The sequence below is a fragment of the Burkholderia sp. MSHR3999 genome (assembly GCF_000833595.1).
Taxonomy (GTDB): domain Bacteria; phylum Pseudomonadota; class Gammaproteobacteria; order Burkholderiales; family Burkholderiaceae; genus Burkholderia; species Burkholderia ubonensis.
Genome location: NZ_JRFO01000006.1, coordinates 788105 through 844394, shown reverse-complemented (window position 1 = coordinate 844394; position 56290 = coordinate 788105). Strand labels below are relative to the sequence as shown.

Annotated in this window: 49 protein-coding genes and 2 pseudogenes (2 of these 51 cut by a window edge); 16 read left to right on the top strand and 35 right to left on the bottom strand. The window is 69.1% G+C overall.

From position 1 onward, the window contains the following. Positions 1 to 425 carry the 5' portion of an IS110 family transposase gene (locus KY49_RS21150; RefSeq protein WP_042584526.1) on the bottom strand. It extends 601 nt beyond the left edge of the window, so the window shows 425 of its 1026 coding nt (coding positions 1-425); it begins with the start codon at positions 423 to 425; the stop codon falls past the left edge of the window. A gap of 144 nt (positions 426 to 569) precedes the next feature. Further along, on the bottom strand, positions 570 to 1529 hold the full coding sequence (locus KY49_RS21145; protein WP_042586465.1) for an NAD(P)H-dependent flavin oxidoreductase: 960 nt from the start codon (positions 1527 to 1529) through the stop codon (positions 570 to 572). Between the two features lie 273 nt (positions 1530 to 1802). Here KY49_RS21145 and KY49_RS21140 point away from each other — a divergent pair, with 273 nt between their 5' ends. Next, complete coding sequence (locus KY49_RS21140; RefSeq protein ID WP_042586464.1) at positions 1803 to 2699, top strand: alpha/beta fold hydrolase; 897 nt, start codon at positions 1803 to 1805, stop codon at positions 2697 to 2699. A 34-nt stretch (positions 2700 to 2733) separates the two neighbouring features. Here the strand turns inward: KY49_RS21140 and KY49_RS21135 are convergent, their stop codons facing one another. Further along, a complete protein-coding gene (locus tag KY49_RS21135; RefSeq protein ID WP_042586463.1) occupies positions 2734 to 3225 on the bottom strand; it encodes an Lrp/AsnC family transcriptional regulator in 492 nt (163 codons plus the stop codon). A 110-nt stretch (positions 3226 to 3335) separates the two neighbouring features. On the opposite strand from KY49_RS21135, the gene KY49_RS21130 reads away from it, so the two are divergent. Then, positions 3336 to 4238: a DMT family transporter gene (locus tag KY49_RS21130; RefSeq protein WP_042586462.1), complete on the top strand. Its 903-nt coding sequence runs from the start codon at positions 3336 to 3338 to the stop codon at positions 4236 to 4238. A gap of 211 nt (positions 4239 to 4449) precedes the next feature. Here KY49_RS21130 and KY49_RS21125 read toward each other — a convergent pair whose 3' ends face one another. From KY49_RS21125 to KY49_RS21105, 5 genes are read right to left on the bottom strand one after another with little or no spacing between them, the layout of a single operon-like run. Then, the gene (locus KY49_RS21125; RefSeq protein ID WP_042586461.1) at positions 4450 to 4647 is read right to left on the bottom strand and encodes a DUF1289 domain-containing protein; all 198 of its coding nucleotides are present in this window, start codon (positions 4645 to 4647) and stop codon (positions 4450 to 4452) included. After that, positions 4644 to 5150: a YbaK/EbsC family protein gene (locus KY49_RS21120; protein WP_010090477.1), complete on the bottom strand. Its 507-nt coding sequence runs from the start codon at positions 5148 to 5150 to the stop codon at positions 4644 to 4646. Before KY49_RS21120 ends, KY49_RS21125 begins: the two co-directional genes overlap by 4 nt. 34 nt (positions 5151 to 5184) lie before the next feature. After that, on the bottom strand, positions 5185 to 6117 hold the full coding sequence (locus KY49_RS21115; RefSeq protein WP_042586460.1) for a hydroxymethylglutaryl-CoA lyase: 933 nt from the start codon (positions 6115 to 6117) through the stop codon (positions 5185 to 5187). 31 nt (positions 6118 to 6148) lie between these two features. Then, positions 6149 to 7090, bottom strand: coding sequence for a 2-hydroxyacid dehydrogenase (locus KY49_RS21110; RefSeq protein ID WP_042586459.1), 942 nt, complete (start codon positions 7088 to 7090; stop codon positions 6149 to 6151). A 4-nt stretch (positions 7091 to 7094) separates the two neighbouring features. Further along, positions 7095 to 7541 (bottom strand): VOC family protein, encoded by a 447-nt coding sequence (locus KY49_RS21105; protein WP_010090481.1) that lies wholly within the window; start codon positions 7539 to 7541, stop codon positions 7095 to 7097. Positions 7542 to 7993: 452 nt separating this feature from the next. Between KY49_RS21105 and KY49_RS21100 the strand changes: the two genes are divergently transcribed. After that, the gene (locus KY49_RS21100) at positions 7994 to 8617 is read left to right on the top strand and encodes an RBBP9/YdeN family alpha/beta hydrolase (protein WP_042586458.1); all 624 of its coding nucleotides are present in this window, start codon (positions 7994 to 7996) and stop codon (positions 8615 to 8617) included. Between the two features lie 108 nt (positions 8618 to 8725). Here the strand turns inward: KY49_RS21100 and KY49_RS21095 are convergent. From KY49_RS21095 to KY49_RS21085, 3 genes and pseudogenes are all read right to left on the bottom strand, one after another. Further along, positions 8726 to 10845, bottom strand: a pseudogene (locus tag KY49_RS21095) (phosphocholine-specific phospholipase C). A 42-nt stretch (positions 10846 to 10887) separates the two neighbouring features. Next, positions 10888 to 11166 (bottom strand): hypothetical protein, encoded by a 279-nt coding sequence (locus KY49_RS21090; protein ID WP_042586899.1) that lies wholly within the window; start codon positions 11164 to 11166, stop codon positions 10888 to 10890. A 145-nt stretch (positions 11167 to 11311) separates the two neighbouring features. Next, positions 11312 to 12232, bottom strand: a complete 921-nt coding sequence (locus KY49_RS21085; protein ID WP_042586457.1) for a LysR substrate-binding domain-containing protein — start codon at positions 12230 to 12232, stop codon at positions 11312 to 11314. Between the two features lie 114 nt (positions 12233 to 12346). Between KY49_RS21085 and KY49_RS21080 the strand changes: the two genes are divergently transcribed. Continuing rightward, positions 12347 to 12994 (top strand): glutathione S-transferase N-terminal domain-containing protein, encoded by a 648-nt coding sequence (locus KY49_RS21080; RefSeq protein WP_042586456.1) that lies wholly within the window; start codon positions 12347 to 12349, stop codon positions 12992 to 12994. Here KY49_RS21080 and KY49_RS21075 read toward each other — a convergent pair. Beyond that, complete coding sequence (locus tag KY49_RS21075; RefSeq protein ID WP_042586455.1) at positions 12986 to 14263, bottom strand: MFS transporter; 1278 nt, start codon at positions 14261 to 14263, stop codon at positions 12986 to 12988. The genes KY49_RS21080 and KY49_RS21075 overlap by 9 nt on opposite strands. Before the next feature lie 99 nt (positions 14264 to 14362). Here KY49_RS21075 and KY49_RS21070 point away from each other — a divergent pair, with 99 nt between their 5' ends. The 3 genes and pseudogenes from KY49_RS21070 to KY49_RS21060 all read left to right on the top strand — a co-directional run. Continuing rightward, positions 14363 to 15385 carry a LysR substrate-binding domain-containing protein gene (locus KY49_RS21070; RefSeq protein ID WP_407060258.1) on the top strand — a complete coding sequence of 341 codons (1023 nt, stop codon included), beginning with the start codon at positions 14363 to 14365 and terminating at the stop codon, positions 15383 to 15385. 95 nt (positions 15386 to 15480) lie between these two features. Then, positions 15481 to 15708 (top strand): type II toxin-antitoxin system Phd/YefM family antitoxin, encoded by a 228-nt coding sequence (locus KY49_RS21065; protein ID WP_042586897.1) that lies wholly within the window; start codon positions 15481 to 15483, stop codon positions 15706 to 15708. A 29-nt stretch (positions 15709 to 15737) separates the two neighbouring features. Beyond that, positions 15738 to 15968, top strand: a pseudogene (locus tag KY49_RS21060) (type II toxin-antitoxin system VapC family toxin); the annotation flags it as partial. Positions 15969 to 15989: 21 nt separating this feature from the next. On the opposite strand, the gene dapA reads toward KY49_RS21060, so the two are convergent. Beyond that, complete coding sequence (gene dapA / locus KY49_RS21055; RefSeq protein WP_042586454.1) at positions 15990 to 16883, bottom strand: 4-hydroxy-tetrahydrodipicolinate synthase; 894 nt, start codon at positions 16881 to 16883, stop codon at positions 15990 to 15992. A 448-nt stretch (positions 16884 to 17331) separates the two neighbouring features. Here dapA and KY49_RS21045 point away from each other — a divergent pair, with 448 nt between their 5' ends. Continuing rightward, the gene (locus KY49_RS21045) at positions 17332 to 18354 is read left to right on the top strand and encodes a sulfate ABC transporter substrate-binding protein (protein ID WP_010090492.1); all 1023 of its coding nucleotides are present in this window, start codon (positions 17332 to 17334) and stop codon (positions 18352 to 18354) included. A 43-nt stretch (positions 18355 to 18397) separates the two neighbouring features. Here KY49_RS21045 and KY49_RS21040 read toward each other — a convergent pair whose 3' ends face one another. Together KY49_RS21040 and KY49_RS21035 are read right to left on the bottom strand one after the other, a co-directional pair. After that, positions 18398 to 18757, bottom strand: a complete 360-nt coding sequence (locus tag KY49_RS21040; protein ID WP_052495756.1) for a c-type cytochrome — start codon at positions 18755 to 18757, stop codon at positions 18398 to 18400. A 10-nt stretch (positions 18758 to 18767) separates the two neighbouring features. Then, entirely contained in the window at positions 18768 to 20000 is a 1233-nt protein-coding gene (locus KY49_RS21035; protein WP_052495755.1) for a molybdopterin-dependent oxidoreductase, read from the bottom strand. A gap of 193 nt (positions 20001 to 20193) precedes the next feature. On the opposite strand from KY49_RS21035, the gene KY49_RS21025 reads away from it, so the two are divergent. Beyond that, a complete protein-coding gene (locus tag KY49_RS21025; RefSeq protein ID WP_042586452.1) occupies positions 20194 to 21165 on the top strand; it encodes an ion channel in 972 nt (323 codons plus the stop codon). A gap of 12 nt (positions 21166 to 21177) precedes the next feature. Here KY49_RS21025 and KY49_RS21020 read toward each other — a convergent pair whose 3' ends face one another. Then, a complete protein-coding gene (locus tag KY49_RS21020) occupies positions 21178 to 21792 on the bottom strand; it encodes a glutathione S-transferase family protein (RefSeq protein WP_042586894.1) in 615 nt (204 codons plus the stop codon). 1918 nt (positions 21793 to 23710) lie between these two features. Here KY49_RS21020 and KY49_RS21015 point away from each other — a divergent pair. Beyond that, positions 23711 to 27283 carry an indolepyruvate ferredoxin oxidoreductase family protein gene (locus tag KY49_RS21015; RefSeq protein WP_042586451.1) on the top strand — a complete coding sequence of 1191 codons (3573 nt, stop codon included), beginning with the start codon at positions 23711 to 23713 and terminating at the stop codon, positions 27281 to 27283. Positions 27284 to 27362: 79 nt separating this feature from the next. Here KY49_RS21015 and KY49_RS21010 read toward each other — a convergent pair whose 3' ends face one another. After that, a complete protein-coding gene (locus KY49_RS21010) occupies positions 27363 to 29030 on the bottom strand; it encodes a Na+/H+ antiporter (protein WP_042586450.1) in 1668 nt (555 codons plus the stop codon). A 305-nt stretch (positions 29031 to 29335) separates the two neighbouring features. On the opposite strand from KY49_RS21010, the gene KY49_RS21005 reads away from it, so the two are divergent. Both KY49_RS21005 and KY49_RS21000 read left to right on the top strand, forming a co-directional pair. Beyond that, positions 29336 to 30619 (top strand): sensor domain-containing phosphodiesterase, encoded by a 1284-nt coding sequence (locus KY49_RS21005; RefSeq protein ID WP_042586449.1) that lies wholly within the window; start codon positions 29336 to 29338, stop codon positions 30617 to 30619. A 151-nt stretch (positions 30620 to 30770) separates the two neighbouring features. After that, positions 30771 to 31499 carry a copper homeostasis protein CutC gene (locus tag KY49_RS21000; RefSeq protein WP_042586448.1) on the top strand — a complete coding sequence of 243 codons (729 nt, stop codon included), beginning with the start codon at positions 30771 to 30773 and terminating at the stop codon, positions 31497 to 31499. 76 nt (positions 31500 to 31575) lie between these two features. On the opposite strand, the gene bioB is transcribed toward KY49_RS21000, so the two are convergent. The 10 genes from bioB to aceK form a co-directional block, all read right to left on the bottom strand. Beyond that, positions 31576 to 32595, bottom strand: a complete 1020-nt coding sequence (gene bioB / locus KY49_RS20995; protein ID WP_029226320.1) for a biotin synthase BioB — start codon at positions 32593 to 32595, stop codon at positions 31576 to 31578. Positions 32596 to 32635: 40 nt separating this feature from the next. Then, positions 32636 to 33355 (bottom strand): dethiobiotin synthase, encoded by a 720-nt coding sequence (bioD, locus tag KY49_RS20990; protein WP_042586447.1) that lies wholly within the window; start codon positions 33353 to 33355, stop codon positions 32636 to 32638. Further along, positions 33352 to 34569: an 8-amino-7-oxononanoate synthase gene (gene bioF / locus KY49_RS20985; RefSeq protein WP_042586446.1), complete on the bottom strand. Its 1218-nt coding sequence runs from the start codon at positions 34567 to 34569 to the stop codon at positions 33352 to 33354. The genes bioD and bioF overlap by 4 nt, the downstream gene beginning before the upstream one ends. Next, positions 34566 to 35912, bottom strand: coding sequence for an adenosylmethionine--8-amino-7-oxononanoate transaminase (gene bioA, locus KY49_RS20980; protein ID WP_042586893.1), 1347 nt, complete (start codon positions 35910 to 35912; stop codon positions 34566 to 34568). Before bioA ends, bioF begins: the two co-directional genes overlap by 4 nt. Positions 35913 to 36340: 428 nt before the next feature. Beyond that, complete coding sequence (locus KY49_RS20975) at positions 36341 to 37603, bottom strand: dienelactone hydrolase family protein (protein ID WP_042586445.1); 1263 nt, start codon at positions 37601 to 37603, stop codon at positions 36341 to 36343. Positions 37604 to 37710: 107 nt separating this feature from the next. Then, positions 37711 to 38148, bottom strand: coding sequence for a YchJ family protein (locus KY49_RS20970; RefSeq protein WP_042586444.1), 438 nt, complete (start codon positions 38146 to 38148; stop codon positions 37711 to 37713). 36 nt (positions 38149 to 38184) lie between these two features. Beyond that, positions 38185 to 38862 carry an SDR family oxidoreductase gene (locus KY49_RS20965; RefSeq protein WP_042586443.1) on the bottom strand — a complete coding sequence of 226 codons (678 nt, stop codon included), beginning with the start codon at positions 38860 to 38862 and terminating at the stop codon, positions 38185 to 38187. Between the two features lie 32 nt (positions 38863 to 38894). Next, positions 38895 to 40100 carry an acetyl-CoA C-acetyltransferase gene (locus tag KY49_RS20960; protein ID WP_042586442.1) on the bottom strand — a complete coding sequence of 402 codons (1206 nt, stop codon included), beginning with the start codon at positions 40098 to 40100 and terminating at the stop codon, positions 38895 to 38897. A 37-nt stretch (positions 40101 to 40137) separates the two neighbouring features. After that, positions 40138 to 40905, bottom strand: a complete 768-nt coding sequence (gene can / locus KY49_RS20955) for a carbonate dehydratase (RefSeq protein ID WP_042586441.1) — start codon at positions 40903 to 40905, stop codon at positions 40138 to 40140. 83 nt (positions 40906 to 40988) lie between these two features. Then, positions 40989 to 42800, bottom strand: coding sequence for a bifunctional isocitrate dehydrogenase kinase/phosphatase (aceK, locus tag KY49_RS20950; protein WP_042586892.1), 1812 nt, complete (start codon positions 42798 to 42800; stop codon positions 40989 to 40991). Between the two features lie 296 nt (positions 42801 to 43096). On the opposite strand from aceK, the gene KY49_RS20945 reads away from it, so the two are divergent. The 3 genes from KY49_RS20945 (at position 43097) to KY49_RS20935 (ending at position 46316) form a co-directional block, all read left to right on the top strand. After that, positions 43097 to 44173, top strand: a complete 1077-nt coding sequence (locus tag KY49_RS20945) for an MBL fold metallo-hydrolase (protein ID WP_042586440.1) — start codon at positions 43097 to 43099, stop codon at positions 44171 to 44173. A 75-nt stretch (positions 44174 to 44248) separates the two neighbouring features. After that, entirely contained in the window at positions 44249 to 46036 is a 1788-nt protein-coding gene (locus KY49_RS20940; RefSeq protein WP_042586439.1) for an SWIM zinc finger family protein, read from the top strand. A gap of 34 nt (positions 46037 to 46070) precedes the next feature. Beyond that, positions 46071 to 46316, top strand: coding sequence for a DUF6429 family protein (locus KY49_RS20935; protein WP_042586891.1), 246 nt, complete (start codon positions 46071 to 46073; stop codon positions 46314 to 46316). 47 nt (positions 46317 to 46363) lie between these two features. On the opposite strand, the gene KY49_RS20930 is transcribed toward KY49_RS20935, so the two are convergent. From KY49_RS20930 to argS, 6 genes are all read right to left on the bottom strand, one after another. Then, positions 46364 to 46594, bottom strand: coding sequence for a hypothetical protein (locus KY49_RS20930; protein WP_042586438.1), 231 nt, complete (start codon positions 46592 to 46594; stop codon positions 46364 to 46366). A gap of 33 nt (positions 46595 to 46627) precedes the next feature. Then, complete coding sequence (locus KY49_RS20925) at positions 46628 to 48214, bottom strand: ABC transporter substrate-binding protein (RefSeq protein WP_042586437.1); 1587 nt, start codon at positions 48212 to 48214, stop codon at positions 46628 to 46630. 255 nt (positions 48215 to 48469) lie between these two features. Then, entirely contained in the window at positions 48470 to 49243 is a 774-nt protein-coding gene (locus KY49_RS20920) for an SDR family oxidoreductase (RefSeq protein ID WP_010090518.1), read from the bottom strand. Positions 49244 to 49262: 19 nt separating this feature from the next. Further along, on the bottom strand, positions 49263 to 49901 hold the full coding sequence (locus KY49_RS20915; protein ID WP_010090519.1) for a thiol:disulfide interchange protein DsbA/DsbL: 639 nt from the start codon (positions 49899 to 49901) through the stop codon (positions 49263 to 49265). Positions 49902 to 49967: 66 nt separating this feature from the next. Then, positions 49968 to 50894, bottom strand: coding sequence for an SPOR domain-containing protein (locus tag KY49_RS20910; RefSeq protein ID WP_042586436.1), 927 nt, complete (start codon positions 50892 to 50894; stop codon positions 49968 to 49970). 93 nt (positions 50895 to 50987) lie between these two features. Further along, positions 50988 to 52784, bottom strand: coding sequence for an arginine--tRNA ligase (gene argS, locus KY49_RS20905; protein ID WP_042586435.1), 1797 nt, complete (start codon positions 52782 to 52784; stop codon positions 50988 to 50990). Positions 52785 to 52983: 199 nt separating this feature from the next. Between argS and KY49_RS20900 the strand changes: the two genes are divergently transcribed. Then, positions 52984 to 53307, top strand: coding sequence for a DUF1840 domain-containing protein (locus KY49_RS20900; RefSeq protein ID WP_042586434.1), 324 nt, complete (start codon positions 52984 to 52986; stop codon positions 53305 to 53307). A gap of 102 nt (positions 53308 to 53409) precedes the next feature. On the opposite strand, the gene metH is transcribed toward KY49_RS20900, so the two are convergent. After that, positions 53410 to 56127 (bottom strand): methionine synthase, encoded by a 2718-nt coding sequence (metH, locus tag KY49_RS20895; RefSeq protein ID WP_042586433.1) that lies wholly within the window; start codon positions 56125 to 56127, stop codon positions 53410 to 53412. A gap of 47 nt (positions 56128 to 56174) precedes the next feature. Then, positions 56175 to 56290 carry the 3' portion of a homocysteine S-methyltransferase family protein gene (locus tag KY49_RS20890; protein ID WP_042586432.1) on the bottom strand. It continues 964 nt past the right edge of the window, so the window shows 116 of its 1080 coding nt (coding positions 965-1080); the start codon falls outside the window, past its right edge; its stop codon occupies positions 56175 to 56177.

Sequence of the window (56290 nt, the reverse complement as noted above, 5' to 3'; positions counted from 1 at the left end):
GCGTGAATCTGGTTGATCGTACCGGTGCGCTCCCGCACCAGCGCCTCGCGCACGCGGTGCAAGGCTGATACGACCTGCTGCGCTTCGTTACGCGGACTCACGAAGCGCATGCTCGGGCGCGAAGCGGCTTCACAGATCGCCTGCGCATCCGCGAAGTCGTTCTTGTTGCCTTGCCGGAACGGCTTGACGAAGTGGGGAGAAATTAGCTTGGCCTCGTGGCCCAGCGCTTGAAGTCGGCGGGCGATCCAGTGAGCACCGGCGCAGGCCTCCATGACCACGGTACAACTCGGAAAATTGCCCAGCAGCGCGAACATCTGGCTGCGCGTGAGCTTCTTGCGGAACACCATCCTGCCTGACGCGTCTTGCGCATGCAGGTGGAAGCAGTGCTTGCCCAGATCGATGCCGACTAGCGATACCGTGTCCATGATGGCCCTCCAGAAGGACAAAATCCTCACTCAGCGTAGTCCGCTGGGTGAGGATCGGGCTGACCATCCTATTAAGCGCGAACGCCGTGAGGCGTTCGCGCTTTCGTTTTGTGCGACCCGTCCGGGTTGCGGTGACGCGCTGCGTCAGCGCGTGATGCCGAGCCGCGCCTTCGCGTCGTCGTACTCGCGTTTCAGCCGCTCGACGAGCGCGCCGACGCTCGGCAGGTCGTCCATCAGGCCGACGCCCTGGCCCGCGCCCCAGATGTCCTTCCACGCCTTCGCCTTGTCGCCGCCGAAGTTCATCTTCGTCTTGTCGGATTCGGGCAGCGCTTCCGGATCGAGGCCGGCCTTCTCGATGCTTTCGCGGATGTAGTTGCCGTGCACGCCCGTGAAGAGGTTCGTATAGATGATGTCGGCGGATTTCGCGTTGAGGATCGCGCGCTTGTAGTCCTCGACCGCGTGCGCTTCCTGCGTCGCGATGAAGCGCGTGCCCATGTACGCGAGGTCGGCGCCCATCGCCTGCGCGGCGAGGATCGAGCCGCCGTTGGCGATCGCGCCGGACAGCACGATCGGGCCGTCGAACATCCTGCGCACCTCGCCGACGAGCGCGAACGGCGACGTCGTGCCCGCGTGGCCGCCCGCGCCGGCCGCGACGAGGATCAGCCCGTCGACGCCCGCTTCGAGCGCCTTCTGCGCGTGCCGCAGGTTGATCACGTCGTGCAGCACGATGCCGCCGTAGCTGTGCACCGCGTCGACGATCTCGCGCGCGGGCGCGCGCAGGCTCGTGATGAAGATCGGCACCTTGTGGTCGACGCACACGCGGATGTCGTGCTCGAGCCGCTCGTTCGACTGGTGGACGATCTGGTTGACCGCGATCGGGCCGATCACCGCATCCGGATGCTTCGCCTTGTGGTCGGCGAGCTCGGCCTGGATCTTCGTGAGCCATTCGTCGAGCAGTTCGGCCGGGCGCGCGTTGAGCGCCGGGAACGAGCCGACGATGCCGGCCTTGCATTGCGCGAGGACGAGTTCGGGATAGCTGACGATGAACATCGGCGACGCGATGACGGGCAGCGTCAGATGCTGAAGAACGGCGGGTAATGCCATGTGGAGTCTCCTGATACTGATCCTGATCGTGACTGTACGTGACAGTGACAGCGCGAACGGCGCTTCGAGTGTAGCCGGTGCGGCCGCCGCGCAGGTCTGCCGCACATATTAATACGAACGATCGTGCGTTTGCTTGCGAGCTTAGCAAAGCGCGCCGCGCGCGGGCAATCGAGTGAGTGCTCTCTTTCTACGAATTCGGGTATCCACGCCGCTGTGCGGCTTCGAGCGCGCTCCTACAATAGCCGCCTATAACAAACCAACGAGAAACAGACCATGCCGTTCGAGACATTCGCACCGTTTCGCGTAACGGTGCAGGACACCGACATCTTCGGTGTCAAAGGAGGCGCGGGGCCGCCGCTTCTGCTGCTGCACGGCCATCCGCAGACCCACATGATCTGGCATCGCGTCGCCGCGACGCTCGCGGATCATTTCACGGTGATCGCGACCGATCTGCGCGGCTACGGCGCGTCCGGCAAGCCCGCGAGCGACGCACAGCACACGCCGTATTCGAAGCGCGCGATGGCGGCCGACCAGGTCGCGGTGATGCGGCAGTTCGGCTTCGAGCGTTTCTACGTGTGCGCGCACGATCGCGGCGCGCGCGTCGCGCACCGGCTCGCGCTCGATCATGCCGACGCGGTGGAGCGAATGATGCTGCTCGACATCGCGCCGACGCTCGCGATGTACGAGAAGACCGATCGCGCATTCGCGACCGCGTACTTCCACTGGTTCTTCCTGATCCAGCCCGAGCCGCTGCCGGAGACGCTGATCGGCGGCCACACCGACGCGTACATCGAGCGCGTGATGGGCAATCGCTCGGCGGGCCTCGCGCCGTTCGCGCCCGACGCGCTTGCCGCGTATCGCGCGGCGCTCGCGCAGCCGGGCGCGGTGCACGCGATGTGCGAGGACTACCGCGCGTCGGCGACGATCGACCTCGAGCACGATCGTGCGGATCTCGAGCGCGGCACCAAGGTCGCGTGCCCGCTGCGCGTGCTGTGGGGCGCGAACGGGATCGTCGAACGCTGCTTCGATCCGCTCGACGAATGGCGGCACGTCGCGCGCGACGTCAGCGGCCGCGCGCTCCCGTGCGGGCACTACATTCCGGAAGAGGCGCCGGTCGACCTGATCGACGAGATGCTCGCGTTCTTCGAGGCGCGCGACCCGGCGGCCTGATGGGGATGGCGGCGCGGGCGGCGGCGCGCGTGCGTCACCGCCGCGCCGCGTCGTCGTCCGCAAGCGGCGGCAGCCGGCGCGGCACCGGCGTCGACTTGACGATCGCGGTGCTCGTCTCCGCGCGCTCGGTCACCTTCGCGAGGATGCCGTCGAGCTGCTCGATCGAGCGCAGGTAGAGCCGGCAGATGAAGCAGTCGTCGCCGGTCACCTTGTCGCATTCGACGAATTCGGGGATGCGCCGCAGCAGCTCCTCGACGAGATGCAGCTGGCCGGGCAGCGGCTTCACGCGGACGATCGCCTGCAGCGTATAGCCGAGCGCGCGCGGGTCGAGCGCGACGGTGAAGCCGGCGATCACGCCCTGCGCCTCGAGGCGCCGCACGCGGTCCGCGGTCGCGGGCGCCGACAGCCCGATCTGCCGCGCCAGCTCGCTGGTCGCGATGCGCGCGTCGTCGGCGAGCGCGGCGAGGATCGCGCGGTCGGTCGCGTCGAGCGCGGCGACGGATGGAGGAGAAAGGCGCTTCGTCATGATCGCTTTGCTTTCGAAGGTGAATCGGATGATTTGCTTCAGTTTAGCCGTGGAGATCGCGAAAGCAAGTTTCTAGAATCGAAGTCATCCGATCCTTCAACGGGAACATCATGGCTTCGAACGAAATTCGCCGCGGCGCCGCCGAAATGGTCGTCGCGATGCTGATGTCCGGCACGATCGGCTGGCTCGTGATGTCGTCGCGGCAGCCGCTCGCCAACGTCGTGTTCTTCCGCTGCGTGTTCGGCGGCGCGACGCTCGCGCTCGTGTGCGCGGCGCTCGGGCTCCTGCGCCGCTCGCTGTTCTCGTGGCGCATGCTCGGTCTCGCCGCGCTCGGCAGCGTCGCGATCGTCGCGAACTGGCTGCTGCTGTTCGCCGCGTATTCGCGCGCGTCGATCTCGATGGCGACCGCCGTCTACAACACGCAGCCGTTCATGCTCGTCGCGCTCGGCGCGCTGGTGTTCCGCGAACGGATCATCGCGTCGACGCTCGGGTGGCTGCTGCTCGCGTTCGTCGGCCTCGTGTGCGTGGTGCGCGTCGAGCCGGCCGTGCTCGCGGTGCCGGGCGAGTATCTCGAAGGCGTCGCGCTCGCGCTCGGCGCCGCGTTCCTGTACGCGGTGTCGTCGATCATCGCCAAGCACCTGAAGGGCACGCCGCCGCACCTGATCGCGCTGTTGCAGGTCGGGCTCGGCGTCGTGATGCTCGCGCCGTTCGCCCGCTTCGGCACGCTGCCGGCGACGCCGTCGCAATGGTTCGACCTCGTCGTGCTCGGCATCGTGCACACGGGTGTGATGTACGTGCTGCTGTACGGCGCGATCCAGAAGCTGCCGACCGCGATGACGGGCGCGCTGTCGTTCGTCTATCCGGTCGTCGCGATCGCGGTCGACCGCGTCGCGTTCGGGCAGACGCTCGCGTGGACGCAGGTGCTCGGCGCGCTGTTGATCCTGCTCGCGGCGGCCGGCGTCAATCTCGGCTGGCGCATCGTGCCGGCGCGCCGCGCGGTGGCGGGGCGCTGAAACGGTCGTGCGATTCGGTTCACCGCTACGGCTTGCCGCTACGGAGCGAAAGACGTGCCGCGCGCACATGAAACGGGCTGTAAGAAGTTGTAGGGAAACACCCGATGCGATGCAGTCGGCGTCGCTCGTATGATGCGTGCTGTGACGTTGATCACGTTCACAGGATTCCGATTCGAGATGCCGTTCGCCCGTCAGGCTGAACGGCATTTTTTTATGCGTCGCTTGCCGCGAGCGCGCGCCGCGCGTCGAGCCGCGCGAGCACCGCGCGCTTCGCGTCGTCGTCCGACGCGCGCCATCCCTTGATCTCGTCGCGGGTGCGCAGGCAGCCCGCGCACCATTCGGTGCGCGGATCGATCTTGCACACGCCGGTGCACGGCGATGCGATGGCGCTTTGCGGCACGTCGCTCATGCGGTCTCCCGCAGCGCGACGTCGGCGACCGGCGCGCCGGTCAGCGTGACGAGCTCCTGCGGCGACAGGTTGAACACCGCGTGCGGATGGCCGGCCGCGGCCCACAGGCTGTCGAGCGCGAGCAGGTCGGCGTCGATCAGCGTGACGGGCTCGACCAGATGGCCGATCGGGCACACGCCGCCGATCGCATAGCCGGTGTTGTCGCGCACGAACTTCGCGTCCGCGCGGCCGACCTCGCCGACCTGCGCGGCGACCTTCTGCTCGTCGACGCGGTTCGCGCCGCTCGCGACGACCAGCACCGGCGCGCCGTCCGACTGGCGGCGGAACAGGATCGACTTCGCGATCTGCGCGACCGAGCAGCCGAGCCCGGCCGCCGCCTCCGCGGACGTCTTGCCGGTTTCAGACAGCATCACGATGCCTTTCGCATGGCCGCGCTCGCGCAGCAGCGTCGCGACGCGTCGCGCGGAATCGGGGAGGGAGTCGAATGAAGTGGGTGTCGTCATGTAGTCGGATCCGTTGAATGCATGAAGCCTGGGGTCAGGCGCAGCTCGGCGCGTCGGCCGCGCTTTGCGCCTTCGCGAGCAGCGCGCGGCCGGCGCGCGACACGTTCGCGCGGCCGATCGCGTTGGAGATGAATTCGCCGGCGGCGACGACCTGCGCGAGATCGACGCCGGTGTCGATGCCGAGGCCCTGCATCAGGTACAGCACGTCCTCGGTCGCGACGTTGCCGGTCGCGCCCTTCGCGTACGGGCAGCCGCCGAGGCCCGCGACCGACGCGTGGAAGATCCCGATCCCTTCGAACAGCGCCGCGTAGATGTTCGCGAGCGCCTGCCCGTAGGTGTCGTGGAAATGGCCCGACAGGCGCTCGCGCGGAAACACGCGCGCGACCGCCGCGAGCACCTCGCGCGTGCGGTGCGGCGTGCCGACGCCGATCGTGTCGGCGATGTCGATCTCGTCGCAGCCGAGCGCCGCGAAGCGCTCGACGACGTCGACGACCGACGCGACCGGCACGTCGCCCTGGTACGGGCAGCCGAGCGCGCACGACACGCTGCCGCGCAGCCGCAGGCCCGCATCCTTCGCGGCCTTCGCGACCGGCTCGAAGCGCGCGATGCTCTCGGCGATGCTGCAGTTGATGTTCCGCTGCGAGAACGCCTCGCTCGCCGCGCCGAAGATCACGACCTCGTCCGCGCGCGCGGCGAGCGCGCCCTCGAAGCCCTTCAGGTTCGGCGTGAGCACCGAGTAGACGGTGCCGGCGCGCCGTTCGATGCCGGCCATCACGTCGGCGCCGTCGGCCATCTGCGGCACCCATTTCGGCGACACGAACGACGCGGCCTCGATGTTGCGGAAGCCGGCGCGCGACAGGCGGTCGACCAGCGCGATCTTCACGTCGGTGGGCACGAAGGTCTTTTCGTTCTGCAGCCCGTCGCGCGGGCCGACTTCGACGATCTTCACGGCGGTGGGGAAGGTCATGACTGTCTCCTTGTCTTTGGAATGCGCGTTTTCAGTAGCCGCGCGCGTAGTCGACGATCCCGCTGACGGGCTCGCCGCGCTCGAACGCGCGGATCTTGCCGGCGATCTGCTCGACCGCTTCCGCGCGCAGCGTTTCGGCGGAGCTGTGCGGCGTGATCGTGATGCGCGGCGCGCGCCAGAACGGATGGTCGTCCGGCAGCGGCTCGTGCTGGAACACGTCGAGCGTCGCGGCGGCGACGCGGCCGCCCGCGAGCGCGTCGAGCAGGTCGGCCTCGACCAGATGCGCGCCGCGCGCGACGTTGATCACGTAGGCGCCGGGTGCGAGCCGCGCGAACGTGCGCGCGCAGAGGATGCCGTCGGTGTCCGGCGTGCTCGGCAGCAGGTTGACGAGCACCTTCGCGCCGTCGACGCACGCGTCGAAGGCGCCGTCGCCCGCGAAGGTCTCGATGCCGTCGAGCTGCTTCGGGCTGCGGCTGTAGCCGCGCACCGGCAGGCCGAGCGCGGCGAGCGCTTGTGCGACCTGCGCGCCGAGCACGCCGAGGCCGAGCACGGCGACCGTGAAGGTCGCGCGCGGATGCGGGTCGAGCACGTGCCAGCGGCGCTCGCGCTGCAGTGCGTCGTATTCGTCGAAGCGGCGCAGGTAGCGCAGCACCGCGTGCGTCACGTACTCGACCATCTGCTGCGCCATGCCCGAATCCTCGAGCCGCACGAGCGGCACGTGCGGCGGCAGCGTGCCCGGATGCGCGCGTTCGAGCGCGAGCAGCGCGTCGACGCCCGCGCCCAGGTTGAAGATCGCGCGCAGGCCGTCGCGCGGCGCGAACAGCTCGCGCGGCGCGCGCCACACGAGCGCGTAGTCGGCGGCGGCCGTGTCGCCCGGCTGCCACGCGCGCAGCTCGGCTTCCGGCAGCGCCTGCGCGAGCTCGTCGCGCCATGCGCCGGCTTCCTGATGCGGTGAATGGAACAGGATCTTCATGCGGTTACTTCGCGAACAGCTGGCCGATGTCGGCGAACGCCTTGAATTCGAGCGCGTTGCCGCACGGATCGAGGAAGAACATCGTCGCCTGCTCGCCGACCTCGCCCTTGAAGCGGATGTGCGGCTCGATCACGAAGCGCGTGTGCGCGGCCTTCAGCTTGTCCGCGAGCGCGTGCCATTCGTCCATCGCCAGCACGACGCCGAAGTGGCGCACCGGCACGTCGTCGCCGTCGACCGGGTTGACCGCGCTCGCGCCCCCCGCGTCGGTTTCGTGCGGCGCGAGATGCGCGACGAGCTGGTGGCCGAAGAAGTCGAAATCGACCCAATGATCCGAGCTGCGGCCTTCCGGGCAGCCGAGCAGGCCGCCGTAGAACGCGCGGGCATCGGCGAGGCTCGACACGGGAAAGGCAAGATGGAACGGGCGCAGCGCGCCGGCGGGCGTAGCGGGCATCGGGTGTCTCCTTTCTGGAACCTCACATTCTACGGTTTCGCGGCGGGTTGCGTCGGCGGGCGGGGGCGCGATCCCGCCCGCCGAAAAGCAAAGCACGAAATATTGGTTCGGCCGCCGCGCGCGGCGCGCCACAATCGGGCTTCGTCTTCAAGCTAGGGTCTGTTTACATGTGGAACGCACATGCGAATGCCCGAAATCGCTCGGAGGGCAAGAAGCGAGGAGCGCCGTTTGGCCGAGCCAAACAAGCGACGAGCGACGCCGCCATACGGGCGATTTCGGGCATTCCCCTGGAATGAATTTTTTAGTTTGGGGTTGCCACGAGAACGGCCGCTCGCCGCGTTGCGCTCCTTGGCGATACGTCCAGTATTCGCGGCGTCGCACGCCTCGCGAGCGGCCGTTCTCGTGGCAACGCATGTGCGTTCCACATGTAAACAGACCCTAGGAGGGCAATCATGGGCGCATGCAGCAAATCGGTCTGGCCGCCGCGGCTCGTCACCGTTCCCGGCCTGCACGGCAGCGAAGGCGCTCACTGGCAGACCTGGCTCGAACGGCAGTTCCCGCGTTCGCTGCGCGTCGAGCAGGCGGACTGGGACGCGCCGGATCTCGCGGGCTGGGCGCAGTCCGTGCGCACGCTGCTCGAACGCGAGCGCGGCCCGTTCGTGCTCGCCGCGCACAGCTTCGGCTGCCTCGCGGCCGCGCACGCGCTCGCGCAGTGGCCGCATGCCGGCGAAGTCGCGGGCGTGCTGCTGGTCGCGCCGGCCAGCCCGCGGAAGTTCACGTTCGCCGGCGCGTTCGACGCGCGGCGCCTCGCGGTGCCGTCGATCGTGATCGGCAGCGAGACCGATCCGTGGATGTCGTCCGGCGATGCCCGCACCCTCGCGCAGCGGCTCGGCAGCGCGTTCGTCAACCTCGGCGACGCGGGCCACATCAACACCGCAGCCGGCTTCGGGCCGTGGCCGCGCGCGAAGTACTTCATCGATACGCTCGTGCATTGCGCGGCGCCGCTGCGGTTTCGTGAGGAGACGGGAGAGTTCGATGCCGCCTTCGCCGGCAGGGTGCTCGCGCACGCGATCTGACGCAGTGCGAATCCACGACGCCGCGCGCCACCACGAAAAACGCCCTGCGGCGCGGGCCGAGGCCCGCCCTGCAGGGCGTCGTCTTTCGACGCGCGGCGCGAGCGGCCGTTACGCGGTGACGGGCTTCACCGCCGCCGGATCCGAATAGCTCGGCCGCCCGTTCTCGACGTGACCTGCGAAGCGGCGCGAGAACGTGCCGTTCGCGCCGTCGCTCACCGTCACGTCGTACCACTGGTGGCTCGACGCGAGCAGCCATTGCTCGACGCGCTCGTCGCCCGCGTGCAGTGTCACCTGCCGCGCCGGCGCGCCGTACGCGTTGTCGGTCAGCGTCAGCGTGACGTGGCCCGTCCCGTGATTGCGCAGTTTCAGGTACAGGTTGCCGTTCGCGACGTCGTAGCCGGCCTTGACTTCCGGCTGCGCGTGATTGCGGCGATGCGCGGCCGCGGCCGACGCGTTGCCCGAGAAGATCCGCACGAAGCCGTTCGGCCCGTACACCGAGAACGCATACGCGCCGTGCGTCGCCGACAGGTCGAAATCCGCGTGCAGCGTGCGGTGCGCGCCGACCGTGTAGCGCCACGGCCCGTCGCCGCGGTTCGTCGCATACACGTTGAAGTGCGCGCCCTGCTCGCCGCGGTTCGCGAATTCGATGCGCAGCCGGTTCGCGCCGTCGACGCGCGCGTTCACATGCAGTTCGTACGGCAGCGCGCGCGCGCCGGCCGCACGCCCGGTTCCTGCGGATCGATCGGCGCCGGTTGCGCGGGCACGGTCGGCGCGGGCTGCGACGTGCACTGCTGGTCGGCGATCGAGCGGTACTGGCTCGTGTCGGGCAGCGGCGGGAACGTCGCGTCCTGCGTGCGGAAATCGAACGCGGCGCGCAGGTCGCCGCACACCGTGCGGCGCCACGGCGTGATGTTCGGCTCGTCGACGCCGAAGCGCTCGCCGATGAAGCGGATCACCGACGTATGGTCGAACACCTGCGAGCACACGAAGCCGCCCTTGGTCCACGGCGACACGACCGTCATCGGCACGCGCGGGCCGAGGCCGTACGGCAGGCCGTCGGCCGTGTAGCTGCCGCCGCGCCCCGGGTTCACGACGGTGTGCAGCTCGCCGTCGGTCGTGACGGTCGACGCGCCCTGCGCGGCCGACGTCGGCGGTTGCGGCGGCACGATGTGATCGAAGAAGCCGTCGTTCTCGTCGTACATGATGAACAGCACGGTCTTGCTCCATACGTCCGGGTTCGCGGTGAGCGCGTCGAGGATCTGCGACGTGTAGTTCGCGCCGTAGGCGGGCGTGTATTTCGGATGCTCGGAGAACACCGCGGGCGGCAGCAGCCACGACACCTGCGGCAGGCGGTCGTTGATCACGTCGGACTTCAGGTCGTCGAGCGTGCGCACCGTCTGCGCGCGCTGGTACAGCGACGAGCCCGGCTGCGCGTGGATGAAGTTCGCGAAGTTCTGCAGGATGTTCGTGCCGTAGTTGCCGTTGACCGGATCGGCCCACGTGAGCCCCTGCTGGTAGATCTGCCACGAGACGCCGCGCGCCTCGAGCCGCTCGGGGAAGGTCTGCCACGTGAGCAGCTGGTACGCGGGCGGCAGGTCGCCGTCGACGTAGTCGGCGTTGTCGAGCAGCGGGCCGCCGAACTTGCCGGTCGGGTCGATCGTGCCCGTCATCAGGTACGCGCGGTTCGGGTGCGTCGGGCCCGGCAGCGAGCAGAAGTAGTGATCGCAGACGGTGAACGCATCGGCGAGCGCGTAGTGGAACGGGATGTCCTCGCGCACGTGGTAGCCCATCGTCATGTCGGTCTTGTTCGCGGGCCACTGGTCGTAGCGGCCGCCGTCGATCGCCGCGTGGGTCTTCGCCCACGAGTGGTCGAGCGCGCCGAGGCACTGCGCGCTGGTCGTCTTCGTGTCGAGCCGGAACGGCAGCACGGGCTTCGCCGGGTCCGCCTTCGACGGCTGGTACCACACGGGCTTGCCGTTGGGCAGCGGGATCGGGAACCGGTCGTTGTAGCCGCGCACGCCGCGCAGGTGTCCGAAGTAATGGTCGAACGAGCGGTTCTCCTGCATGAACACGACGATGTGCTCGACATCGCGGATCGTGCCGGTGCCGCGCGCGGCGGGAATCGCGAGCGCGCGGCGGATCGATTCGGGGAACGCGCCGAGCGCGGCGGCGGCGCCCGCGGACTGCGCGACGGTATGCAGGAAACGGCGGCGGCTGGATGACGTCATGTTTTTCACCTCGGTTCTGCGAACGGGGACGGAAACGGCGGATCAGCCCGGCGTCGATGCGGGGGCGGCCGATGCCGGTGCGGCCGGCTTTGCGCCGTCGTCGTCTTCCGGCGGATAGTGGACGACGGGCGGCGCGAGCGGCGCGGTCGCCGACGCGGCGTTGCCGGCCGGCGCGGCGCTGTTGAATGCGCTCGCCGTGCCGGCGGACCCGCCGGCCTGCCGCGCGCCGTCGGCCGGGTGCGCGCCATGCGATGCGTCGTCGCTGCACGCGGCGGCGGACAGTGCGGCACAAACGGCGAGGGCGGTGGCAAAGCGGCGCATCACATGTCTCCTGCGGGGCTGATCTCGAACGTCGACGAGTATGACGAATCGATGAGGCGTTTCGATGAATCGTTTGCGGCCGGCGCGTGATCGCGGAATGCTTTCGGCGCGGTGACGAATGGCTTTCGGTCGTGCGGGTTGCGCGTCAGCGGCGCGGCGTGCGGCGGCGCACTTCGCTGCGCAGCCAGCCGAGCCACGTGCGGATCGCCGCTTCCTTCGGATGGTCGGGACGCCACACGACATAGTGCGCGTAGACGTCGGTGATGCGCACCGTGGATACGCGCACGAGCGTGCCCGCCGCCAGTTCGGGCTCGATCAGCGAACGGCGCGCGAGCGCGACGCCGCGCCCCTTCAGCACCGCGTCGATCAGCGCGTTCGCGTCGGTGAAGCGCGGCGCGCGCGCGGATTCGGTGAGGTCGAGCCGCGCGGCCTGGAACCACGGCTCCCACGGCTGCGCGGGATGCCGCAGCAGCGTCGCGCGCACGAGGTCGGCCGGCGCGCGCGGCGCGATGCCGTCGCGATTGCGGTACCCGGGGCTCGCGACCGGAAACACGGTCTCGTTCATGAGCTTCTCTGCAACGACGCCCGGCCACGTGCCGGGGCCGTAGCGTAGCGCGACGTCGATGCGGTCGCGCTTGCGCAGCGGCGCGAGCGCGGCGTCCGGATGCAATGCGATGTCGATGTGCGGGTGCGCGGCCGCGAAGCGCGGCAGACGCGGCGCTAGCCAGCGTTCGGCGACGCTCGGCAGCACGCTGACGTCGAGCGTGACGGCGCGCGTGCGCGGCCGGCTGCGCGTCGCGAGCGCCGGCTCGAACGCGCGCTCGAGCACGCTCAGGCCCTGGCGCACCTGCAGCGCGAGCGCATGCGCGGCATGCGTCGGCGTCGCGCCGTTGCGTTCGCGCGTGAAGAGCGGGTAGCCGAGCTGCGCCTCGAGCGCGCGAATGTGCTGGCTCACGGCGCCCTGCGTGAGCGCGAGCGCGTCCGCGGCGCGCGTGAAGCTCTGCAGCCGCACGGCGGCCTCGAACGCGCGCAGCGTCTGCAGCGGAGGAAGATGGATCGGTCGCATGGCCGGTATTAGTAGCACTAATGCCCGAGCACGACAATTCATCGTTTGCCGGCGCCGCCGCCGCGTTCCTACACTCGGCGCCATCTTCCACACGGCCTGCGTGGCACCGTCAACATGAATGCATATCGTCTCTACTATTCGCCGGGCGCCTGTTCGCTCGCCTCGCACATCGCGCTCGAGGAAACCGGCGCGCCGTTCGACACCGAAGTCGTCTCCGTGCGCGAGCGCGACAACTACGGCGACCGCTATCTCGCGATCAATCCGAAGGCGCGCGTGCCCGCGCTCGCGATTCCGGGCGAGCCGCGCGTGCTCACCGAAACGCCCGCGATCCTCGCGTATCTCGCGCGCCGCCATCCGGACGCGCACCTGCTGCCGCTCGACGATCCGCTGCGCGAGGCGCGCTGCCACGAATGGCTCGCGTGGCTCGTCGGCTGGGTGCATGGCGTCGGCTACGGCGCGCTGTGGCGGCCGGGCCGCTTCGTCGACGATCCGGCGGTGCACGGCGCGATCAGCGCGCATGGGCGCGGCGTGATCGACACCGCGAACGCGACGATCGAAGCGAGTCTGGCCGACGGGCGCGAGTGGGCGGAGCCGGGCGGCCATTCGATCGTCGATCCGTTCCTGCTCGTGCTGTATCACTGGGGCGCGGCGATCGGGCTCGACATGACGCGGCACGCGGCGTGGAGCGCCCACGCGCAGCGCGTCGCCGCGCGGCCCGCGGCGCAGCGCGCGCTGGCGGCCGAGGGGCTCCGGTCAGCGTGAGCGGACCTGGGCGGCGGGCCGCGGAAACAGCGGCCACGTCGCGAGCGCGCACGCGGCCGTCGCGAGCCAGACGACGCTCCACGACGCGTGCGCGAGCAGCGGCGGGATCGCGAGCGGCGTCGCGAACAGGCCCAGGTACACGCAGGTGTTCGCCATCCCGAGCGCGGTGCCGGCTTGATTCGCGCCGGCGAGCGTCGCGAGCTCGGTATAGGCGACGCCGTGCCATGCGGACACGCAAACGCCCGCGAGCACCAGCAACACGACGATCGCGGCGGGCGGCACGTGCGGGAACGCGCTGGTCACGGCCGCGAGCAGCGCGAACGACGCCACCGCGACGAGCACCGAGCCGCGCAGGTACGCGCGCCGGTTGCCGCGCCGGTCCGTATGGCGTCCGCTCCACACGCGCATCGCCATCGCGCCGGCCTGCAGCGTGACCATCGCCGCGCTGATGCCGGCGAGCCCGAGCCGGATGACATCGTGCAGGAACACGGTCGCGAACGTGAGCACCGCGAACTGCGGCGCGCACAGCAGGCCGATGCCGAGCACGATCCGCCACACCGGGCCGCTTGCGAGCGGGCTGCGTGCATGCGGCGCGGGCTGCCCGCCGGCGTGCGCAGCAACGGGCGCATCGCGCTCCGGCGGCTCGTGCAGCCAGCGCCAGGTGAGCACGGCCGACACCGCGCACAGCAGCGCGAGCGCGCCGTACACGGCGGCGAAGCCGACGTGCGACGCGAGCGACGGCAGCAGCGCCGCGCCGACGCCGCCGCCGAGCGGCACCGCGGTCTGGCGGATGCTCATCGCGAGCCCGCGCTCGCGTTCGCCGAACCAGCGCATCACCGCGCGGCCGCTCGAGCCGTTGACGCTGCCGCCGAGCAGCCCGACGACGAACAGCGCGGCGGCGACGCGCATCAGCGGCGGCACCGCCTGCGCGGACGGCGCGATCGCGAACGCCATCAGCGCGAGCATCGCGGCGGTCGCGACCAGCCCGGACAGGAGTGTGCGCCGATCGCCGAAGCGATCAGCGGCGATGCCCCACGGCAGCTCGGACAGCGCGACGCCCAGGCCGAGCGCGCCGAGCACGACGCCGAGCGCGCCGTTGTCGAGCCGGTAGTCGGCGCGCATCCAGACGGCGGTGGTCGGGATGCCGGCCGCGGCGGCGGAAAAGCTCATGTTCGCGGCGACGCCGGCCGCGAGCACGCGCCAGCGATGGGCCGGGCCACGCGCGTGGCGTGCCGGCGACGAGGAGGCGAGGGTGGCGCAAGTGTTCATGACGGGGTGCGGGGAAGTGGCTGTTGACGCGCACAGTCTCGCGCCGTACATTCATCCTGAAAATCGGAAAGTTTTTGATGAATCGTTCGATAAAACGGGATGATTGGCATGTCTGAAAGCGATGTGGCGCGATCCGCCGCGACCCAACCCAACTTCGACATCGCGGCGCTGCGCAGCCTCGTCGCCGGGATGGATCTCGGCAGCTTCGCGAAGGCGGCCGACCGGGTCGCGCGCTCGTCGTCGGCGGTGAGCGCGCAGATCCGCAAGCTCGAGGAGCAGGCGGGCACGCCGCTGTTCGTCAAATCAGGGCGCGGGCTTGCGCTGACCGATGCCGGCGACGCGATGCTGCGCTACGCGCGGCGGATGATCGAGCTGAACGACGAGGCTGCCGCCGCGGTGCGCGGCGTGAGTCTCGACGGCTGGGTGCGGATCGGCCTGCAGGAGGATTTCGGCGAGGCGATCCTGCCCGGCGTGCTGGGCCGTTTCGCGCGCGCGCATCCGAAGGTGCGGATCGAGGCGCGCGTCGCGCATAACGCGGAGTTGCTCGAACGGCTCGACGCGAACCAGCTCGATCTCGCGCTGGTGTGGGGCGATCCCGCGTCGGCGGCGTTCGTCGCGCGCACGGGGATCGACAGCGAGGAGATCGCACGCGTGCCGATGCGGTGGATCGGCGCGGCCGGCTCAGGCGCTGCCGGTGTAGGCGCGGCCGGCGTAGGCGCGGCGGGAGACGGTGACGCGGGCGAGCCGTCCGTTCGCATGCGGGACGAACCGCTGCCGCTCGTCGTGTTCGACCGGCCATGCCGCTTCTTCGGCGCGGCGACGGACGCGCTCGATCGCGCCGGCGTGCCGTGGCGCGTCGCGTTCACGACGCCGAGCCTCGCGGGCCTGTGGGCCGCCGCGTCGGCGGGCCTCGGGCTGACGGTGCGCTCGCATTACGGGCTGCCCGCGTCGGTGCGGCTGCTCGACGCTGCGCCGCTCGGCCTGCCCGAATTGCCGAGCGTGCCGCTGATGTTGCTGCGGCGCGCGTCGTCAGCGACGCCGACCGTCGATCGGCTCGCGCGGATCATGACGCAGGCGGTGAGCGGGGCGACTGAAACGCCGGTTGCCGCGTTCGCGACCTGATCCTGGGCGGCAAGCATGCCTTCGGTTGCCCGTTCGGCCGACTGGAGCGAATTGTCCAATCTCGCGACAATGGTGGTCACTCAATGGAGCCCATCATGCAGAACGCAAACCTCCACGACGCCACGCTCGATCTGTCGCGGCTCGTCGATGCCGCGATCGCCGGCGAGGACGTCGTGATCTCGCAGGACGGCAAGCCCTCGGTTCGGCTCGTGCCTCTCGAGCCTATCCACCAGTATGGCCTCCTCAAGGGGCAGATATGGATCGCCGACGACTTTGATGCGCGGCTTCCCGACGACCTGCTTGATGCGTTCGAAGGGAAGTAATGCGGTTGCTGTTCGATACACCCATCTAGGGAAAGTTGGACGTCGATGTGGATCGGCTGGTCGATGCGATCAGGACAAGCAAGCACCACGAGCTGCCGGTTCGGGCCGCGCACGGCGCGGCCGTGCGCAATCTGCCCCATTATCATCGCGACCCGTTCGACCGGCTGCTCGTCGCGCAGGCGTGGTGCGAACCGCTGCTGCTCGTCACCGCCGACGGCAACCTCGCGCAGTACGGCTCGTCCCGAATCCTGACGGTTTGAAACAATTTCGGGAGCGAAATCCTACGCTGCCGCAACAGCCGGCGTGGATGCTTCCAGCGCCGCATGCAGTTCGACCAGCCTCGCCCGCAGCGCGTCGCTCGCCGGCACGAACGGCAGCCTCAACCCATCCTCGCACCAGCCCTGCGCGGCCAGCAGTGCCTTCACCGGCGCCGGATTCGGCTCCTCGAACAGCGCCGCGACGAGCGGCTGCAGCGCGACCGCGAGGCACCGCGCGTCGGCGAGCCGTCCATCGCGCAGCAGCCCGAAGATGCGCACGTGCCACTCGGTCAGCACGTGCGCGCTGCTCGCGATCGTGCCGTGCGCGCCCGCGCACAGCGCCGCGAAGTTCTGGGTGTCGTCGCCGGACAGGATCGCGAGCGGCGTCTCGTGCACGAGACGCGTCATCCGCTCGATGCTGCCGCCGCACTCCTTGACGCCCGCGACGCGGGCGTCGCGCGCGAGCGCCTGCAGCGTCTCCAGCTCGACGTTCACGCCGGTGCGGTACGGAATGTTGTAGACGAGCACCGGCCGGTCGGCGGCTTCGACGATCGCTTCGAAGTGCCGCCGGATGCCGTCCTGCGTCGGCCGCACGTAGACGGGCGGCGTCACGAGCAGGCCGTCGGGGCCCAGCGCCGCAAGCTCGCGCGCGCGCGCCGCGGCGAACTGCGTCGCGCTCGCGGTCAGACCGACGATGATCGGCAGGCCCGGCGCGGCGTCGCGCAGCGTCGCGAACACTGCATCCTGCTCGCGCGCGTCGAGCAACGCGCCTTCGCCCGTCGTCGCGCCCGCGACGAACCCGGCGATGCCGGCGGCCGCATAGCGGCGCGCGAGCCGCGCGAGCGCCGCATGGTCGACGTCGCCGTGGTGAAACGGCGTGATGACCGGCAGCCAGATACCTTCGAAACGTGTTTGCATGCAAAGCCTCATGGTGAAAACGGAAATGGGAAGGAACCGTTCCGCCGACGGGGTGCCGGAGCGAGGCTTGCGAGCGAGGAGAAAGAAACAACCTGCGGGCATCCCGTCCGGCATTCGCCTGACGGGACGCGACGTCCCCGTCAGTCGAGGAGTCGTTTTTTCAGTTTCAGCCCGGCCGCGCGCGCGCCTGCCGCGACGGCGGCGAGGATCGGATGCGGGCGCAGGGCAGCAGACATGGATGGACCGTGAAAAGGGCTGAGCGGCGATCTTAGCATCACATCCGGCGCGTGCGCGAGCGGTCGCCGTCGCTTATCCGGAATTCTGCTTTGCTTTCCACGACTGATTGGAAGGCGCCGCGCGGCCCGCCGCTAGAATGCCCGCTTACGTTTCGATGACGGCGCGAGCGTGCGCCGGCACGCATCAACCACTGGAAGCGGGGCATTCAACGATGGGATACACGAACGGAATCGGCAGCCGGCTGCTGAAGGGCGTCGCCGCAGCGGCGCTGGTCGTCTCGACGGCGGCCGCGCACGCGGACACGTCGCTGCTGAACGTGTCGTACGACGTGACGCGCGAGCTGTACAAGGACATCAACGCGGGCTTCGCCGCCGCCTACAAGCAGAAGACCGGCGAGACGGTTGCGATCAAGCAGTCGCACGGCGCGTCGAGCGCGCAGGCGCTGTCGGTGCTGCAGGGCCTGCAGGCCGACGTCGTGACGATGAACCAGCCGAACGACATCGACCTGCTCGCCGAGCGCGGCCAGCTGCTGCCGAAGGACTGGCGCGCGCGCTTCCCGGACGGCAGCTCGCCGTACTCGACGACGATGGTGTTCCTCGTGCGCAAGGGCAATCCGAAGGGGATCAAGGACTGGAGCGATCTCGCGAAGCCGGGCGTGCAGGTGATCATCGCGAACCCGAAGACGTCCGGCAACGGCCGCTACGCGTATCTCGCCGCGTGGGGCTACCAGAAGCAGAAGGGCGCGACCGACCAGCAGGCGCTCGACTTCGAGAAGGCGATCTTCCGCAACGTGCCGGTGCTCGATTCGGGCGGCCGGGGCGCGACGACGACGTTCACGCAGCGCGGCATCGGCGACGTGCTCGTCACGTTCGAGAACGAGGTCGCGCTGATGGACACCGGCGCGTCGGGCGCGCAGTTCGACGCGGTGTATCCGTCGGCCAGCATCCTCGCGGAGCCGCCGGTCGCGCTCGTCGACAAGGTGGTCGACAAGAAAGGCACGCGCAAGGTCGCGCAGGCGTATCTCGACTACCTGTACACGCCGGACGCGCAGGAGATCATCGCGCAGCACCATCTGCGCCCGCGCGATCCGAACGTGCTGAAGAAGCACGCAGCCGAGTTCAAGCCGCTGAAGACGTTCAGCGTCGAGCAGGTCTTCGGGAGCTGGGCGAACGCGCAGAAGACGCATTTCGCCGACGGCGGCACGTTCGACCGGGTGATCGTCGACCGGAAATGACGGCGGCCCGGCGCGGTGCGGCGCGCCACGCAAGCGCGCCGCATCACGGCTTGCCGTTGATCGTGGTGAGGTAGCGGGCGAGGTCGTCGATCGCCTCGGGCGGCAGCGGCGCGCCATACACCGCGCGCATCTTGACGACTTCCGCCTTCCACTCGTCGAACGACAGCGGCGGCTGGCGCGTCACCATGTCGACCGAATGGCAGACGAGGCAGTGCAGGTCCGCGAGATCGGCGCCCGGGCCGGGCGGAAACTTCCGCGTATCGCCGGGCAGCGTGACCTCGACCGTGCGAGCCTCGGTGTTCCGCGCTGCCGCGGCGCGCGCCGGCCCGGTCGCTTCCGCCATCGCGACGCTTGTCGCGCACGTCGCGGCGGCGAGCAGGAGCGCGGCACAAGTCTTCGTCATGATCGGCTCCTCACGCGACGACCACGTTCGTCGTTTCGACCACGTTGCGCATGTAGCCGGCCGGGTTCCAGTTCGGCGCATCGGGCTGCTCGACGCCGTCGGCGTTGATCGCCTTGACCCGCAGCACCGCCTGTCCCGCGCGCCGCGGCGTGAACTGCGCTTCCCAGCGGCGGAAACTGTATTTGCCGTAGTCCTTCCCGAGCCGGGCTGCCGCCCAGGACGCGCCGCCGTCGGGCGAGAAGAGCACCTTGCGCACGCCGGTGTCGCCGCCGAACGCGATGCCCCGGACCGTCTGCACGCGATCCAGTGCGATTACGCTGCCGTCGGCGAGGTTGGTGATGAACGAGCGCGGCGCCATCCGGCCGATCGGCACGGTCGCAACGCCGGCCTGCCCGGGCAGGATGCTCGCGTGCGGGGTGTCGGGGATCCGGTAGGCCTTCGCCATCCAGAAGTTGTCGTCGCGGCGGTCGATGACCTCGATGTCGTGCAGCATCTTCACCCAGTACGTCGAATACCAGCCGGGCACGACGAGACGCACCGGGAACCCGTTGAGCAGCGGCAGCGGCTGCCCGTTCATCGCGAACGCGACGATCACTTCGCCGTCGCGCGCGCGATCGACGTCGAGCGCCTTCACGTAGGCCGGCGTGGCGGGCAGCACGCCCGTGTCGAGGCCGTTGAAGCGGACCTGGACCGCGCCCGCCTTCACGCCCGCCCGGTCGAGGATGTCCTTCAGTCGCACGCCGCTCCAGCGTGCGTTGCCCATCGCGCCGTTGCCCCATTCGCCGCCGGCTACGCGCGGCTTGAAGAAGCCGCGCGAATTGCCGGCGCACTGATTGACGGCGGCGACCTCGACGTGTGGAAAGTCCCGCGCGAGCTCGCGCAGGCTCAGCTCCAGCGGCCGCTCGACGAGCCCGTGCACCGCGAGCCGGAACGCGCCGGCGTCGATCCGTGTCGGGATGCCGGCCAGGTGCCAGCGCACGAAGAAGCGGTCGTTCGGCGTGAACACGCCGTCGTCGAACACGGAGAACGGCGTTTCCAGCAGCGGCGGACGGGTGCGCACGAGCAGCATCTCGCCCTTTTGCGGAAAGGCGCGCGTCAGCTCGCGCAGCCCGTTCTCGAACGGCAGCGAGACCGCGTCGGCGGCGTGTGCGCGGCCAAGCCAGCCGCTGCCGACGGCCAGCAGGCCGCCCGCGACGGCGGCCTGGACGAGGTGGCGGCGTTGTGGATCGAGTGGGGCGGCCATGTCGACTCCCGGGTTAGCCGATCTGTCTGTGGATAGCGCAACCGTTCGCCCGGCCGGGGGGGGCGCATGCGCGCCGGCGCTGCATTCATATTAGGCGCTATCCGGCGCCATATCCGGCCCGGCCGCGCCACGCATTTCCGCTTCCGCGGCCCGCGTGCTACGCTCGTCGCCTCCCCGTCTGCGGCGCCGCACGATGAACGTCGATCCTTCCGCTTCTCCCCCTCGCGGCCGCGGCCGCAAGATCTGGTCGGGCACCCGCCACGTGATCGCGTACGGGATGCCGCCGCTCGGCTGGCGCGACCTGTACCACCGCGCGCTGACGGTGAGCTGGCCCGTGTTCTTCCTGTCGCTCGCGGTGCTGTTCCTGCTCATCAACAGCGGCTTCGCGACGCTGTACATGCTCGGCAGCGCGCCGATCGCGAACCAGTCGCCGGCCGGCTTCGGCGGCGCGTTCTTCTTCAGCGTCGAGACGCTCGCGACCGTCGGCTACGGCGACATGCATCCGCAGACCGTCTACGCGCACGTCGTCGCGACGTTCGAAATTTTCGTCGGGATGTCGGGGATCGCGCTGGCCACCGGGCTCGTGTTCGCCCGTTTCTCGCGGCCGCGCGCGAAGATCCTGTTCGCACGCTACGCGATCGTGCGGCCGCTGAACGGCCGGATGACGGTGATGGTGCGGGTTGCGAACGCACGCCAGAACGTGATCGCCGAGGCGCGCGCGAAGCTGCGGCTGATGCGCGTCGAAGGCTCGCACGAGGGCTATACGCTGCGCAAGATCCACGACCTGCCGCTCGTGCGCAGCGAGCACCCGATCTTCCTGCTCGGCTGGAACCTGATGCACGTGATCGACGAGTCGAGCCCGCTGTTCGGCGAGTCGGCCGAGTCGCTCGCGGCGCGCGACGCGTCGCTGCTGATCACGATCGAGGGCTCGGACGAGACGACCTCGCAGGTGATGCTGGCCCGCCACTCATGGGAGCACGACGAGATCCGCTGGTTTCATCGCTACGTCGACCTGATGCACGAGGAGGACGGCATCACGCACATCGACTACACGCACTTCCACGAAATCGTGCCGATCGACGCGGACACGGACGGCGGCACGCCCGGCGCGACCGTCGTGTCCCGCGAAGCACGCGCGCCCGGCCCGGCCGCATCGTCGACGTAGCGCCCGTTCGCGTCAGGGATGCAGCAGCCGCGCCGCTTCGCGTTGTTCGATCGAGACCGCGCGGCGGAAGCCGTCGCGGTCTTCCGCGCGCGCGACGTAATCGCCGAGCACGCCTTCGTGCGGCAGCAGGTGCGCGTCGAACGCGATCTTCAGCGTGCTCGCGAGCAGCAGGTCGGCCGCGGTGAAGTGCGCGCCGACGAGCCACGGGCTTTGCGCCAGCGTCTGCGCGAGCGCGCGCTGCACGCGCGCGATGTTGCCCCAGCCGAACGCGACCGGGTTGCCCGACGCGCCGGTGAATTTTTCCGCCATCGCCGGTTCGAGGCAGGTCGGCGTGAAGAACAGCCACTGCAGGAACCGGCCCCGCAGCGGATCGTCGGGCGCGATGCCGAGCTGCGCGTCGGGAAAGCGGTCCGCGAGGTAGAGCAGCACCGCGCCGGATTCGGCGAACGGCACGCTGCCGTCGTCGAGCGCGGGCAGCTTCGCCATCGGATTGACCTGCACGAACGCATCGCTGCCCTGCTCGTGCGAGCGCAGGTCGATCGGCACCAGCTCATACGGCACGCCGATCTCCTCCAGCATCCACAGCGCTCGGAACGCCCGGGTTTTCGGCCAGTAGTAAAGCTTCATCATGTCTCCGCGTTTCGGTGTCGGTTGACGGTCAAGCGTACCCGAGCCGGGGAGGTTCGGACAGGGGCGACCGGCTAGGTGCGGCCGGCCAGGGGAGATGTGGATAACTAGTCGTTGCATAACTAGTTAAAAATTCTGTGCATTCCGGCAGCTTGTCGGGAGGTGGTCGACGGCCCGCAAGCGCGAACGACGCGCTGAAACGGAGGGGCTGCACTTGTACTCGTATGAGCGACGCGCGCTTCATGAGGCCAACGGGCCGGACCGTGAGTTTGTGTGACGTTGTGCGTTCGAACGGTTGTGGACAACCGCCCCACGAAGTCACTCGAAATGCTGTGCATCCGCAAGGTGAGGGCGTTGCCCGTGGGCAGATGTATCGGGCCGTGCGGGCGGCGCCAGACCGTCTCGCGCAGATGAACGCGCCGAGTCGACCGAGCGGACGCAGCCGGTCACGCTGTCGCGCGCGTTGTGGATATCCCCACCCGGAAACGACTCGAAGCCCTGTGCATTTCAACGGTGAGCGTGAGAGCCTGATCGAGCGCGTCGCCGGCATCGATGTGGATATGCGACCTCCGAGGCGACTCGAAAGGCTGTGGATTTTAACGGTGAGGGCGAGTCCTTGGTCGAGCGCGTCGGCAGCGTCGATGTGGATATCCGGTTTCTGAGGCCACTCGCAAGGCTGTGGATTTTAACGGTGAGGGTGAGTCCTCGGGCGAACACTTCGCCAACTCCGATGTGGATATCCTGCCCCCGAGGCGACTCGCAAGGCTGTGCATTCTGACGGTGAGGATGAGCCGTCGATCGAACGCGTCGCCAACTCCGATGTGGATATCCGACCTTCGAGGCGACTCGAAACGCTGTGGATTTCAATGGTGAGAGAGATCCCTCGATCGAACGTTTCGCCAACTCCGATGTGGATATCCGGCCTCCAAATCGACTCGCAAGGCTGTGGATTTTAACGGTGAGGGTGAACTCTCGATCAAACGCGTCGCCAGCGCCGATGTGGATATCCGCTCCGCGACGCCACTCGAAAGGCTGTGGATTCTACAGGTGAGGGTGAGTCCTCGATCGAATGCGTCGCCAGATCCGATGTGGATTTCCGGCATCCGGGGCCACTCGGAAGGCTGTGGATGTTAACGGTGAGAGTGAGTCCTCGGTCGAACACTTCGCCAGCGCCGATGTTGATATCCCGTCTCCGAAGCCACTCGAAAGGCTGTGGATTTCAACGGTGAGAGTGACTCCTCGATCGAACGTTTCGCCAGCCCGATGTGAATATCCGGCCTCCAAGCCGACTCGCAAGGCTGTGAATTCCAACGGTGAGGATGAGCCCCCGATCGAACGCGTCGCCAGCCCGGATGTGGATATCCACCTCCCGACGCCACTCGAAAGGCTGTGGATTCTACAGGTGAGCATGAGCACCCGATCAAACCCGCTGCGCGGATCTCCAAATCGACTCGAATCCCTGTGCATTTCAAAGGTGAGCGTAAGCGCCCGATCAGGCGCGTCGAGCCGCATGTCCATTGTGGATATCCGCCTCCCCGGGCAAATCGAAACGCTGTGCAATCCAACGGTGAGGGGGCGCGCCTCCACCCGGCCGGCCCGCGTCGCACGGCGCGCGAGCGCCGGCCGCCACCCGTGAGCGGCTGCCCGGCTACATGCTGCTTCCACGGCCAACCGCGCCCGCGCCACGCCCCCACCCGATCCACCACGCATCCCCCCGCGCGCGAAAACTCTCTCAAATCTCGCACAAATGCTGCGTGGTTTTTCTCGTCAGACGGCCATCCGAGCAAGATGAGAAAAAACATTCTTCTTTCCGCGCGAAAAAATAGAGCCATTCCGCTGCCGCCGGCACAGCGTCGCCCGACGCGCCGCCGCAGCCGCCAAGAACAGCAGAAATCTGCACGAATCAGGAGACGTCCCCATGACCGCCCGCTTGCCCATCGACGGCACGCCCGCCCTATCCGACTATCGTCTGACCGACAACCTGACCGCGACGCGCGGCCGGATCTTCCTGACCGGCACGCAGGCGCTGGTGCGCCTGCTGCTGATGCAGCGCGCGGCCGACGCCGCGCAGGGCCTGAACACGGCCGGCTTCGTCAGCGGCTACCGCGGCTCGCCGCTCGGCATGGTCGACCAGCAGCTGTGGAAGGCGAAGAAACTGCTCGACGGCGGCGGCGTGCGCTTCCTGCCCGCGATCAACGAGGAGCTCGGCGGCACCGCGGTGCTCGGCACGCAGCGCGTCGAGGCCGATCCGGAGCGCACCGTCGACGGCGTCTATGCGATGTGGTACGGCAAGGGCCCGGGCGTCGACCGCGCGGGCGACGCGCTGAAGCACGGCAACGCGTACGGCTCGTCGCCGCACGGCGGCGTGCTGGTCGTCGCGGGCGACGATCACGGCTGCGTGTCGTCGTCGATGCCGCACCAGAGCGACTTCGCGATGATCGCGTGGCACATGCCGGTCGTGAATCCGTCGAACATCGCCGACATGCTCGAATTCGGGCTGTACGGCTGGGCGCTGTCGCGCTACTCGGGCGCATGGGTCGGCTTCAAGGCGATCTCGGAAACGGTCGAATCGGGTTCGACCGTCGATCTCGACGCGCTGCAGACGCAGTGGCCGGCGCCGGCGGGCTTCACGCCGCCGTCGGGCGGCCTGCACAACCGCTGGCCCGACCTGCCGAGCCTCACGATCGAGGCGCGCCTCGCGGCGAAGCTCGACGCGGTGCGCCACTTCGCGCGCACCAACAGCATCGACAAGTGGATCGCGCCGAGCGCGCAGGCGAACGTCGGCATCGTCACCTGCGGCAAGGCGCACCTCGACCTGATGGAAGCGCTGCGCCGCCTCGACCTGACCGTCGCCGATCTCGACGCGGCCGGCGTGCGCATCTATAAGGTCGGCCTGTCGTACCCGCTCGAGATGACGCGCATCGAGACCTTCATCGACGGCCTCGCCGAAGTGCTCGTCATCGAAGAGAAGGGCCCGGTGATCGAGCAGCAGATCAAGGACTACCTGTACAACCGCGCGGACGGCGCGCGCCCGCGCGTGCTCGGCAAGCACGACGCCGAAGGCGCGTGCCTGCTGTCCGAGCTCGGCGAGCTGCGCCCGTCGCGGATCCTGCCGGTGTTCGCCACCTGGCTCGCGCGCCACAAGCCGGCGCTCGACCGCCGCGAGCGCGTCGTCGATCTGGTCGCGCCGCAGATCCTGTCGAACGAGGCGGACGCGGTGAAGCGCACGCCGTACTTCTGCTCGGGCTGCCCGCACAACACGTCGACGAAGGTGCCGGAAGGCTCGATCGCGCAGGCCGGCATCGGCTGCCACTTCATGGCGTCGTGGATGGACCGCGACACGACCGGGCTGATCCAGATGGGCGGCGAGGGCGTCGACTGGGCCGCGCACGCGATGTTCACCAACACGAAGCACGTGTTCCAGAACCTCGGCGACGGCACCTACTTCCACTCGGGCATTCTCGCGATCCGCCAGGCGGTCGCCGCGAAGGCGAACATCACGTACAAGATCCTCTACAACGACGCGGTCGCGATGACGGGCGGCCAGCCGGTCGACGGCAGCATCTCGGTGCCGCAGATCGCGCGGCAGGTCGAGGCGGAAGGCGTGTCGCGCTTCGTCGTCGTGTCGGACGAACCGGAGAAGTACGACGGCCATCACGGGCTGTTCCCGAAGGGCACGACGTTCCACCACCGCAGCGAGCTCGACGCGGTGCAGCGCGAGTTGCGCGAGACGCCGGGCGTCACCGTGCTGATCTACGACCAGACCTGCGCGGCCGAGAAGCGCCGCCGCCGCAAGAAGGGCGAATTCCCCGACCCGGACAAGCGCCTGTTCATCAACGACGCGGTGTGCGAAGGCTGCGGCGACTGCGGCGTGCAGTCGAACTGCCTGTCGGTCGAGCCGCTCGAGACGCCGCTCGGCCGCAAGCGCCGCATCGACCAGTCGTCGTGCAACAAGGATTTCTCGTGCGTGAACGGCTTCTGCCCGAGCTTCGTGACGGTCGAAGGCGCGGCGCTGAAGAAGGCCGCGGGCGCGGCGTTCGACGAGGCGGCGCTCGCCGCGCGCGTCGATGCGCTGCCGGTGCCGGCGACGCATCTCGACGCGGCGCCGTACGACATGCTCGTGACGGGCGTCGGCGGCACGGGCGTCGTGACGGTCGGCGCGCTGGTCAGCATGGCCGCGCACCTCGAAGGCAAGAGCGCGTCGGTGCTCGACTTCATGGGCTTCGCGCAGAAGGGCGGCTCGGTGCTGTCGTTCGTGCGGATCGCCGCGCGCGACGAATGGCTGAACCAGGTGCGCATCGACACGCAGCAGGCCGACGTGCTGCTCGCGTGCGACATGGTCGTCGGCGCGAGCGCGGATGCGCTGCAGACGGTGCGTCACGGGCGTTCGCGGATCGTCGTCAACACGCACCGGATTCCGAACGCGTCGTTCGTGCAGAACCCGGACGCGAACCTGCACGCGGACGCGCTGCTCGAGAAGATGCGCCACGCGGCCGGCGACGGCTTCCTGTCGAGCTGCGACGCGCAGGCGCTCGCCGCGAAATTCCTCGGCGACTCGATCGGCGCGAACATCCTGATGCTCGGCTATGCATGGCAGCTCGGCCTCGTGCCGGTGTCGCTCGCGGCGATGATGCGCGCGATCGAGCTGAACAACGTCGCGGTGCCGATGAACAAGCTCGCGTTCGCGGTCGGCCGGATGGCGGCGGGGGACCCGGCCGGGCTCGACGCGCTGTGGAACGCGCGGCATGCGGTGGCGGCGCACGTCGCGCCCGAGACGCTTTCCGAGCTGATCGCGGATCGCGAAGCGCGTCTCGACGCGTACGGCGGCGCGCGCTACGTCGAGCGCTATCGCGCGCTCGTGAACGCCGCGCGTGCCAAGGACGACGATGCGCTCACGCGCGCGGTCGCGACGACGTTCTACCGCCTGCTCGCGGTGAAGGACGAATACGAAGTCGCACGGCTGTACGCGGACGGCGCGTTCCGCACGGCGCTCGAAGCGCAGTTCGAAGGCGTGCCGGGGCAGGACTATCTCGTGAAGTTCAACCTCGCGCCGCCGACGGTCGCGAAGGCGGGCAGCGACGGCAGCGTGCCGAAGAAGCGCGTGTTCGGCCAGTGGATGTGGCCGGTGCTCGGCGTGCTCGCGCGCGTGCGCAGCCTGCGCGACACGTGGCTCGATCCGTTCGGCCGCACCGTCGAGCGGAAGATGGAGCGCGCGCTCGCCGACGACTACGAGACGACGCTGACCCGCGCGCTCGCGGCGATGACCGCGGACAACGCGGCGCAGGTCGCGCAGCTGGCCGACCTGCACGCCCGCGTGCGCGGCTTCGGCCATGTGAAGCTGCGCAACCTCGCCGGCGTGAAGCGTGCGGAGCGCGAGCTTGCGCTGCAGCTCGGCATCGACGCGGCGACGAGTGCGCACGTGCAGCATGCGCTCGACGAAGTGAAGGGCGCGGGAACGTTGAAGGGGATTCCGGTCGTCGTCGCGAAGTAACGCGGCGTGCGGGACGGCAGACGGCAAAACGGCGACGCTGCGGCGTCGCCGTTTTGCTTGGGGCGGCCCCGCGATTCGATCAGACCAGTCCTTTCTTCCGCGTCGACAGCGCCGTCTCCGACAGGTCGATTTCGCGGAGCAGTTTCGCGAGCGTTTCGTCCGAAATCCTGTGCTCGCCGCGCATCCGGTACAGCATCGAACGCTCCGCGCGCACGGCCGCGATCTTCATCTGCAGCTCCATCGTCTCGGCTTGCTTCGCTTCGGCGCGCGGCGCGGGGCCGCCGTCCGACAGCGCGGCCAGGCGCCGCCGGTACAGGTCCATCACGCGCGCGGCGACGTCCGCGCAGCGCGCGGAGCCCGATTCGTCGAGATCGACCGCGATCGCGCCGTGCGCGGAATCGATCGCGCGGATCGCCGCCTGCGCGGCGGCCGAGCGCGCGGCGCGCTCTTCCTCGGCGAGCGGATTGCGGGTCGAGCGCACGCCGCGCAGCAGCAGCGGCAGCCCGATCACGGCAAAGACCAGAGAACCGAGGATCACCGCCGACGCGACGAAGATCGCGGTGTCGCGGCCGGGCAGCGGCGTGCCGTCGGCGAGCGCGACCGGAATCGACAGCACGCCGGCGAGCGTCACCGCGCCGCGCACGCCGCCGACCGTCATCACCGCGATCGTGCGCAGCCCGGCCATCGTGCCGGTGAGGCCCTGGCGCGCCGCGCGGCGGCTCGCGATCCAGCGCAGCAGCCAGACCCACATGAAGCGGATCGCGTAGAGCGCGAGCATCATCGCGAGCACGTTGAGGATCATCCGGCCAACGAGCGCGTCGCTCGTGTGGTGCGCGTCGACGAGCGCGCGGCCGATGATGTGCGGCAGCTGCAGGCCGAGCATGATGAACACCATGCCGTTGAACACGAACTCGATCATCGCCCACGTGCTTTCCGCGCGCACGCGCGACGCGACGGTGCTTTTGCGGGAGAAGCTCGTGTAGTTCATCATCATCCCGGCCGCGACGGCCGCCAGCACGCCCGACAGGTCGAGATGCTCGGCGATCAGGTACGCGGCGAACGGCACGAGCAGCGTCATCACGATCCCGGGCGCCGGGTCGCCTTCCTGCTCGGCGTTCAGGAAGCGCGTCGACAGCACGCTGAAGGTCCACGACACGGCCGCGCCCGTCGCGAGCCCGCCGGCCGCGACGATCACGAACGTGATCGACGCGTCGCGCAGCGAGAACATGCCGGTCAGCGCGGCGGCGACCGCGAACTTCAGCGCGACGAGGCCGGACGCGTCGTTCATCAGCGCCTCGCCCTCGAGGATGTGCATCAGCTGCGGCGGGATCCGGCCCTTGCCCGCGATGCCCGACAGCGCGACCGCGTCGGTCGGCGACAGCACCGCGGCGAGCGCGAACGCGATCGGCAGCGGCAACTCGGGAATCAGCCAATGCGCGAAGTAGCCCACTGCGAGTACCGTCATGAACACGAGCCCGAACGCGAGCATCAGGATCGCGCGGCGCTGCAGGTACAGCTCGCGTTTCGGAATCCGCCAGCCGTCCGCGAACAGCAGCGGCGGAATGAACAGCAGCATGAAGATTTCAGGGTCGAACGTGACGTGCAGGTTGAATTTCGGCCACGCGAGGATCGCGCCGAACGCGATCTGCATCAGCGGCAACGGCAGCCGCAACGGCAGCACGCGCGCGAGCGCGCCGGACAGCGCGACGGTGAGCAGCAGGACCAGGACGGTGAAGACGATTTCCATCGATACGTCGAAAGCGGGGTATGAAACGGTCGTACGGAGTGTAGCGTGCCGCCCGGACGGCTGCGTTCGAGTGCGCCGGTGCGCGTGCACCGAAATGGTGCGATCCGCATGCGCCACGGCGGTGCGCCGCTCGCGCGGGCGTGCGCGGCGGGCCGGCGCGGCGCGCGCACGAAGCTTGCTTGATGCTTGTCGACAAGCGACAACAACCGGCAATCCGAGGGCTTATTCATGACAACTCGCAGGACATCCCACGCGCCGTCCAGTTCGCCCGCCGCCGCGTTCGCCAGCATCAGGAGGAAGGGGGTATGACGATCGTGCAACAGGAGCGTCCGGCCGCGTCGCCGTACCGTTTCGAGCGGGAGGTGACGTCCGGCTTCGAGCGTCTGGCGACGCAGCATCACGACCTGACGCTCACGAGTGTGTTCCAGCCGATTTTCAGCCTGTCGCACCAGCGTGCGGTGGGCTACGAAGCGCTGCTGCGCGCGCACGACACGCTCGACCGGCCGGTGTCGCCGCTCGACGTGTTCGGCGACGCGGCGCGTCACGGCGAGCTGCTGCAGCTCGACCGGCTCGCGCAGGCGCTGCATCTCGAGAACTTCGCGCTGCTCGGCGCGGAGCGCGAATGGCTGTTCCTGAACGTGCATCCGGGCGTGCTGACCGATCCGTTCCAGGCCGCGGCGCTGCTCGCGAACCTGAAGCGGCTCGGCATGCCGCCGCGCCGCATCGTGCTCGAAGTGCTCGAGCAGCGCGCGGACGACCTCGAGCGGCTTGCCGACGCGATGCGGGAATTCCGCGCGCAGGGCTTCCTGCTCGCGCTCGACGATTTCGGCGCGGGCCATTCGAACCTCGAGCGGATCTGGCAGCTGAATCCGGACATCGTGAAGCTCGACCGCATCATGCTGTCGCACGCGGCGCACCGCACCGGGCTCACCGCGATCCTGCACGGTCTCGTCACGCTGCTGCACGAGGCCGGCAAGCTGGTGCTGGTCGAAGGGATCGAGACCGAGCACGAAGCGCAGATCGCGCTGTCGTGCGAGGCCGATTTCGTGCAGGGCTACTTCTTCGGCCGGCCGGCGCCGGGGCTGCCCGACAGCGCGGCCGCGACCGCGTGCATCGGCGAGCTGACCGAGCGCTTTCGCCTGCAGACCGACGCGCGCGAGCGGCGCGAGGCGCAGCGGCTCGCGCCGTACCTGCGCGCGTTCGAGCGCGCGGCCGAGCGCCTCGCGGCCGGCGAGCCGCTCGACGAGGTGTGCTGGAATTTCCTCGCGCTCGACGGCGCGGCGCGCTGCTTCCTGCTCGACGCGCAGGGCCGGCAGGCGGGCCGCAACGTCGTGCTGCGCGCCGATCGCGCCACCCGCGAGACGCGCTTTCTGCCGCTCGCGGACGCGCAGGGCGCGAACTGGCTGCGGCGGCCGTACTTCCGCACGGCGATTGCCGAGCCGGGCCGCGTGCAGGTGACGCGGCCGTACCTGTCGATCAACGAGGCGCAGCCGTGCGTGACGCTGTCGGTCGCGATCCGCGTGGGCGACGCGCTGCGCGTGCTGTGCGGGGATCTCGACTGGGGAGATGACGAAGCCGCCGCAGGGTAGGGCGTTGCGCTTTGCGCGGGCTGTTCCGTGACGCGTGATTGCGTAGCGGCAGCCCGCGCACGCGTTGTCGAGCGGCATGCCCGGTGAACTGGCGGCGGTCGCGCCGCTCGGCTAGGATGCACGAATCGTCATACCGATTCGCGAGCCGCCGATGATCCGAACCGCTGCCTTTTCCGTCCTGCTCGAAGTGATCGCCACGACCGTCGGCGATGCGAAGGTCGCCGCCCGCGCGGGCGCCGACCGTCTCGAACTCGTCACCGCGATCGGCGAGGGCGGGCTGACGCCGAGCGTCGGCCTGATCGAGGCCGTCGTCGCCGCGGTGCCGATTCCCGTCAACGTGATCGTGCGGCCGCACAGCCGGTCGTTCGTCTACGACGCCGACGATCTCCGGGTAATCGAGCGCGACGTGCGCGCGGCGGTTGCGGCCGGCGCGAACGGCGTCGTGTTCGGCGCGCTCGACGCGCGCGGCGCCATCGATCTCGACGCGCTCGCGCGCATCGCCGGCGCCGCCGACGGCCGCGCGCTCACCTTCCATCGCGCGTTCGACGTCGCGCGCGACCTCAACGCCGCATTCGACGCGCTGCTGCGCGTGCCGGCCGTCACGTCGGTGCTGACCTCGGGCGGCCATCCGTCGGTGCTCGACGCGGCCGCGACGATCGCGCGGATGGTGCGGCGCGCCGAGGGTACATCGTGCACGGTGCTGGCCGGCTCGGGGCTGACCGCCGACGCGGTCGGCGACTTCGTCAGGACGACCGGCGTGCGCGCGGTGCATTTCGGCTCGGGCGTGCGCCCGCGCGGCGAGGTGCTCGCGCCCGTCGACGAGCGGCTCGTCGCGAAGGTGCGCGCGGTGCTGGACGGGAGCGCGCAATCCGCGCGCTGAACGAAAAAAAGCCGGGGCATGCCCCGGCTTCTGCATTGCGCGGCGTTCGCCGCTCACGCGTCCGCTTACGCGTCCATCAAGCGTCCGTACCCAGCGCGTCCGCCTGGCTCGCGCGGATCCCGAGGCGCTCGAACAGCGCGCGATCGCGCTGGGTCTGCGGGTTGCTGGTGGTCAGCAGCTGGTCGCCGTAGAACATCGAGTTCGCGCCCGCGAGGAAGCACATCGCCTGCAGCCCGTCGTCGAGCTGCTCGCGGCCGGCCGACAGCCGCACCACGGCCTTCGGCATCGTGATCCGCGCGACCGCGATCGTGCGGACGAACTCGAACGGGTCGAGCGCGGCGGTGCCCTCGAGCGGCGTGCCCTCGATCGCGACCAGGTTGTTGATCGGCACCGAATCCGGATACGGGTTCAGGTTCGCGAGCTGCGTGATCAGGCCCGCGCGCTCGCGGCGCGACTCGCCCATCCCGATGATCCCGCCGCAGCACACGTTGATGCCCGCGTCGCGCACGCGGTCGAGCGTGTCGAGGCGATCCTGGTAGGTGCGCGTCGAGATGATCTGGCCGTAGAACTCCGGCGACGTGTCGAGGTTGTGGTTGTAGTAGTCGAGGCCCGCGTCGGCGAGCGCCTTCGCCTGCTCGTCCTCGAGCATGCCGAGCGTCATGCAGGTCTCGAGCCCCATCTCCTTCACGCCGCGCACCATCTCGGTCAGCGCCGGCATGTGGCGCTCCTTCGGGTTGCGCCACGCGGCGCCCATGCAGAAGCGGCTCGCGCCGTTCGCCTTCGCGGCGCGCGCGGCGTCGAGCACAGCGTCGACGTCCATCAGCTTCTCGGCCTTCAGGCCCGTGTCGTGATGCGACGACTGCGAGCAGTAGCCGCAATCCTCCTCGCAGCCGCCCGTCTTGATCGACAGCAGCGTCGACAGCTGCACCGCGTTCGCGTCGAAGTGCTCGCGATGCACCTGCTGCGCGCGGAACATCAGGTCGTTGAACGGCAGCTCGAACAGCGCGACGACGTCGGCGACGCGCCAGCGCTGCGCGGCCGGAGCGGCCACCGGGATTGCGTCGGGTTGCACTGCGGCAGTCTGGGCTTGGGTCATATCGTTGTTCCTGAGTGCGGGGAAATGGGGTGATTCAATGTCAATGCTGCGCGGCGCGCAGCGTGTCGACGAGCGCGGCGACGTCGAGCGTCGCCGCGGCGGATTCGGGGGCGGCCGGCGCCAGGTGCGGAATGCGGCCGATCAGCGGCGCGCCGTGCTCGCGGGCGAGCCAGTCGCGCAGCGTCGCGACGTTCTCGTCCTGGAACGACATCGCCGGATCGACGTGGTTCGCGACCCAGCCGGCGAGCGTGAGCCCGCGTCGGCGAATCGCGTCGGCGGTCAAGAGCGCGTGGCTGATGCAGCCGAGCCGCACGCCGACGACGAGCACGACCGGCACGCCGAGCGCGACCGCGAGGTCGGCCATGTCGCGCGTGCCGGTGAGCGGCACGCGGAAACCGCCGGCGCCCTCGACGACGACGACGTCCGCGCGCGTCAGCGCTTCGCGATGGCACGCGACGATCGTGTCGAGGTCGAGCGTCACGCCTTCCTGCGCGGCGGCGACGTGGGGGGCCGCCGGCGCCTTCAGCAGGAACGGCGTGCGCAGCTCCGGCGGCAGCACGACGTTCGCGGCCGCGTCGAGCTGGTCGGCGTCCTCGTTGCGCCACACGCCGTCCTGCTCGTACGCGCCGGCCGCGACCGGTTTCATCGCGGCCGCGCGCAGGCCCAGCCGCGCGAAGCCGTGCAGCAGCGCGGCGGACACGAAGGTCTTGCCGATCTCGGTATCGGTGCCGGTGACGAACAGCGACAGCGGCGGGCTCATGCGGCTTCCCGCCGGTTCGCTTCGACGCAGGCCGCCGCCTCGTCGCTGGCGGCGATCAGCGCCGCTTCGAGCCGCGCGAGATCGTCGAACGAATGCGCGGCCGACAGCGAGATGCGCAGCCGCGACGTGCCGGCCGGCACGGTCGGCGGCCGGATCGCGGGCACCCACAGGCCGTGCGCGTCGAGCGCGCGCATCGCGGCGAGGGTCGCATCGTTGCTGCCGATCACGAGCGGCTGCACGGCCGTGTGCGAATCGACCGGCTGCCAGCGCGTGCTGCGCAACAGCACGCGGGTGCGCTCGATCAGCGCGGCGAGATGCGCGCGCCGCGCGTCGCCTTCGTCGCCGGCGATCACCTTCAGGCTCGCCGATACCGCATGCGCGACCGCGGGCGGCGCGGCCGTCGTGAAGATGTAGCTGCGCGCGCGCTGGATCATCCATTCGATCACCGTCTCGTGCGCGACGACGAACGCGCCCGCGACGCCGGCCGCCTTGCCGAGCGTGCCGACGTACACGAGGTTCGGCGAGCGCAGTGCCGCGGCCGCGAGCGCGCCGCGCCCTTGCGGGCCGAGCACGCCGAAGCCGTGCGCGTCGTCGACGACGAGCCACGCGCCGTGCCGTTCGGCCAGCGCGACGAGCTCGGGCAGCGGCGCGAGGTCGCCGTCCATGCTGAACACGGTGTCGCTGACGATCAGCTTCGTCTTCGCATCGGATGCTTCGAGCAGCGCGGCGAGCGCGGCCGTGTCCGCGTGCGGGTAGACCTGCACGTGCGCGCGCGACAGGCGCATCCCGTCGATCAGCGACGCATGGTTCAGCGCGTCCGAGAAGATCGTTGCGTCCTTGCCCGACAGCGCGGTCATCGCGGCGAGGTTCGCCATGTAGCCGGTGCTGAAGTACAGCGCGCGCGGCGCATCGGAGAAGCCGCCGGAAAAGCCGGCGAGCTCGTCCTCGAGCCGCGCGTGCGCGCGCGAGTGGCCGCCGAGCAGGTGCGAGCCGCCGCTGCCGGAGCCGTAGCGCTGCGCGCCTTCGCCGAACGCGGCGACGAGCGCCGGATGCGCGGCGAGGCCGAGGTAGTCGTTGCTCGCGAAGCCGACGATCGTGCGGCCGTCGACGCTCATGTGCGCGTCGCACGCGGTGTCCGCGGTGCGGCGCACCCGGCGCAGGCCTTGCGCGTCGAGTTCGGCGAGGCCGCGCTGCAGGGTGTCGAGCAGGGTCATCGAGCGATCTCCTCAAGGGTGGCGTCGAGCGTGTCGCGCGTGCGCCGCGCGAGCCACGCGATGTCGTCGTCGCTCATCACGTACGGCGGCATCAGGTAGACGGTCGTGCCGATCGGGCGCAGCAGCAGCTCGCGTTCGAGCGCGCGTTCGAAGAAGCGCCGCGAGAAGCAGCGCGCCGCGTCGCCGTCGAGCGCGACGTCGAACGCGAACAGCGTGCCGCGCTCGCGCAGGTGGAGCACCTGGGGATGCGCGGCGAGCGGCGCGAGCGCGTCGCGCAGTGCGGCGGAGTTGCGCGCGTTGCGCGCGAGCACGTCGTCGCGCGCGAACAGGTCGAGCGTCGCGAGCGCCGCGCGGCACGCGAGCGGGTTGCCGGTGTACGAATGCGAATGCAGGAAGCCGCGCGCCGTGTCGTCGTGGTAGAACGCCGCGAAGATCTCGTCGCGCGACAGCACCAGCGACAGCGGCAGGTAGCCGCCGCTGATGCCTTTCGACAGGCACAGGAAATCGGGCCACACGCCGGCCTGCTCGCACGCGAAGAAGGTGCCGGTGCGCCCGCAGCCGACCGCGATCTCGTCGGCGATCAGGTGCACGCCGAATTCGTCGCACAGCGCGCGCAGCCCGCGCACGTACGACGGATCGTGCATCGCCATGCCGGCCGCGCATTGCACGAGCGGCTCGACGATCAGCGCGGCGATCCTGCCGTCGCGCTCGACGAACAGGCGCCGCACGTCGGCGAGCGCGCGGCCCGCGACGTCGGCGGCCGTCTCGCCCGGCCGCGCGAGCCGCGCGTCGGGCGACGCGACGACGTGCGCGTGGCGGATCAGCGGGTCGTACGCGTCCTTGAACAGCGCGACGTCGGTGACGGCGAGCGCGCCGATCGTCTCGCCGTGATAGCTGTTCGCGACGCAGACGAATTCCTGCTTGCCGGCGTGGCCGCGATTGCGCCATGCGTGGAAGCTCATCTTCAGCGCGATCTCGACCGCGGACGCGCCGTCCGACGCGAAGAACGCATGGCCGAGCGTGTGCTGCGTGAGCGCGGCAAGCCGCTCGGCGAGCTCGATCGCGGGTTCGTGCGTGCAGCCCGCGAGCATCGCGTGCTCGAGCGTGTCGAGCTGGTCCTTCAGCGCGGCATTGATGTCCGGGTTCGCATGGCCGAACAGGTTGACCCACCACGAGCTGATCGCGTCGAAGTAGCGGCGGCCGTCGCGGTCGTACAGCCACAGGCCCACGCCGCGCGCGACGGGAACGAGCGGCAGCCGCTCGTGGTGCTTCATCTGGGTGCAGGGGTGCCAGACCGCGCGCAGGCTGCGCGCGACCCAGTCGTCGGTCGCTTGCGTACTCAAAACGGCTCCGGTGAAAAACAGGCGGCGCGCGGCGTCGTGCGGGACGCGTTGCGGCCGGTATCGGATGACGGCCATGCAGGCCGTCAGGGCGGCATGCAAAACACGGCATGCAAAACACGAAACGCGCTGAGATTAGCGTGTTCCGCCGCGCGTTGCACTACCGGTTACAAACGCCGCAAAGCCTTGGCTGGCGGGAGTTCGGCGCAGATCAGGGCGGCTCGGGACGGTACGACTCAGAAGCCCCGAAATGCGTGCAGATGACGACGTCCGAGTGACGCCCCTCAGTAGAAAAAAATCAATGATCCATCGGTCCGGAATGCGCAGGAAAACGGGGCGCGAAGGCGCGCGCAGGCCGACGCGCGACGGCGTCGACACGCAAGCGAACGGGAAACGAAATAGGGGATGGGGCGGTTCGGGCGAACGCGCGATCAGCGCGCCGCGAGCGAGCGCGCGGCTTGCGCGTTGTCGTCACGTTCGGCGTTGTCCGCGGTCTGCAACGCATTCGCGTTCCACACGACGCGATCGTTGACCGCATACAGCCGGCACGCGCCCGCGCCTTGCTTCGCGCAGTTGTCGAGCGCGAGGGCCATCGGATCGTCGCCGCCCTCGGCCCACGACCACGCGCCTTCGGCCGACACCGCGAACGCGCGGCTCGGATGCTGGTTCAGGAAGCGGCGATAGCCGTCGCGGCCGGCCGCGTCGATGAACGGCACCGCGTCGACCGCGTCGATCGACGCATAGCCCGACGCCTTCGGCTCGTGCGGGTTCGCCACCGCGTAGCGCACTGCGGTCGGCAGGTTCAGCCTGGCCAGGAACGCGTTGACGGCAGGCCACCAGACCGGCACGCCGTCGCGGTCGACGATCAGCCGGTGCGCGTCGTCCTTGTAGCGGCCGAAGTCGATGAACTGCGCGCGGGTGCCGTGCGACGCGTACGCGTCGTGCATCTGCGCGACGAGCGCGGGCGTCCACACCGAGTCGTTGTCGCCGTAGAGCCACAGCGACTGCACCGCGGTGCGCGCGCCGTACTGGTCGAACGCGTCGACGAGATTGCGCTGCCAGCCGTCGCACAGGTCCTGGCGCAGCCCGCCGGAGAAATTGATGATGCCGCGCACGCCGGCCGCCGCTTCGGTGCCGTAGGCGATCGATGCGAGCCCGCCGTGCGACGTGCCGGCGACGACGATGTGCGACGCATCGACGTACGGCTCGCGCGACATGTAGCGGATCGTCGCGCCGATGTCGGCCGCCTGCGCGAGCCCGTTCTTCGCGACGTTGCAGCCTTCCTGCTGATAGGCGCCGCCGGAGCCGGCGAAGCCCTGGCGGTTCGGCGCGATCACCGCGTAGCCGCGGCGCACGAATTCGCGCGCGAACGCGAGCGGGCGGCTGCGCGGCTGCTGATGGAGGTCGCCTGGATTCTTGCCGTGGTTGAACACGACGAGCGGGAACGGGCCGGGGCCGTCCGGCTTGAACAGCGTGGCTTCGAGCGTGACGGCGCCGGACGCGTCGGCCGGGATGCGGATGATCCGTTCGTTCAGGTCGGCGGCGACCTGGGGCAGGCCCGAATCGCCGTAGTCGAAGCGTTCGGCGCGGGCGAGCGGCCCGCCCGGGGCGCCGGCGTTCGGCAGCGTGTCGGCCAGCGCGGCCGACAGCGCGCAGGCTGCCATCCATCCCACCAGTACCTTGCTGAACGCCATTCGTAAGCCCTGCCGTGCAACTTGACCAAACCGAGGCTCATCGTAGCCTGACAATTTTCGGTTGTGCAATGCAGGAATTACCCGGCGTCTGACACAGCAAGTATTTGTCAGCGCTCGCTTACATCGCCGTCAACGTAGCGCCAGAAACCCTGCTCGTCGCGCTCGAAACGGCTCGTCTCATGGAGCCGGTACGCGCGCCCGCCGACCTTGTAGCGGGCCACGAACTCGACCTCCGCGTGGCGTTCGTCGAGCGGCGCGTGGCGTTTCACCGCGAGGCCGAGCCAGCGCGGCGCGTCGGGCGCAGTGGGGTCGGCATCCAGATCGGCGGGGCAGGTTCGGGCGGCCCACGTCGCGCGCAGGTAGTCGGTCGCGCCGAGCACGTACGCGCTGTACCGCGAACGCATCAATTCGAGCGCGGTCGGCGCCGCCTCGCCGCCGTCGATGAAGCGGCCGCAGCACGCGGCGTAGCGGGGCGCCGGCGCGCGGCCGGCGGGAAGCGGGGACGCGCCGCCGCACGGGCACGCGTCAGGTCGGGACAGAATCATGCGTAACGGGAATTAACGACGTGAGGTTGTCATCGGTTACCAGGCCAGCTCGACGCCGTCGTACTGGAAGAAGCGGCCGTTCGCGAGCGCGACGTCGGCGGCGGCTTCGGCGAGCACGCGCCGCATGCCGGTCACGCTCGTCTCCGGATCGAGCGCCGCTTCCGCGCCGCCCATGTCGGTGCGCACCCAGCCCGGATGCAGCGCCACGCACGCCGCGTGGCGCGTCTGCAGCGACGCGATGCGCAGCACGTCGTTGAGCGCGGCCTTGCTCGCGCGGTAGAGCCAGCCGGTCGTGCCGGTCGCGTCGGCGATGCTGCCCATCCGGCTCGACACGACGGCGAGCACGCCGCGCGCGTCCTCGACGAGCGGCAGCAGGATCGGCAGCAACTGCATCGGGCCGCGCACGTTGGTGTGCATCACCGCGTCGAAATCCTCGGCGGTGATCGTCTCGACCCCTTCGGTGCGCGGCCCGTAGACGCCCGACACGACGATCGCCACGTCGAGCCGCTCGCCGTCGAGCTTCCAGCCGAGCGCGGCGATCTGCTCCGGTTGCGCGATGTCGAGCGCATGCGCGTGCGCGCCGAGCTCGCGCAGCGCGGCCAGCGACGCGTCGTCGCGCGCGGTGGCGATCACGTTCCAGCCGTCGCGCCGGTATTGCCGGACGAATTCGCGGCCGAGGCCGCGCGATGCGCCGATGATCAATGCGGTTTTCATGTACGACGCTCCTTGGCGGTGGTGCCGTTTGGTCAGAGGAGTTCGATGCCCATCGCGGTCGCCTCGCCGCCGCCGATGCAAAGGCTCGCGACGCCGCGCCTGCCGCCGCGCGCGCGCAGCGCGCCGATGAGCGTGACGAGGATGCGCGCGCCGGACGCGCCGATCGGGTGGCCGAGCGCGCAGGCGCCGCCGTTCACGTTGACGCGGTCGTGCGCGAGGCCGTGCTCCTTCATCGCCGCCATCGCGACGACCGCGAACGCCTCGTTGATCTCGTACAGGTCGACGTCCGCCGCGCGCCAGCCGTTGCGCTCGAACAGGCGGCGGATCGCGCCGACCGGCGCGGTCGTGAACTTCGCCGGCGCCTGTGCGAACGTCGCGTGGCCGACCACGCGCGCGAGCGGCGCGACGCCGAGCCGCGCGGCGGTGGACGCGCGCATCATCACGAGCGCGGCCGCGCCGTCGGAGATCGACGACGCGTTCGCGGCGGTGACGGTGCCGGTCTTGCCGAACGCGGGCTTCAGCAGCGGGATCTTCGACGGATCGGCCTTGAACGGCTGCTCGTCGCGCGACACGACCCTGTCGTCCGTCCCGCCCTTCCTGCCGGCCACCGTCACGGGCGCGATTTCCCAGTCGAACGAGCCGTCCTCGTTCGCGCGCTTCGCGCGCGCGAGCGACTCGATCGCGAACGCGTCCTGCGCGTCGCGCGAAAACGCGTACTCGGCCGCGCATTCGTCGGCGAACGTGCCCATCAGTCGGCCCTTGTCGTACGCGTCCTCGAGGCCGTCGAGGAACATGTGGTCGAGCACCTGGCCGTGGCCCATGCGCAGCCCGCCGCGCGCCTTCGGCAGCAGGTACGGCGCGTTGGTCATGCTTTCCATGCCGCCCGCGACGATCACGTCGGCCGAGCCGGCGGCGAGCATGTCGTGCGCGAACATCGCCGCGCGCATCCCCGAGCCGCACATCTTGTTGATCGTCGTGCAGCCGGTCGCGAGCGGCAGGCCCGCGCCGAGCGCCGCTTGGCGCGCGGGGGCCTGGCCCTGGCCTGCGGGCAGCACGCAGCCCATCAGCACTTCGTCGATCCGGTCCGGGGCGAGGCCGGCGCGCGCGAGCGCCGCGCCGATCGCGGCGCTGCCGAGCTGCGGCGCGGCGAGCGACGCGAAGTCGCCCTGGAATCCGCCGATCGGCGTGCGCGCCGCGGATGCGATGACGATCGGATCGTCGTGATCGATAGCTGACATGTTCGTCTCCCGTCGGACCGGGTGAGCGCCCGGGCCCTTAGTCCGTTCCCGTGCAAGGCTTCAACGTATCCGCGACGGACTGCGCGACTTCGGTGAGCTGCGCCGCATCGGCCGCGACCATGTCGTTGCCGCGTGCGTGGTCGCCGCGCGCGCCCAGCGCGGCCACCGCGCGCCGGTAGGTGCCGTCGAGCGCGTCGGCGCTCGACACGGCCATCCCGAGGTCGCGCATGCGGCCGTCGTGCACGCCGTACACGAGCGCGTGCACGGTGAGCTGCTGGCCGCGCGCCCATGCGTCGTTGACAATCGTCGTGCGGCACACGTTGACCACCTGCTCGATCGCGTTCAGCTCGATCAGGCGGCGATAGCGCGCCTCGCCGACCGGCCATTCGTCGAGCAGCGCCGCGTGCCGCTCGCGCACGTCCTGCACGTGGTGCAGCCAGTTGTCCGCGAGGCCGACGCGGCGGTTGTGCAGCGCCGCGTTCACGCCCGAGCAGCCGTAGTGGCCGACCACCATGATGTGCTTCACGCGCAGCAGGTCGACCGCGAACTGGATCACCGACAGGCAGTTGAGGTCGGTGTGCACGACGACGTTCGCGATATTACGGTGCACGAACACTTCGCCCGGCGGCAGGCCGATGATCTGGTTCGCCGGCACGCGCGAATCCGAGCAGCCGATCCACAGGTATTCCGGCGCCTGCTGGTCGGCGAGACGCGAGAAGTATTGCGGATCGTCGGCGAGCTTGCGCTTGACCCAGGCGTCGTTGTTGTCGAACAGGTGTGAGAGCGGGTGGTCGTTGGTATTCATCAGTTCGGGTTTCCGGGGGCGGAAAATGGGTTGGTATCAGGCCCGATTTTTCGGGGCCGGTTTCCGGGGCGCTTTGCGGCGTTTCAGGCGGCGCGCTGCGCGCCGCCCTCGTCGTCGTCCGCTGCGTCGAAACGATCGGGATAGCGCACGCAAAAGCGCAGCGACGCGTCATAGGGATGGAAATCGGGCAGTTCGCCCTGCAGCAGCCGGTCCTTGCTCGCCTGCCACAGCGCCGGCTCGAAGAAATCGGCGTGGTACTTCAAGAATACGTCGCGCACGCGCGGATCGCCGAGCAGGAACGGCCCGTAGGTTTCGGGAAAGATGTCGTGCGGGCCGACCGAGTACCACGGCTCGCCGGACAGCTCGTCCTCCTCGTGGCGCGGCGGCGGCACGTGGCGCACGTTGCAGTCGGTCAGGTACTCGATCTCGTCGTAGTCGTAGAACACGACGCGGCCGTGGCGCGTGACGCCGAAGTTCTTGTACAGCATGTCGCCGGGGAAGATGTTCGCCTTCATCAGCTCCTTCACCGCGTTGCCGTACTCCCGCACGCCGTGCTCGATTTCCGCGTCGGTGCCGTTCTGCAGGTACAGGTTGAGCGGGACCATCCGGCGCTCGATGTACAGGTGCTTGATCACGAGGTTGTCGCCCTCGTATTCGAGCAGCGACGGCACTTCCTTCTCGAGCTCGCGCACGAGCGTGTGGTCGAGCCGCGCGAGCGGCAGCGCGACGCTCGAATATTCGAGCGTGTCGGCCATCCGCCCGAGCCGGTCGTGGCGCTTGACGAGCTGGTACTTCTCCATGATCTGCGCGCGCGTCGTTTCCTTCGGCGGCGGGAAGCGGTCCCGGATGATCTTGAACACGTACGGGAACGACGGCAGCGTGAACACGAGCATCACGAGGCCCTTGATCCCGGGCGCGATGATGAAGCGGTCGCTCGAATGCGACAGGTGATGCAGCAGGTCGCGGTAGAACAGGTTCTTGCCCTGCTTCTGCAGGCCGACCGACGTGTAGATTTCCGCCTTCGGCTTGCCCGGCATGATCGAGCACAGGAAGTCGACGTACGCGGACGGCACGACCATGTCGACGAGGAAGTACGAGTGCGAGAAGCTGAAGATGATCTGCAGCTGGTCGCGGCGCAGCAGCACCGCGTCGAGCGCGAGCAGGCCCGGGCGCGTGTGGCGGATCGGCACCCCGAACGGCAGCACGCGGTCGCCGTTGATGATGCGGCCGACCACGTACGCGGTCTTGTTGCGGAAGAACAGCGACGACAGCACGTGGATCTGGAAATTCTGCGCTTCGTCGAAGCGGCCGAACTCGTCGTGGATCGCCTGCATCACGCACGCGATGTCGCGCTCGAGATCCTCGAACGGCGGCTCCAGCTGGAAATTCGTGACGATGCGCTCGAGCGTGACCTGGAGGCCGTCGGTGCCAGGGTAGTACGCGCGGTAGGTCGGCTTCGCGGCCGGCTCGTCGTTCTCGAGGTATTCCGTCGAGATCGCCGGGCGCACGAAGATGAAATCGTTGTTGAAGTACGAGCGGTGCAGGATCTTGCAGCACACCGAGTTGAAGAACGTTTCCGCGCACTCGGGCTGGCGGTGGGACGTCAGGAGGCCGATGTAATGCAGCTTGATCTGCTGCCAGACCTCGTCGTCGATGTTCTCCGCGTCGTATTCGTCTTCCAGCACCTCGACGCATTCCTGCACGCGATCGTCGTACGACGTGATGCGCTCGCGCGCGAGCCGCTGCAGCCCGTGCCAGTCCGCGCGCTCGAACAGGGTCTTCGCGTCGACGGCCGCGTCGCGGAAGATCCGGTAGTGGCGGTCGAAGTTCTCGAGCATGGTCTGCGCGACGTCGAAGCCGATCTGCGACGACAGCAGTTTGGGGAAGTGATTCATTGCGTGCAGGCTCATGGGCTGTAAGCACTCGGTATTTTAGCGTCCGGGCGCCGGATTCAGCGCATCCGGCGGCGGGCCGGGCGGCGCGCCATCGGGGGCGTTGCCCGGCGTTGTGCGACGTTCGGGGCTTCTTCGCATAAAGATACAGGTACGGAACCGAATCTGACGCGAACTTTTTTTGACGCGCGGGCGGCCCGGACGACGCCCGCCGCGAGACGGCGATAGAATCGCCGGAACGCCCGCGGCGGCCCGGCCGCACGCCGGCCCCGCATGCACAACGACGAGACGCCCCACCGATGAACGCACTGGAACACCAACTCGACTACCCCTTCGCCGATACGCTGCCCGCCGCGGGCGACACGTTCGAGGTCGCGCCCGGCGTGCGCTGGCTGCGCATGCCGCTGCCGTTCTCGCTCGACCACATCAATCTCTGGCTGCTGCGCGACGAGATCGACGGACAGGCTGGCTGGACCATCGTCGACTGCGGGATCGCGTCGGACGCGATTCGCGAGCACTGGGAACGGATCTTCGACGCCCATCTCGACGGCCTGCCGGTGCTGCGCGTGATCGTCACGCACTGCCATCCCGATCACTTTGGCCTCGCGAACTGGCTGTGCGAAGGCGGCGACCAGCGCCGCTGGAACGCGCGGCTGTGGATGACGCTCGGCGAGTACATGTTCGGCTGCCTGATGGCGGCCGGCAACGGCTCGAACGCGGGCGGCGCGGCGGCGGCCGATCACTTCGCGCGCCACGGCCTCGCCGATCCGGGCTCGCTCGACAAGCTGCGCAACCGCCGCGGCTACTACTCGGACCTCGTGCCGTCGGTGCCGCCGCGCTATCGCCGCCTGCGCGAAGGCAATCCGGTGACGATCGGCGGCCGCACGTGGCGCGTCGTGACGGGCTACGGCCATTCGCCTGAGCATTGCGCGCTCTACAGCGAGGCCGACGGCCTCTTGATCTCCGGCGACATGGTGCTGCCGCGCATCTCGACGAACGTGTCGGTGTTCGACCTCGAGCCGGAAGCGAACCCGCTCGCGCTGTACCTCGAATCGCTCGGCCGCTACGAGACGATGGCCGCCGACACGCTCGTGCTGCCGTCGCACGGCAAGCCGTTCCGCGGCGTGCGCACCCGCATCGCGCAGCTGCGCGCGCACCACGACGCGCGGCTTGACGAAGTGCGCGCGGCGTGCGCGGAAAAGCCGGCGAGCGCGGCCGACATCGTGCCGATCATGTTCCGCCGCCGCGAGCTCGACATCCACCAGATGACGTTCGCGCTCGGCGAGGCGATCGCGCACTTGAACCTGCTGTGGCTCGCGGGGGAGTTGACGCGCAGCGAGGGAGCCGATGGCGTGATCCGCTTTGCGCGGCATTGAGCATGCACGCCGGCGCAGGCTCGCCCGGCGCTTTCGTACAATTTTCAATTTCGCTCTGAATACCCGTCGCAACCCATGCCAAGGAATGTCTCCCTGGCCGACGTCATCACGCTCGCGGAAATCAAGGCGCTGGCCGACCCGAAGTCCTTCGAGCGCGGCAAGGCCTACTACCACGACGGCGCGGTCTCGCGGCTGACCGAGCACGACGGCGCGCTGTCGGCCAACGTGCGCGGCACGCACCGCTACCACGTCGAATTTTCCGTCGATGATGAAGGCTTGCTCGACTACGCATGCAATTGCCCGGTTGGTGTCGACGAGATCTTCTGCAAGCATGCGGTCGCCGTCGCGTTGTCGTGGCTCGAAAACAGCGGCGAGGAGGTTTTTCACGACGAGACGCCCGAGCCGGCGCGCCCGCGACGCAAGCGCAAGACCCATGCGGAGCTGATTCGCGACTATCTGGCGGTGCTCGACGAGGACGCGTTGCGCAACTGGCTGCTCGATGCGGCCGAGCGCGACCGGTCATTGCGCGACAGGCTGCTGTTCGAGGCGCGCGCCGCGAATGCCGGCGACGTTGCGAGCCTGCGGGCCGCCGTTCGTCAGCTGGCGCGCGTGGCGCGGCCGCTCGGCTGGGACGAGGCGCACACCTTTGGAGAGAACCTCTTCGAATTGGCCGACATGCTGCGTCGGCAACTGGCGGGCCCGCATGCGGCACACGTGGTCGAGCTAGCCGAACTCGCGATCGCGGACGCGGAAGCGAGCCTTGAGCAGATCGACGACTCGGACGGCAGCGTTGCGCCCAGGATTTACGAGCTGGCCCACCTGCATCTCGAAGCGTGCCGGCGGACCCGGCCGGACCCGGTGAAACTCGCCGAGCGCCTGTTTCGCCTGCAGGCCGACGGGCGGTGGGACACGTTCTACGACGTGCTGCCGAATTATGAGGAGCCGCTCGGCAGCGACGGGATCGATCGGTATCGGGCGCTCGTCGAGCAAAGCTGGGCTGCGCTGCCGACGCTGGCGGCGGGCCGCGACGATCCGTACGAATCTGCGCGGCTGAATCTCGAACATGCGATGGAATCGCTGGCGAAGCGCGACGGCGATGTCGACGCGCTGATCCGTATCTGGTCGAAGGATCTGTCGGCTTCGCACCGATTTGCGCAGATCGCGGAACTGTGCGCCGAGCACGGCCGTTTCGACGAAGGGCTGGCATGGGCCGAGCGCGGGTTGGGTGTCGCGGGCGATCGGCGCGATTCGCGTCTGCTTGGCTTCTGCATTGCCGAATACCTGCGCCGGCGCGATTTCGACCGGGCCGACGCGCTTGCGTGGCAGCGCTTCGAGAGCCATCCGAGCGCCGACGAATTCGCCGCGCTGATGAAGGTTGCGGCGAAGACCGCGCGACGTGATGCCGTGCGCGAACGCGCGATCGCGCATTTGCGGACGCTGGCGCGACAACGGGAAACCTCGAAGGAGAGCGCGAAGGCGAAGTGGGGCTGGCAGCCGTCGCCGCGCACCGAGCTCGTCAAGCTGCTGCTTGCCGAGAAGGATGTCGAAGCGGCCTGGGACGCGTTCGGCGGCGGGCCGGTTGCGACCGACGTCTGGCCGGCGATGGCGGCCGCGCGCGCGAAGACGCATCCCGACGAGGCGATCGTGCTCTATCATCGGCTGCTGCCGGTTGCGCTCGAGCGCGGCGCGGGCAGTGCGCGCTACGACGACGCGTTCGACGTCGTGCGCAAGATCGGCGCGCTGCGGGCGGCGCATCGGCAGCAAGCGGAATTCGACGCGGAGCTCGACGCGATACGCAGGACGTATCGCGCGAAGCGCAACTTCATCAAGCTGCTCGCGACGCTCGGCGCGTCAGCCGGGTGACGGGATGCAGAGACGGATCAGGATGGAACATGCGATGAACGTCAACCTTGCCGCAATCGATGACGCAGTCCTGGCGCTTCTCTACCTGACGCTGCACGACCACAACCGCGCCTGGAAGAGTTTCGACTGGGACGCGCTGAATCGCCTGCATGAACGCGGCCTGATCGGCGATCCCGTCAACAAGGCGAAGTCGGTCGTCCTGAGCGCCGAAGGCGTGCGGGAAGCGGAGCGCCTTTTCAAGCGGCTTTTCGCGAGCCCCGACGGCGCGGCGGAGTCGTGATGGCGCGCGGCCTGCGATAAACACCGCATCCGCACGCTGATCCTTCCTCACGCGACGGGCTCGTAGCGCCACCCGTCGCGATGCCATCGCATCGTGTGGGTCGGCGCGAGCGCCGCGAGGAACGCCGCGTCGTGCGACGCGACGACCAGCGCGACGACCAGCGCGCCGATCAGCGCGACGCGCGCGAGCTGGCCGCCGCTCAGCGCGTGCACCGGCGTCGCGGGCTGCACGCCGTGCAGGCCGGCCGCATCGAGCTCGGCGCGCAGGCGGGCGGTCACACCCGTCGCCTGCGCGCCACGGTCGGGGGCGTGTTACTGCACCGACACCGCCGCGAAGTTCTGCCGTCCGAACGGACTCACGCGATAGCCGCCGACGTTCGCGCGCGTGAGCGCCGCCGCCGTCGGATAGCCGAGCGGAATCCACAGCGCCTGGTCGTGGATGAGCTTTTGCGCGGCTTCATACAGCTTCGCGCGCTTGCCCTGGTCGGCCGTTTCCTTGCCGTCGGCGATCAGCTTGTCGAGCTGCGGATCGCAGTAGCGCGCGAAGTTGATGCCGGACTTCACCGCGTTGCAGCTGAACTGCGGCGTCAGGTAGTTGTCCGGATCGCCGTTGTCGCCGGCCCAGCCCATGAACAGCAGGTCGTGCTGGCCGAGCTTCGCCTGCTTGATCAGCTCGCCCCATTCGATCACCTTGACTTCGGCCTTCACGCCGATCTTCGCGAGATCGGCCTGCAGCAGTTCCGCGCCGGCCTTCGGGTTCGGGTTCAGCACGCTGCCCGTCGGGCGCACCCAGATCGTCGTCGAGAAGCCGTTCGGGAAGCCCGCCGCGGCGAGCAGCTGCTTCGCCTTTGCCGGATCGTACGCATAGGGCGCGACGTCCTTCGCGTAGCTCCACGTGTTCGGCGGATACGGGTTGTTCGCGGGCGTCGCGGTGTTGTCGAACACGACCTTCAGGTAGCTCGCACGGTCGAACGCGAGATTCAGCGCCTGGCGCACCTTGTCGTTGTCGAGCGGCTTCTTCTGCGTGTTCAGCGCGACGAACGCGGTCATGAACGCGGGTGTCTGCACGACCTTCAGCGCGCTTTCGCCCTTCGCGGCGAGCACGTCCTGCGGCTTCGGCGACAGCGCGATCTGGCATTCGCCGGCCTTCACCTTCTGCAGGCGCACCGACGCGTCGGGCGTGATCGCGTAGATCAGCCGGTCGACCTTGGGCTTCGCGCCCCAGTAGGTCGGGTTCACGTCGTAGCGGATCAGCGCGTCCTTCGTGTAGCTCTTCAGCACGAACGGGCCGGTGCCGACCGGCTTCGCGTTCAGGTCCGCCTGCTTGCCCGCCTTCAGCAGCTGGTCCGCGTATTCGGCCGAGTAGATCGACGCGAAGCCCATCGTCAGGATCGGCACGAACGTCGCGTTCGGCTCGTTCAGCACGAACTTCACGGTGCTGTCGTCGACCTTCGACACCGATTTCACGAGCTTGATGAGGCCCATCGACTGCGCATGCGGGAAGCCGCTCGCGCCGGCGACCTTGTGCCACGGATTGCCGTTGTCGAGCATCCGGCTGAACGTGAATACGACGTCGTCCGCGCCGAGCGGGCGGTTCGGCTTGAAATAGTCGGTGGTCTGGAACGCGACGTTCGGACGCAGGTGGAACGTGTAGGTGAGGCCGTCGGCGCTCGCGTCCCATTTGTCGGCGAGCGCGGGCACGACCTTCTTCGCGGCTTCGTCGTACGACACCAGCGTGTTGAAGATCACGTCGGCCGACGCGTTGGTCGTGACGAGCGAGTTGTACTGCACGACGTCGAAGCCGTCCGGGCTCGATTCCGTGCAGACGGTGAGCGGCTTGGCGGTGACGAGGACGGGAGCCGCGGCCAGTGCGACCGCGGCGAACAGCTTGACGTGCATAGGTTCTCCCACGTGGCGTGTGCTTTTTGCTTGATTGATGACGGGATGCGAATGCGCCGCCCGGAGGCGACGCGGCCGGCGGATAGCATACCGTCAAAGCGCACCGTGCGTGGAAAAAGGCGACGGAACGCGGCGCGTTGAGCGAAAAACGGCTGCGATGACGACGGAACGGCTGTTTGCGCGCCGGGGAGCGGCAGGGGGGAGGTAAGGGCGGCGCTCGAAGGCGGTCCGGCCGTGCGGCCGGACCCGGGGTGCTCAGTGCGCGCTTGCCTTCGGCTTGCGCGGGGCCTTTTCGAACAGGCGGTCGTACAGCCAGCGCGGCATCACGTGCAGCACCTTCGCGACGACGCCCATCTGCCACGGAATCACGCGGAACGCGCGCTGCTGCGCGATCGTTTCGGCCGCGCGCGCGGCGAAGCGGTCGGCGTCCATCAGGAACGGCATCCGGTACGGATTGTGCGCGGTCATCGGCGTGCGGATGTAGCCGGGCGCGATCGTCACGACGCCGACGCCCGCGGGGCGCAGCTCGACGCGCAGCGACTCGAGATACTTGATCGCGGCCGACTTCGACGCGCTGTACGCGCCGGAGCCAGGCAGCCCGCGCACGCCGGCGACGCTCGCGACGCCGACGAGCGTGCCGTGCCGCGCGGCCGTCATCGGGCCGACGAACGGCTCGAAGGTCGCGACCATCCCGAAGTAGTTGATGTCCATCACGTCGCGGAACGCGGCGAGGTCGCCCTGGCCCGTCACCGCGCCCTGGCTGATGCCCGCGTTCGCGATCACGACGTCCGGGCAGCCGTGCGCGGCGATGAACGCCGCCGCGGCGCCCGCGAGCGCATCGGGGTCGCGCACGTCGGCGGAATAGACGGAGATGGACAGCGCGGGAAAGCGCCGTGCGAACGCTTCGAGCGCGTCGGTGCGGCGCGCGACCAGCGCGAGCGTCGCACCCTGGCGCGCGTATTCGTCGGCCAGCGCGAGGCCGAGGCCGCTCGACGCGCCGGTGATGAAGACCTTCAGCGGAGTTGTCATGCCGGCGCCGGGACGGGGATCAGAGCTTCTTGTCCTGGACCTGCTTCACGAGGTAGTCGAGGACCTGCGCGGTGCCTTCGAGGCTGTTCGTGTAGGCCGGGCCCGTCTTGTACTTGCCCTGCACGACGATCGTCGGCACGCCGTCGATGTTGTAGCTCTTCAGCAGCTCGGCCGACTGCTTCACCTGGCCCTGCACGCTGAACGAGTTGTACGCGTCCATGAACTTCTTCTTGTCGACGCCCTGCGACGCCAGGAAGTCGGCCTGCGCCTGCGGCGTCAGCAGGTAGTTCTTCTGCTTGTGGATCGCGTTGAAGATCGCCGGCGTGACCTTCTCGGAGATGCCGAGCGCGGACACCGCGTAGAACAGCTTCGAGTGCGGGACGAAATCGTCGCGGAACGCGACCGGGATGCGCTTGAAGTCGACCTTGTCGCCCTGCTTCTTCACCCAGGCCTCGACCGTCGGCTCGAACTCGTAGCAGTGCGGGCAGCCGTACCAGAAGAATTCGATCACCTCGACCTTGCCGGCCGGCGCGGACACCGGCTGCGGCGCCTTCATCACCTCGTAATCCTTGCCGGCGACGGGCGCGGACGGAGCGGCCTGGGCGAAGCCGGCCGCGAGGCTCAGGGACAGGAGAAGCGTGCTCAGCAGTTTTTTCATGTTGTGTGTATGTCGGATCAGTTGCTCGGGAAGCGAAACGTGACAGGGGCGGCGGTGCGGCCGCGCTTACTGCTTCGTGAAGCGGATCACCGCCGTGTCGACTCCTGCATCGGACAGGCGCTGGCGTGCCGAGTTCATATCCTCGAATTTCGAGAACGGGCCCACGCGCACGCGGAAATACGTGACGCCGCTGACATCGCGCTTCGACACCTTCGACTCGAAGCCCTGGAAGCCGAGGCGCGCGCGCTGCTGCTCGGCGTCCGATTCCGTCTTGTACGCGCCGACCTGCAGGAAGTAGCCGGTGTTCGCGTCGGCCGCGCTCGGCGCCTTCGCGGCATTGCCGGCGTTGTTCGCGACCGTCGTCGACGACGTCGGCTTCGCGGCCTGCTGTTGCGCCTTCTGCGCGGCTTGCATCTGCGCCTGCTTCTGCGCGGCGAGGCGCGCGAGGTCGTCTTCGCCCGCCTGCTGTTGTTGCTGCTGCTGTTGCGGCTTCTTCGGCGGCGTATTGTCGGCCGCCTTCGGCGGGACGGCGACGCCGTTGTTTGCCGAGTTGTTCGCGGCGTTGTTCGAACCGTTCGATGCGTGCGACCCGTTCGAGCCATTCGACGCGTTCGCGCCATTCGAACCGTTCGACCCGCCGGTCGACGGCGGCACTTCGACGATCTGCGGCTCGGGCAGCAGGCCGCCGCCCTGCGTCTGGTTCGCGGCCTGGCCGGGCGCGGTGTTCGGCGGCGCCGGCTGCGCGGCCTGCGGCACCGGCTGGCCGGGCGTCTTGCCCTGCAGCGCGCGGTTCGGATCGAACTGCTGCGGCTGGCTCGCGCCGGTGTCGGCCGGCGGCGGCGCGACCTTCGACACGAACGGCGACGGCGAGCGCGTGATGTAGAGCGCCACCACCACGGCGATCGCGAGGCCGACGATCAGGCCCAGCACGATGCCCAGAAATGTTCCTCCGGCTTGTTTCGATTGCTTCGACGTGCGGCGTGGTTGTGCCATTGCTTGAGTCACCTGCAAAAAGAATCGTGAAAAGGTCGCGGCGGGCGCTCCCGCGGCGGGCGCAGCCGCGGCCTGTCTGCCCGCTCGGGCAACTTACATCTTGGCGGGCGCGGAGACGCCGAGCATCGCCAGGCCGTTCTCCAGCACCTGCCGGGTCGCGGCGAGGAGCGCGGCGCGCGCGGTGCGCGGCGCTTCGTCGTCGACCAGCACGCGCTCCGCATTGTAGAACGAGTGGAATTCACCAGCGAGGTCGCGCAGGTAGAACGCGACGGCGTGCGGCGCCAGCTCGTTCGCGGCGTGCGAGAGCATGTCCGGATACTCGGCGAGCTTCTGCATCAGCGACGCGGCCTGCGTGCTCGTGAGCTGCGACAGGTCGGCGCCCGGCAGCTGCGCGAGCTCGCCGTTGTAGCGCGACTTCCATTCGTTGAGCACCGAGCAGATCCGCGCGTGCGCGTACTGGACGTAGTAGACCGGGTTCTCGTCGTTCTGTTTCAGCGCGAGGTCGATGTCGAACACGAACTCGGTGTCGGCTTTGCGGGAGATCAGGAAGAAGCGCACCGCGTCGCGGCCGCGCGTGATCGTCGCCTCGTCGATCAGGTCCGGCGCCGCCTCCTGGCCCGGCGCCGCGCCGCCCGACCATTCGATCAGGTCGCGCACCGTCACGTAGCTGCCCGCGCGCTTCGAGATCTTCACTTCCTGGCCGTCGCGCATCACGGTGACCATCTTGTGCAGCACGTAGTCGGGGTAGCCCTTCGGGATGCCGATGTGCAGCCCCTGCAGGCCGGCGCGCACGCGCGCGATCGTGCCGTGGTGGTCCGAGCCCTGGATGTTGATCACCTTCGTGAAACCGCGCTCCCACTTGGTCACGTGGTATGCGACGTCCGGCACGAAGTACGTGTAGGTGCCGTCCGTCTTGCGCATCACGCGATCCTTGTCGTCGCCGTTGTCGGTCGTGCGCAGCCACAGCGCGCCGTCCTGCTCGTAGGTCACGCCGGCCTTGATCAGCGCGTCGACCGTCTGCTCGACGCGGCCTTCCTTGTACAGCGACGATTCGAGGTAGTACTGGTCGAACTTGACGCCGAACGCCTGCAGGTCCATGTCCTGCTCGTGGCGCAGGTACGCGACCGCGAACTTGCGGATCGCTTCGAGATCCTCGACGTCGCCCGCGCCCTTGACCGGCTCGCCGTCCTTCGCGGCGACCGTCTCGCCGTTCAGGTAGTCGCGCGCGATGTCGGCGATGTACTCGCCGTTGTACGCGGCTTCCGGCCAGCCCGCGTCGCCCGGCTTCAGGCCGCGCGCGCGCGCCTGGGTCGAGATCGCGAGGTTGCCGATCTGCACGCCGGCGTCGTTGTAGTAGAACTCGCGGTGCACCGCGCAGCCCTGGCTCGCGATCACGTTCGCGAGCGCGTCGCCGAGCGCCGCCTGGCGGCCGTGGCCGACGTGCAGCGGGCCGGTCGGGTTCGCCGACACGAATTCCAGCAGCACTTGCTTGCCGTGTTCGCGCGTGGACAGGCCGAACCCGCGGCCTTCCGCGAGCACCGCGGCGATCACGGCCTGCTTGGCCGCCGCCGTCAGGCGCAGGTTGATGAAGCCGGGGCCGGCGATTTCGGCGGCCTCGACGAGGCCTTGCGCGCCGGGCTGCGCGGTGAGGGCCGCGACGATCTGCTCGGCGAGCTGGCGCGGGTTCGCGCCCAGCGGCTTGGCGAGCTGCATCGCGACGTTGCACGCGACGTCGCCGTGCGCGGCAACCTTCGGGCGCTCGAGCGTGATGGCGGGCGCGACGAACGCGGCGTCGGCGTTTGCCGCGTCGGCGCCTTTCAGGGCGTGTGCGACCTGCTTGACGCTATCCGCGAGCAGGGCTTCGAGGGTCTGTTTTTGGGCTGGCAGCATGCTGGTAGAAGGCTTCGTTGGTGGCAGCCGGGAAGCCGGCGGGCCGGCGCGCTCTTTTAAGCGCGCGTTTCAGGGATCGCAGAATTTTAACAGGTGCTAATATGCCGCTCAGGCGCCACGCGTGCTCGAGGGCGGACGTCGGCCCGCCGGCGGCCCCAGCCGGGCCCGGCGGGCACAACAAGATGAAAAGGGAATAGTCATGATTACGTTCAAAAGCAAGGCGGCACAGGATCTCGACGTGCTGAAGGATTTCGCCGTCTACGTACTGGGCCTCGTCGGCAAGCAGCTCGGCGAGCGCGGCGTGATTACGCACGACGAGCTGGATCACGCGATCGCGAAGCTGGAAGACGCCGTCACGCAGGCGAAGCAGGAGCGCGCCGAGCATGCGGGCCATTTCCACGAGGACGAGGACGACCACGCGCACCACGAAGTGCCGCCGAGCCTCGCGCAGCGCGTCGCGCCGTTCCTGTCGATGCTGCGCGAAGCGAAGGCCGGCCAGGCCGACGTGCACTGGGGTTTCTGACCTCCGCCGGCCGCCGGCACGACAAAAAGCCCGCTCTCGAGCGGGCTTTTTGCTGGGCATTCATCGGATGAAAGGGCGGCACGCGCCGCCCGCCGATGCGGATCAGAGCTGCGGCGCGAGCGCGCGGCGTGCGTCGTCGAGCGACAGCGCCATGCGCTGCGCGTAGTCCTCGAGCTGGTCCTGGCCGATTTTCCCGACCGAGAAATACGTGCTGTCCGGGTGCGCGAGGTAGAAGCCCGACACACTCGCCGCCGGCAGCATCGCCAGCGATTCGGTGACCGTCATGCCGATCTCTTCCGCATTAAGCGCTTCGAACATGTCGCGCTTCACGAGGTGATCCGGGCACGCCGGATAGCCGGGCGCGGGCCGGATGCCGACGTACTTTTCCGCGATCAGCGCGTCGTTGTCGAGCGTCTCGCCGCCCGCATAGCCCCACAGCTCGCGGCGCACGCGCGCGTGCATCGCCTCCGCGAACGCTTCCGCGAAGCGGTCCGCGAGCGCCTTCAGCATGATCGCGCTGTAATCGTCGTGGTCGGCTTCGAACTGCTTTTCCTTCACGTCGACGCCGAGGCCGGCCGTCACCGCGAACATCCCGATATAGTCGGCGACGCCCGATTCCTTCGGCGCGATGAAATCGGCGAGCGAGCGGTTCGGCCGCGTCACGCCGTCGACCACCGGGCGCACGCTCTGCTGGCGCAGGTTGCGCCACGTGAGCAGGACTTCCGAGCGCGATTCGTCGGTGTAGATCTCGATGTCGTCGTCGTTGACCGTGTTCGCCGGCAGCAGCGCGATCACGCCGTTCGCGGTCAGCCAGCGGCCCTGGATCAGCCGCGCGAGCATCGACTTCGCGTCGGAGAACACGCGGCGCGCCGATTCGCCGACGATCTCGTCGTTCAGGATCGCCGGGTACGGGCCCGCGAGATCCCAGGTCTGGAAGAACGGGCCCCAGTCGATGTAGTTCGCGAGCTCGTTCAGGTCGTAGTTCCTGAACACGCGGCGGCCGATGAACTTCGGCTTGACCGGCTGGTAGTTCGCCCAGTCGACCTTGGTCTTGTTCGCGCGCGCCTGCTCGAGCGTGACCATCGGCTGTGCCTTCTTGTTCGCGTGCTGGTCGCGGATGCGCTCGTAGTCGGACTTCAGCTCGTCGAGGTACTTCGCCGCGCCTTCGTCGGACAACAGGCTCGACGCGACCGACACCGAACGCGACGCGTCCGGCACATAGACCACCGGGCCCTCGTAGTTCGGCGCGATCTTCACGGCCGTGTGCACGCGCGACGTGGTCGCGCCGCCGATCAGCAGCGGGATCTTCTTCACGCGGAAGTAGTCGTCGCGCTGCATTTCCGACGCGACGTACGCCATTTCCTCGAGGCTCGGCGTGATGAGGCCCGACAGCCCGATGATGTCCGCGCCCTCGACCTTCGCCTTCGCGAGGATCTCGTTGCACGGGACCATCACGCCCATGTTGACCACTTCGAAGTTGTTGCACTGGAGCACGACCGACACGATGTTCTTGCCGATGTCGTGCACGTCGCCCTTCACGGTCGCGATCACGATCTTGCCCTTCGCGCGCACGTCGCCGCCGGCTTCCGCGAGCAGGCGCTTCTCTTCCTCGATGAACGGGATCAGGTGCGCGACCGCCTGCTTCATCACGCGCGCCGACTTCACGACCTGCGGCAGGAACATCTTGCCCTGGCCGAACAGGTCGCCGACGACGTTCATCCCGTCCATCAGCGGGCCTTCGATCACGTTGATCGGGCGGCCGCCCGCCGCGGCGATCTTCGCGCGCGCTTCTTCGGTGTCCTCGACGATGAAGTTCGTGATGCCGTGCACGAGCGCGTGCGCGAGCCGCTTCTCGACCGGCTGGTTGCGCCACTCGAGGTTCTCTTCCTTCTTCGCGGCGCCGGTCTTGAACTTGTCGGCGATCTCGAGCAGGCGGTCGGTCGAATCCGCGCGGCGGTTCAGGATCACGTCCTCGACGCGCTCGCGCAACTCCGGGTCGAGCTCCGCATACACGCCGAGCTGGCCCGCGTTGACGATGCCCATGTCCATCCCCGCCTGGATCGCGTGGTACAGGAACACCGTGTGGATCGCCTCGCGCACCGGGTCGTTGCCGCGGAACGAGAACGACACGTTCGACACGCCGCCGCTCACCTTCGCGTACGGCAGGTTCTGCTTGATCCAGCGGGTCGCCTCGATGAAGTCGACCGCGTAGTTGTTGTGCTCCTCGATGCCGGTCGCGACCGCGAAGATGTTCGGGTCGAAGATGATGTCTTCCGGCGGGAAGCCGCACTGGTTCACGAGCACGTCGTACGAGCGCTTGCAGATCTCGGTCTTGCGCGCGAACGTGTCGGCCTGGCCCTGCTCGTCGAACGCCATCACGACGGCCGCGGCGCCGTAGCGGCGGATCAGCTTCGCATGATGGACGAACGCGTCCTCGCCTTCCTTCAGCGAGATCGAGTTGACGATCGCCTTGCCCTGCACGCACTTGAGGCCCGCCTCGATCACGTCCCACTTCGACGAGTCGATCATGATCGGCACGCGCGCGATGTCCGGCTCCGACGCGATCAGGTTCAGGAAGCGCACCATCGCCGCCTTCGAGTCGAGCATCGCCTCGTCCATGTTGACGTCGATCACCTGCGCGCCGTTCTCGACCTGCTGGCGCGCGACGGCGAGCGCCTCGTCGAACTGGCCGTTGAGGATCATCCGCGCGAACGCCTTCGAGCCGGTGACGTTGGTGCGTTCGCCGACGTTGATGAAGAGCGTCCCGGACGTGACGTTGAACGGCTCGAGGCCGGCAAGGCGCATCGTGTGATCGGTCATGGCGGTGCGAATTCGTGTGGTGTGAGACGGGCGTGGAATCGGTCGGGTCAGGCGGCGTCGCTGTACTGGGCCGGCCAGCGGCGCGGCTTCACTTCAGCGAGCGCCTTCGCGATTGCCGCGATGTGCTCGGGCGTCGTGCCGCAGCAGCCGCCCGCGAGGTTCA

What these genes read in the sequence shown, in the direction of transcription:
- KY49_RS21065 (WP_042586897.1), top strand. Translation starts at nt 15,481, where the DNA reads ATGCAGAACGCAAACCTCCACGACGCCACGCTCGATCTGTCGCGGCTC.
- bioD (WP_042586447.1), bottom strand. Translation starts at nt 33,355, where the DNA reads ATGAGCCCGCCGCTGTCGCTGTTCGTCACCGGCACCGATACCGAGATC.
- KY49_RS21110 (WP_042586459.1), bottom strand. Translation starts at nt 7,090, where the DNA reads ATGAAGATCCTGTTCCATTCACCGCATCAGGAAGCCGGCGCATGGCGC.
- KY49_RS21140 (WP_042586464.1), top strand. Translation starts at nt 1,803, where the DNA reads ATGCCGTTCGAGACATTCGCACCGTTTCGCGTAACGGTGCAGGACACC.
- KY49_RS21000 (WP_042586448.1), top strand. Translation starts at nt 30,771, where the DNA reads ATGATCCGAACCGCTGCCTTTTCCGTCCTGCTCGAAGTGATCGCCACG.
- KY49_RS20940 (WP_042586439.1), top strand. Translation starts at nt 44,249, where the DNA reads ATGCCAAGGAATGTCTCCCTGGCCGACGTCATCACGCTCGCGGAAATC.
- KY49_RS21020 (WP_042586894.1), bottom strand. Translation starts at nt 21,792, where the DNA reads ATGAAGCTTTACTACTGGCCGAAAACCCGGGCGTTCCGAGCGCTGTGG.
- KY49_RS21010 (WP_042586450.1), bottom strand. Translation starts at nt 29,030, where the DNA reads ATGGAAATCGTCTTCACCGTCCTGGTCCTGCTGCTCACCGTCGCGCTG.
- KY49_RS20900 (WP_042586434.1), top strand. Translation starts at nt 52,984, where the DNA reads ATGATTACGTTCAAAAGCAAGGCGGCACAGGATCTCGACGTGCTGAAG.
- KY49_RS21045 (WP_010090492.1), top strand. Translation starts at nt 17,332, where the DNA reads ATGGGATACACGAACGGAATCGGCAGCCGGCTGCTGAAGGGCGTCGCC.
- KY49_RS21025 (WP_042586452.1), top strand. Translation starts at nt 20,194, where the DNA reads ATGAACGTCGATCCTTCCGCTTCTCCCCCTCGCGGCCGCGGCCGCAAG.
- KY49_RS21125 (WP_042586461.1), bottom strand. Translation starts at nt 4,647, where the DNA reads ATGAGCGACGTGCCGCAAAGCGCCATCGCATCGCCGTGCACCGGCGTG.
- KY49_RS21145 (WP_042586465.1), bottom strand. Translation starts at nt 1,529, where the DNA reads ATGGCATTACCCGCCGTTCTTCAGCATCTGACGCTGCCCGTCATCGCG.
- KY49_RS21080 (WP_042586456.1), top strand. Translation starts at nt 12,347, where the DNA reads ATGAATGCATATCGTCTCTACTATTCGCCGGGCGCCTGTTCGCTCGCC.
- KY49_RS20910 (WP_042586436.1), bottom strand. Translation starts at nt 50,894, where the DNA reads ATGGCACAACCACGCCGCACGTCGAAGCAATCGAAACAAGCCGGAGGA.
- KY49_RS21005 (WP_042586449.1), top strand. Translation starts at nt 29,336, where the DNA reads ATGACGATCGTGCAACAGGAGCGTCCGGCCGCGTCGCCGTACCGTTTC.
- KY49_RS21070 (WP_407060258.1), top strand. Translation starts at nt 14,363, where the DNA reads ATGATTGGCATGTCTGAAAGCGATGTGGCGCGATCCGCCGCGACCCAA.
- KY49_RS21130 (WP_042586462.1), top strand. Translation starts at nt 3,336, where the DNA reads ATGGCTTCGAACGAAATTCGCCGCGGCGCCGCCGAAATGGTCGTCGCG.
- KY49_RS21135 (WP_042586463.1), bottom strand. Translation starts at nt 3,225, where the DNA reads ATGACGAAGCGCCTTTCTCCTCCATCCGTCGCCGCGCTCGACGCGACC.
- KY49_RS20915 (WP_010090519.1), bottom strand. Translation starts at nt 49,901, where the DNA reads ATGAAAAAACTGCTGAGCACGCTTCTCCTGTCCCTGAGCCTCGCGGCC.
- aceK (WP_042586892.1), bottom strand. Translation starts at nt 42,800, where the DNA reads ATGAATCACTTCCCCAAACTGCTGTCGTCGCAGATCGGCTTCGACGTC.
- KY49_RS21035 (WP_052495755.1), bottom strand. Translation starts at nt 20,000, where the DNA reads ATGGCCGCCCCACTCGATCCACAACGCCGCCACCTCGTCCAGGCCGCC.
- KY49_RS21075 (WP_042586455.1), bottom strand. Translation starts at nt 14,263, where the DNA reads ATGAACACTTGCGCCACCCTCGCCTCCTCGTCGCCGGCACGCCACGCG.
- argS (WP_042586435.1), bottom strand. Translation starts at nt 52,784, where the DNA reads ATGCTGCCAGCCCAAAAACAGACCCTCGAAGCCCTGCTCGCGGATAGC.
- KY49_RS21120 (WP_010090477.1), bottom strand. Translation starts at nt 5,150, where the DNA reads ATGACGACACCCACTTCATTCGACTCCCTCCCCGATTCCGCGCGACGC.
- dapA (WP_042586454.1), bottom strand. Translation starts at nt 16,883, where the DNA reads ATGCAAACACGTTTCGAAGGTATCTGGCTGCCGGTCATCACGCCGTTT.
- KY49_RS20975 (WP_042586445.1), bottom strand. Translation starts at nt 37,603, where the DNA reads ATGGCGTTCAGCAAGGTACTGGTGGGATGGATGGCAGCCTGCGCGCTG.
- KY49_RS20935 (WP_042586891.1), top strand. Translation starts at nt 46,071, where the DNA reads ATGAACGTCAACCTTGCCGCAATCGATGACGCAGTCCTGGCGCTTCTC.
- KY49_RS21090 (WP_042586899.1), bottom strand. Translation starts at nt 11,166, where the DNA reads ATGCGCCGCTTTGCCACCGCCCTCGCCGTTTGTGCCGCACTGTCCGCC.
- KY49_RS21040 (WP_052495756.1), bottom strand. Translation starts at nt 18,757, where the DNA reads ATGACGAAGACTTGTGCCGCGCTCCTGCTCGCCGCCGCGACGTGCGCG.
- KY49_RS21105 (WP_010090481.1), bottom strand. Translation starts at nt 7,541, where the DNA reads ATGCCCGCTACGCCCGCCGGCGCGCTGCGCCCGTTCCATCTTGCCTTT.
- KY49_RS21115 (WP_042586460.1), bottom strand. Translation starts at nt 6,117, where the DNA reads ATGACCTTCCCCACCGCCGTGAAGATCGTCGAAGTCGGCCCGCGCGAC.
- KY49_RS20960 (WP_042586442.1), bottom strand. Translation starts at nt 40,100, where the DNA reads ATGTCAGCTATCGATCACGACGATCCGATCGTCATCGCATCCGCGGCG.
- KY49_RS20965 (WP_042586443.1), bottom strand. Translation starts at nt 38,862, where the DNA reads ATGAAAACCGCATTGATCATCGGCGCATCGCGCGGCCTCGGCCGCGAA.
- KY49_RS21100 (WP_042586458.1), top strand. Translation starts at nt 7,994, where the DNA reads ATGGGCGCATGCAGCAAATCGGTCTGGCCGCCGCGGCTCGTCACCGTT.
- KY49_RS20970 (WP_042586444.1), bottom strand. Translation starts at nt 38,148, where the DNA reads ATGATTCTGTCCCGACCTGACGCGTGCCCGTGCGGCGGCGCGTCCCCG.
- KY49_RS21015 (WP_042586451.1), top strand. Translation starts at nt 23,711, where the DNA reads ATGACCGCCCGCTTGCCCATCGACGGCACGCCCGCCCTATCCGACTAT.
- KY49_RS20925 (WP_042586437.1), bottom strand. Translation starts at nt 48,214, where the DNA reads ATGCACGTCAAGCTGTTCGCCGCGGTCGCACTGGCCGCGGCTCCCGTC.
- bioB (WP_029226320.1), bottom strand. Translation starts at nt 32,595, where the DNA reads ATGACCCAAGCCCAGACTGCCGCAGTGCAACCCGACGCAATCCCGGTG.
- can (WP_042586441.1), bottom strand. Translation starts at nt 40,905, where the DNA reads ATGAATACCAACGACCACCCGCTCTCACACCTGTTCGACAACAACGAC.
- metH (WP_042586433.1), bottom strand. Translation starts at nt 56,127, where the DNA reads ATGACCGATCACACGATGCGCCTTGCCGGCCTCGAGCCGTTCAACGTC.
- KY49_RS21085 (WP_042586457.1), bottom strand. Translation starts at nt 12,232, where the DNA reads ATGCGACCGATCCATCTTCCTCCGCTGCAGACGCTGCGCGCGTTCGAG.
- KY49_RS20920 (WP_010090518.1), bottom strand. Translation starts at nt 49,243, where the DNA reads ATGACAACTCCGCTGAAGGTCTTCATCACCGGCGCGTCGAGCGGCCTC.
- KY49_RS20945 (WP_042586440.1), top strand. Translation starts at nt 43,097, where the DNA reads ATGAACGCACTGGAACACCAACTCGACTACCCCTTCGCCGATACGCTG.
- bioF (WP_042586446.1), bottom strand. Translation starts at nt 34,569, where the DNA reads ATGACCCTGCTCGACACCCTGCAGCGCGGCCTCGCCGAACTCGACGCG.